Raw genomic sequence first — 57,671 nt, 5'->3', positions numbered from 1 at the left:
AGTCGTATAAAAATAATAAAGCATTGAAAAAAACTTTTAAAAACAAAACTTTTAAAAATCTGTCTGTCTAAGAAATGAGAAAATATGCAATTAAAATAATAAAAATACTCTTAAAATTGGTCATACCATTTTATGAATAATTGGGTAACTATTGATCTTTAAATCAGCAAAAATTACTATAAAGTAAAAATACGCGTTATTTTTTTGTTTTTTAACTTTATATTGGTCATACCAATTATTGAGAAATAAATGGGTGATTTTATCAAACTCGACGTTCTGGCAAGCATTTCAAGGAGATGACAATGCTTCAACATTGGCAACAGATTTATGATCCAATGGGTAATATCTGGGTATCCAGTGCCATTGCACTCATTCCAATTATATTTTTCTTTTTGGCCCTAGCTGTATTCCGTATGAAAGGAAGTGTTGCGGGGACAATTACAGTCATATTGGCATTATTGGTTTCTTTATTTGCTTATCAAATGCCTACCATGATGGCATTGGCATCTATGGTCTATGGCTTTTTCTATGGCTTGTGGCCAATTGCATGGATCATTATTGGTGCAGTATTTCTGTACAAAATTTCGGTTAAAACAGGGCAGTTCGATATTATTCGTTCTTCGATTCTATCGATTACAGAAGATCAGCGTTTACAAATGCTGTTTGTCGGTTTTGCTTTTGGCACTTTCTTAGAAGGGGCGGCTGGTTTTGGTGCCCCTGTGGCAATTACCGCAGCATTGTTGGTTGGGCTTGGGTTTAAACCACTGTATGCTGCTGGTCTGTGTTTGATTGTAAACACGGCGCCTGTTGCATTTGGTGCTATGGGAATTCCAATTATTGTTGCTGGTCAAGTCTCAGGTGTTGAAACACATGAAATCAGTCAGATGGTCGGACGACAGTTACCATTTATGGTGCCAATTGTACTGTTCTGGATTATGGCGATCATGGACGGATGGCGTGGTGTTAAAGAAACTTGGCCTGCGGTGATTGTTGGTGGTGGTGCATTTGCGATCGCTCAGTATTTAACGTCAAACTTTGTTGGTCCTGAATTGCCAGATATTACTGCATCTATTGCATCTTTGATTTCACTTACGATTTTATTGAAGTATTGGCAACCTAAACATATCTTCCGTTTTGCCAATGAAGATGCCAGCATGAACGAAAATCTGGCTGAGCAAAAACAGCAAAAATATACCCTTGCTCAAATTGCGAAAGCTTGGTCGCCATTTGCCATTCTGACAGTCATGGTGACGATCTGGAGTGTAAAACCATTCAAAGACTTGTTTACCAAAGATGGTGCATTGCATGATTTGGTGATTTCAATCAAAGTGCCTTTCTTGCATCAAATGGTGCAAAAGATGCCGCCAGTAGTATCTGAAATCAAAGATTATGATGCGATTTATAAGTTTGATTGGTTTTCAGCAACAGGGACAGCCATTATTTTTGCTGCAATCATCACCATCATTTTCTTAAAAATGAAGCCTAAAGAAGCTGTAGTCACTTTTGGTGAAACAATTAATGAATTAAAAATTCCAATTTATTCGATTGGTATGGTATTGGCTTTTGCTTTTATCGCTAATTATTCAGGGATGTCTGCAACCTTGGCTTTGGCATTGGCACATACAGGGCAAGCATTTACTTTCTTCTCGCCATTCTTAGGCTGGTTAGGCGTGTTCCTAACGGGTTCGGATACTTCAGCCAACGCATTATTTGGTGCATTACAGGCAACCACGGCACAACAAATTGGAGTGCCAGAAGTATTGCTTGTCGCAGCGAATACCAGTGGTGGTGTGACCGGAAAAATGATCTCTCCTCAATCGATTGCAATTGCCTGCGCAGCGGTCGGGCTTGTTGGTAAAGAATCAGATTTGTTCCGTTTTACCGTGAAACACAGTATAACGTTTACAGTAATGATCGGTATTATTATTACCCTACAAGCTTATGTGTTCCCATGGATGATTCCATGAGACTCAGCGACACTGAACCAATGCAATATTAAGGAAAGCAGATGAAAGTCTCCGACAAAGTGGTCCATAGCCTACGCATGTTAATCGCAGAAAAAAACATGCAAGTCGGAGAACGATTGCCTGCTGAACGAAAGTTGTGTGAACAACTCGGTGTATCCCGTTCTTCTTTAAGAGAAGCGATTTCGCAATTGACCAGTATGGGCATGCTGGTGAGTAAAGTCGGAGCGGGGACTTATTTGCAACAAATCCCTGTGAACTGGTCGCAAGACCAGATTGTTAGCCCGTTAAGTAATTTAATTGATCAAGACCCTGCCTATCGTTTTGATGTGCAAGAAGCACGAACAATTCTTGAGGGTGGCTCGGCTTGGTATGCAGCACAACGTGCAACAACAGAAGATCTGGCTTTGATCCGTAAGTATTATGACCAGATTTCTTACTTTCAGTCATTAGGGGATGATGAACAAGCTTCACTGGCGGATGCTAAATTTCACTTGGCGATTGCTGAGGCATCGCACAATTTAGTCTTGATTCAGATGATGCGGGGCGTGTTCGATTTGTTGCAATTTAACGTATTACTGGGTAGACGTAAGGTTTACTCAGAAACACATCGATTTGATCAATTGCATGATCAGCATTTTAGAGTGATGGATGCAATTGAACGTCATGATCCAGATGCTGCAAGAGATGCAGTATGTGGACATATAGAATTTGTAGTGCAGCAAGTACGAATGATTGATGAAGAAGAAGCTCGTCGTCAACGTGCAAGCCGATTAAACAGGATATGAACATGATTATTTCTTCTGCAAATGACTATCGTGAAGCAGCGAGACGTCGTTTACCTCCATTTTTATTTCATTACATTGATGGCGGTGCATATGCTGAATATACACTGAAGCGCAATGTAGAAGATTTATCAAAAATCGCTTTGAGACAGCGTGTTTTAAATGATATGTCTCAGTTAAGTCTAGAAACAAAGTTATTTGATGAAACTTTATCAATGCCCGTTGCATTATCTCCTGTCGGCTTAACGGGGATGTATGCACGCCGTGGTGAAGTGCAGGCTGCAGTTGCAGCAGATAAAAAAGGCATTCCATTTACTTTATCTACAGTTTCAGTCTGCCCAATTGAAGAAGTTGCCCCAGCAATTGGTCGTCCGATGTGGTTTCAGCTTTATGTTTTGCGTGACCGTGGCTTTATGAAAAATGCCTTGGAACGTGCTAAAGCAGCAGGTTGCTCAACTTTAGTGTTTACTGTAGATATGCCTGTACCGGGTGCACGTTATCGCGATGCACATTCAGGGATGAGTGGTCCGAATGCAGCAATGCGTCGTTATATGCAGTCTTGTTTCCATCCACATTGGGCTTGGAACGTGGGCTTACTGGGTCGTCCGCATGATTTGGGGAATATTTCCAAATATTTAGGCAAACCGACTGGACTCGAAGACTACATCGGTTGGCTGGGCAATAACTTTGATCCCTCTATTTCGTGGAAAGATTTAGAATGGATTCGTGAGTTTTGGGATGGTCCGATGGTGATTAAGGGCATCCTTGATCCCGAAGACGCTAAAGATGCAGTACGTTTCGGCGCAGATGGTATTGTGGTTTCTAATCATGGTGGTCGTCAACTCGATGGTGTGTTGTCATCAGCACGTGCACTTCCTCCAATTGCGGATGCTGTGAAAGGCGATATTAAGATTCTGGCAGATTCGGGTATTCGTAATGGTTTAGATGTCGTGCGAATGCTCGCACTTGGCGCTGATACGTGTATGTTAGGACGTGCATTTGTCTATGCCTTAGGTGCCGCAGGTGGTGCTGGTGTATCAAACCTACTTGATTTAATTGATAAAGAAATGCGTGTTGCGATGACATTGACGGGTGCCAAAACCATTGCTGACATTACTTCTGATTGTTTAGTCAAACTAGATCAAGCACTGACTGATTAATATATTTTTGAGGTTGAGCAAATATCCATCAAGCTATCGAATTTGCTTGCCTAAATATTAGCTGTGAGCGTTGAAGCCAAACGTTTTGAGCAGTTGATATTTCTAAAAGATGAAACTAAAAAATATTGACCAAGTTTTGCGGATGACTTTGGTTTGATCTATCTTTTTAAATTGAGATACATTAAATCGAAAGCTTTCCATAGTCGCAATTACATTGAAATAATGTCGCTGCAATGAATGCTGAACTTATTTGTTGAGTCAGCATTTATAGATAGGATAGGGAAAATGCAATCGAATTTTGATTCACAGCAAACCATTCAGCAATTGATTCAAATTGTTGGTCAACAGCATGTTTTGACCCAAGATCATGATACACGCCTCTACCGTCAAGGGCGTCGATACGGTTCAGGCAAAGTCCTTGCTGTTGTTGTTCCAGGAACTTTATTCGAACAATGGCAAGTGTTACAAGCTGCTGTCAACGCCGATTGCATCGTGATTATGCAAGCTGCCAATACTGGATTGACTGGTGGTTCAACGCCATTTGGTGATGATTATGATCGTCCCGTGGTTTTAATGAGTACGCGCCGTTTGGCTGGCATTCAGGTCATTAATCAAGGTCAACAAGTCATTTGTTTGCCAGGGGCAACATTAGATCGTTTGGAAAAAGAATTAGCTCCATTTAATCGTGAACCACACTCTGTGATTGGTTCATCATGTATCGGAGCATCAGTTTTAGGCGGGATCTGTAATAACTCTGGCGGTGCACTTGTTCGTCGTGGACCTGCCTATACCGAGTTAGCACTCTATGCGCGTGTCAATGATTCAGGTGAGTTGGAGTTGGTCAATCACTTGGGGGTTCATTTGGGTGAAACTCCAGAGGAAATTTTAACCAAGCTCGAAAGTCAAAATTATCAAATCAATGACATTGTAAATAATCCGAGTTGTTGTGCCTCAGATCATCGTTATGCGCATGATGTGAAACAGGTTGATGAAGCTACGCCTGCACGATTTAATGCGGACCCATCACGTTTATTCGAAGCTTCGGGTTCGGCAGGTAAAGTCTGTGTATTTGCAGTACGTCTAGACACCTTTGAGAAAATACCAAGTCAGGTCTTTTATGTCGGGACAAACTCACATGATGATCTCACCGAAATTCGTCGTTTTTTACTGAAAGATTTACCTAGACTGCCGATTGCCGGTGAGTATATTCATCGTGTTGCCTATGATATTGGCGCTGAATACGGCAAAGATACGTTTATGTTTATCGAAAAATTAGGTACAGCAAAAGTACCTGCGGCATTTGCGATGAAGGATAAAGTCGATGGTTATCTGGAGAAAATTGGTTTACGTAATTTGTCCGATAAAATTTTGCAAATAGTGACCAAACTCTTACCGAATCATTTGCCTAAGCGCATGAATGAGTTTCGTGATTTATATGAACATCATTTGATGATTCGTATCGAAAATCAAGACGTCGAGCAAGTTGAAGCTTTTTTACATGACTACTTTCAACAGCATTCTTTAGGTGGTTTCTTCCGTTGTACTGAGGAAGAAGGGCGCAAAGCATTTCTACACCGTTTTGCCGTTGCAGGTGCGGCAATTCGCTATCGAGATACACACCGTTCAGAAGTTGAAGATATAGTTGCTTTAGACATTGCATTGCGTCGTAATGATCGGGAGTGGGTGGAAACCTTACCCAAAGCGATGGATGATTTAATCATTCACAAGTTGTATTACGGACATTTTCTATGTCATGTATTTCATCAAGACTATATTGTAAAAAAAGGTGTTGATCCTTTGGCAATGGAACATCAAATGTGGCATTTGTTGGATGATCGTGGAGCTGAATATCCCGCAGAACATAATGTAGGGCATCTCTATGTGGCTAAACCAAGTTTAAAAAATCATTATCAAAAACTTGATCCAACCAATAGCTTTAACGTAGGTATTGGGCAAACCAGTAAATTGAAATATTGGAAATAAAATTGGGAAAATAATTTTGCAGTTCGCAATAGATTAAAATTTTTTCAAAAAAGTTGTTTAAAAACCATGAGTAATACTGATCGCATTGCTCATGGTTTTTTGTGGCTCATATGTCAACCTGTTCTACTTTGTTTCTCCAATTTTTGAAGAAATGAATCCCAATACAAAAGCACTGATGATAAAAATAAGTACGCTATACAAAATCGAAGAAGTAAAAAACCAAACACCGAGTGTTAATAAGGCAACAATTGCTGTGCAGATCCAAATCGCCAATCCTGATGCTGTTGTTGATGGTGGTTTAGTGTCTAACATTGGTGATGGGGACTGTTCTAGGGAATCTGATGCTATACTGCTACTGAGTACATCTGCACCGTAAAAGAAATAAGCCTGATCATCGAAACGTGCAAGATCACGACGTTGCACAGTGAAAAAATCAATATTTTCGGTATCACCCATTTGCGCATTTTCTATGTGTGTTAAGGGTTGAGTTAGAAAGTTTGCGTCATTTAAGTCTAAAGGTAATCCATTGGTTCGTAACAATATAAAGTGAGGATAATATTGTAAGATATAGGATTTAAACTCTTCAAAATGAGGAATATTTTCTTCACCAAAAATAGCTATAAATAAGGGCTTCCGTTGCTCTAAATTATTTAAAGCCTGTTGCTGCTCGATCACTAAATAGGCATAGCAGTTTTCTGCAAAATCGTGTTGATATTCTTCCAGATCACCCTGATTTCTTTGGTCGTTGTGATCTAATTCATCGATATATTTAGCCCAATGCAGATTGTCCTGTTTAAACAGCATTAACCATAAAATCGGAATAAATGCATTTGCTTCAAGTTCAAAAGAAGCTGTTTGAAAAAAATCTGCCCATTGATTTTCTTGACCGATCGGCATATGGCTAAACGTGGTACTGGTTAAAAATACAGGATGACTCATTGTTAAAATGCCTTTTCTTATTTGCTTTTATTCCAAAGTAATAGTGCAAAATAACCAAAATCGCTGCTTTACAGTATTATAGAACTGTATTTTATTGATTAATTAAAATAGATCAGGATGAAGTTTTTTAATAAAAAATAAATACAGTAAATTGACACTATCTACCAAGAAATTATCAAAATAAGCCATCCAAAAAATTTTAAAACTCGATAAAGTAGTATGCAACAAGTTGCAAAGCCAAATTAAAAAGGATTCACCATGACAACTAGCTATGCACATATTTTAAAACCGCTTCATTTGGGATTTACAACGATCAAAAATCGTGTGGTAATGGGCTCAATGCACACCGGATTGGAAGATCGTTTTTATCATTATCCAAAACTTGCCGCATATTTTGGCGAGCGAGCTAAAGGTGGCGTTGGGCTGATTATTACAGGGGGGATCTCTCCTAACCGTCAAGGTTGGTTGTTGCCAGCAGGCGGAACGATGAATACTTTGGGTGATATTGCACCACATCGTTTAGTTACCCATGCTGTACATAAGCATGGCGCAAAAATTCTTATGCAAATATTGCACTCTGGTCGTTATGGATACCAGCCTTTTGTGGTTTCAGCAAGCCCGATCAAATCTCCAATTTCAATGTTTAAACCACGTCAGATGAGTGACAGACTGATCCTTGAAACGATTCAAGATTATGCAGAAACTGCAAGCTTGGCAAAAAAGGCGGGTTATGATGGTGTGGAAATTATGGGTTCAGAAGGATATTTGCTGAATCAATTTTTAAGTCGCCATGTCAATCAACGTACAGATCGTTGGGGCGGTCCGATTGAAAACCGGATGCGTTTTGCTGTAGAAATTGTCAAAGCGATTCGTTCCAAAGTGGGTGAAAAGTTTATTATTTGCTTCCGTTTGTCGATGTTGGATTTAGTCCATGATGGCAATACGATGGATGAAGTCATCACTGTCGCACAAGCATTGGAAAAAGCAGGCATTACTTTATTGAATACAGGGATTGGCTGGCATGAAGCACGTATCCCAACTATTGTGACCTCCGTTCCTCGAGCAGCCTTTGTTGATTATACAGCTGAAGTAAAAAAACATGTTTCAGTTCCAGTTATTGCATCAAACCGAATCAATATGCCAGATACTGCTGAAGAAATTTTAGCAGCAGGTAAAGCGGACATGGTACAAATGGCACGTCCATTATTGGCGGATGCTTTTTGGGTCAGTAAAACTGCAACTAATCGTGTTGATGAAATTAATACTTGTATTGCCTGTAACCAAGCGTGTTTAGACCATAGTTTTCAAAATAAACGTGCAAGTTGTTTGGTTAACCCACGTGCTGCGCATGAGACAGAATTGGTTTATCTCAAAACCAAGAAACCAAAGAAAGTTGCTGTTGTTGGTGGTGGTGTTGCAGGTATGTCTGCTGCGACAATTGCTGCAAGTCGTGGGCATCAAGTGACTTTATTTGAAGCTTCTACAGAAGTTGGTGGTCAATTTAATCTTGCCAAAGTTGTACCGGGTAAAGAAGAGTTTCATGAAACCATTCGATATTTTAAAGTACAAATCGAAAAAACCGGTGTGGACTTACGTTTAAATACCAAAGTCAATCGTGAGCAATTAGAACGTGAAGGTTTTGATGATGTTGTGATTGCTACAGGTGTTATTCCTCGTGGGTTAAAGATTGATGGTAGTGATGCACCACAAGTTTTGTCCTATGCAGAGGTTTTGCGAGGCGCACCAGTGGGGTATCGGGTGGCGGTGATTGGAGCGGGTGGTATTGGTTTCGATGTCTCAGAATTTTTATTGAAACCTGAACATCAGCCACAACCACAGCCTTTGGCAGAGTGGCAACGTGAATGGGGCATCGACCCAAATCCCAACTATATGACTGAAGGGGGCTTTGTTCCTGCTGAAGTCGAACCACCGATTCGTCAAATTTATTTGATGCAACGGAAAACAACACCTTTAGGGATTGGTCTAGGTAAAACTTCGGGTTGGGTTCATCGTGCACAATTGAAAAAACATGCGGTAAAAATGTTGCGTGGCGTGCAATATAAAGCTGTGACCAATGAAGGATTGTGGATTGAAAGCAATGGTCATGATCAATTGTTGCGTGTAGATACCATCGTGGTATGTGCTGGACAAGAGTCTGTTAAGGATTTGATGCCAAAAGAGGGTGAATCTACTTTAGCCAATTATCATATTATTGGTGGTGCTAAATTGGCGGGTGAACTTGATGCTAAGCGCGCAATTCGTGAAGGTGCTGAAATAGCAGCTAAACTTTGATCAAAATCAGTGATTTTGATGAAACAATATGCATTTGAATGCTTTAAGCCTATTTTTTTCTTGTCATCGTTGGAAAAGCTTAGTATTCTTGCGCACATGGAAGCGTGGCAGAGCGGTTTAATGCACCGGTCTTGAAAACCGACGAGGGTGTGAGTCCTCCGTGAGTTCGAATCTCACCGCTTCCGCCAAATATCTTAAGGGGAATCAAATACATAGTTTGATTCCCTTTTTCTTTGGCTCAATTTTGGCACTATTCGAAATTTTAGCAATCTCTTCTTTGTTCTTATCTGAATTAATCCACTTCGCATAACGCTTCATGAGCATCACCAAACTATGACCCAGCTGTGAAGCCACATAGACTGGATTAAGTCCATTCATTAAGCAAACAGTCGCATAAGTATGACGAGTGTTATAGGCAGGGCGGTAGCGTATGCCGTTCGCTTTCAATGCAGCCACAAACCTTTCACTCAATGATTTTTGCGTAGTAAATTCCTCACCAGTCTCGTCACAAATAAATACATGCTCGTATTTGAGATAAGTTAGTAATCTGAGTTGTTGGAATGCTTCAAATGCAAAATCATTCAAATCTACAAATCGAGCCTTATTGGTTTTAGTGGTTTCCTGCTGAACACCGTTCACACGACCTTTATTGATGTGAATCTGCTTATTCAAAAAATCTACATCCTGCCAAGTGAGCGCGATAATTTCTGATGGACGGCAACCTGTCCAGAATGCTACCACGAAATACCAATACACTGTTGGATAGTCAGCAAGATATTTCTCTCCTAACCAGTTCAGTATTCTTTCCCTTTCAATTTGGTAATCCCCCCTCAAAATAATTTAACTCAAAAGTAGAAAATCGAATAATCCTGTAAAGGAGATTTTTTATGAAAACATCTAAATATTCAGATAGCTTAATCATGAGTATTTTAAAACAAGCTGAATCAGGAACACCCGTGCCTAACTTATGCCGTGAACATGGTATGAGTTCCGCTACATTTTATAAATGGAAAGCGAAATATGGAGGTATGGATATTTCAATGATGACACGACTTAAAGAATTAGAAGCTGAAAATGCTCGTCTGAAACGTATGTATGCTGACGAACGTCTTAAAGCAGATATTCTTCAGGATGCACTGTCAAAGAAGTTATAAAGCCTGTACAACGTAAATCTCTTGCTCAGCGAGCCGTTGAACAATTTAAGATTTCAGTGAGTAAAGCTTGCTTCATCTTTCAACTTAGTCAAACCTGTTATCGTTATAAAGCTCAATTAGATGAGCAAAATAAGATGATTGCAGACTGGCTACTGAAGCTTACCAATGAGAATAAGACTTGGGGCTTTCAGCTTTGCTTCTTGTACCTACGTAATGTCAAAGGCTACTCATGGAACCACAAACGTGTTTATCGAATTTATAAGGAGCTTGAGCTTCACCTACGAATTAAACCCAACAAACGCATTCAGCGAATAAAGCCTGAACCGCTTACAGTCCCATCAACACCAAATGAATCGTGGTCAATGGACTTTATGCATGACCAACTGAGTGATGGTCGCAGTTACCGAATTCACAATGTTATTGATGATTATAACCGTGAGTCACTGGATATATTGATTGATTTTTCTTTGCCAGCTCAACGAGTGCTGAGGGGATTAGACCAATTAATTGCATGGCGAGGTAAGCCAAAGCGTATCCGTAGTGATAATGGACCCGAGTATGTTAGTGATTTAATGGAAGCATGGTGTACTCAACATTGAATTGAGCATGTATTTACCCAACCAGGACATCCACAACAGAATGCTTATGTTGAACGCTTCAACAGGACGGTTAGATATGAATGTTTGAATCAATATTTATTTCGAGAGCTTGAAGAAGTTGAAGACTATACAACGATATGGCAACACTTTTATAATCATGAACGACCACATATGTCAGTTGATGGTAAACCACCTAAATTCAAACAATGATAAGGACTTTGCCTTTCTACTTATAAAATCAATTAAAAATGGGAGTATTACCCGACGAATATTATTTCTGAATTATTGTATGCAGCATATGATAAGAATAATGATTTATTAGGTGGGCGTTTACCTTTAACGAATGCAGAGAAGACAAATATAGAATTATACAAATATAGAATTATACAAATATGCTAAAGATCAAGGTTATTTACTTGACCTTAATAACCATAGTCGAGGTGGTTTGACAGCAAGTGTAGCAATACAAAATGCAAATCGTAATGGGGTCACAGAAATACCACTCAATCAAGTGCGCTTTTATGGAACAGCAACGAATGTTCAAGATTATAGTGATTGGTTAAGTACAAATAACAAATTTGTGATTCCGAACTCCACAAATTCAACAGGAGTATATTCAGCGGTACATCAAGCTGATTTTGTTGGTCGCCCACCTTTGATATTAGGAGGTAATCCATCAAGTGGAGGAACTTGTTGGCTATGTTATTCACATAGTAGTTATAGTGCTGAAATTCCATCACAATTTTTAGTAAATAATAATGGTGAATTTATTAATAATAAAGGAGAGGTTGTTTCAAAAAATGAGCCTTTCCAAAATAAATATTACACTGATTATTTAAAAATTTGGGGAAATTCTAACTCCCAAAACTTATCTTTACCTAAACTAGTTCCGTCAAACAAGACAAAGGAAGTGATTAAGTATGAAAAAGATCCATTTTAAATTGTCATTTATCATCGTATTGCTTTTAATTCAAGGTTGTGCAACGAATGATAGTAATAGTCTTTTAGTTAGATGGTGGAATGATGGATTTATATACAGTGAAAAAGAAGGCGAAGCTAATGGAGAATGTTCTAAATTAGCTAGTAAATATTACCCTGTTTTATCATCTAATGGAGATAATACCCAATGGCATAAATTGCATAATAAATGTATGCGTGAAAAAGGGTATAATAATTATTCTCAATAAAACTAATAATTTATGGAAAAGACCTATTTAAAATTAGCTTTGATATTTTTATTATCTACAATAGCTTGCTGTGTAACAAATGATGTTAATAGTCCATTGGTTAGATTTTGGAATGATGGATTTATCTATACTGAAAAAAGAGGAGAAGCGAATCAAAGTTGCTCTTGGGAAGCTAATAAAGCTTATCCTTCCTCGTCACTAAGTAAAGATGATTGGGATGGTATTTATAGGAAATGCATGAAAAAAAGCGGTTATTAAAAGCACATACATTTTTTGGTGCAGCAGTTGCAGCAGCGGAAAGAAATGATGCATTGACTGCTGGACTTTCAGCAGGAGGAGCTGAGGCAGCCGCACCAGTTTTATCTAATTTCTTGTATGGTAAGTATGCAAAAGATTTAACGGCAGATGAAAAAAGTACGATCAGTGCAATCATTGGATTAGTCTCCTCTGGCGTTGGAGCGACTACAGGTGATGTATCAAGTACAGTTCAGAGTGGACAAGTTGCTGTTGAGGATAATTTTTTATCACAAGAGGAATAATGTGAGTAAATTTGAAAAGATTAATATTTTTAACATTATTGGAGTTAATTTATGAAAAAAAATTTCATTATTTTTAGTTTTTCTTTTATTATGACTGCATGCAATAGTATTCAACCTTCACACCAGAATACAGAAACGGCAGACTTGTCTAAAATGGCGAACTGTGATCAGGTTAAGGATACTCTTAAAAGTACATTAGTTAATCTAGATGACTTAAAAAAACAGAAAAAAATAGCTAGTACCGGTAATGAAATGAATGCAGCGGCTGCATTATTGAGTCTGAATCCGCTGGCATTATTTGATCATAGCTGTACAGGTAATCTTGATGATTTGATTGAAAGTTATTCAAATCAAATCGTATTACTAAATAAATTACAGCAAGAAAAATGCAGTCAATGATTTTAAATATTTGACATTTTGATTATATGGAAAAATACAAGAAGGTCTTTATGAAAAAACACCTATTATTAATTTTTTTATTTATATTTGCAACTGGTTGCGCAAGTATAAATAAAATAAATGATTCAATCTTAAATCAGGGAGTTCGATATAAAGAACCTGTCACTGGTAAAACTGCAAATGTTCGGGTTTTTTATGGGTTAGGTGAAAGTATACGAATTTTTCCAAACTCTATCAAAAAAGAGGATATAAAAAATGATAAAGATAAAGGAGATGCTTTCACGAGTGTAAAGACATCAGGTATGTTAGGAGCAACAAAATTTGAATATACTCCTAAAAGTTTGGGTATGCCTAATGTCCCAACAAATAATTTAAATTATGGCGAGTTTAAAGTTCCAGCTAATAGACCTATTCTAATCTCCATGACATACAGCTATAATAATGGTGCTAGAACAGAGTTCTGTAAAACAAAGATTTTTAAAGTTCAGTTTGAAGAAAATAAAAATTATTTTCTAGCAATAAATGTTAATTCAGGTTGTTCTTATTTAATTGAAGAATATGTAGGTAATATAAAAGTACCATTAGGTAATGTGGAAGTACTATAGTTTTTACAGTGCAAATGTAATTTTTTGACTTTGAGTGCACAGAATAGAATAATCGTATTTTATTTGAAAAATTTAATATATTGAATCTATTCTGTCTTTTTATAAATTATTTTTACTCCAGATTTGGAAAATACAGGCGTACGAGATAGTCGAGAAACTGCTGTAGGTAAACTTGGTAAGGAAAAAGATGTTGTGGGATATATTCAAGCTTCTGCATTTGGTGGAACATGCGATAGTTATAACTTATTTCCCTCAAATTTCAATAATTCAACTTATAAGGTATATTTTGAAAGGGGCTTAGGAAGTAAAAAAGATTTATTGCGGAGTAATTTAAGGAAATCGAGGTATAAATTACTATACCGATGATTGAAGTATATTACCTTCCAACTTGATCCTACACGCTCACCCTAACAAATCAACAACAAGCGGTACTCTCCATCACTTTCGACAGGCGCTCGATGTACACAAGGCAAAACTTGCTGTGTTGGATGATCAACGGCTAAACGCCAAAGATGACCTAAGCCTAAGTTAATCGGTACGGCGTTGGGTTTAGGCTGATAATGCAAATCAAAAAAATAGTCTTTTAAAAAGTTTTCAAACTCTGCTGCTGACCCTTCATGGAGTGCTTTAAGTTTTTCTCGAATTTCAGGAATAAGTATTTTTTGCTCAGCCTCAGCGTTCAGTAGAATATCACTAGACGCGCCATGATAAGTGCATAAGAAAGTATCTGTTTCAATCGGAGAGCGGTCAATATGGAAGGAATAAACATCAGTTGAAATGAATTCTAATTCCTCATCACGTTCATAGTATCGAATTAAATTTAGGCAAGGAGATGCACCAAGCGCGGTTAGTTGCTTTATGTCTTTTAAGATGATTTCTCTTGCTAATTCACCTTGTTCAGTGAGTTTTAAAGCAAAAAGATCTTCCTCAGAAACTTCAGTAATATTTTCTTTTAACTCGAGCTTAGACACAATCTCTTTAAAATCGCCTGTTAAATTTCTGTGCCAATACATTGCATTGGTATCACCTTGAAATGCTGTTTTGATCAGTTCGTCAAAACTGGAAACAAGGAGAATTTGTGGATGGTCTGAAAAGGTGTTGGTCATAGATGGGTCATAATAGGGAAAATAGATTGAAGACTTTAACTTAGTTTTAGAGGTGGGGATTAAAAGCTATAACACTGTCTCTATAGTAGGATATTGTAGCAATAGTGGATATAATTTAAAGAATTTTACATGACAAAAATCATAAAAGGCTCAACTCTTTTCAATTATATTAAAATTTTATATCGTTAATTGATTAATATTCTTCAAATAAATATCAATCTGACAGTCACTATAATTGGATTAAACTGTCAGATTAAATTTGAAAAAGCATCATGCAGGCTATACTTACATTCTGATGTTACCTAAGCGCTATGCATCGCATCTATTCATATAAAAACGATGGCTTAAAGTTGAATCCAAGTAGTCTTTAATTGAGTAAACTTATCGATTGCATGTAGCGATAAATCACGACCATAGCCAGATTGCTTGTATCCACCGAAAGGTGTGCAGACATCTAAAGCATCTACGGTATTGATGGATACAGTCCCAACTAAAAGTTGCTTGGAAAGAATGATGGCTTTTTGGTTATCTTGCGTCCAGATCGAAGCGGCAAGTCCATAGATTGAGTGATTAGCAAGTTCGATTGCTTCTTCTTGAGTTTCAAAGGTCGTGATGCTCACCACTGGACCAAAAACCTCTTGGTGAAAGATATCGAATTCTGCTGTAACGCCAGTCAAAATTGTTGGCGCAATATAGCTTGCTTGATCTAAATCATCATCTAAATTTAAAGTAATGCTATGACATTCAGCACCTTGTGCCTTAGCTTGGTCAATTGCTAGTCGTACATTGTTGGCATGTTGGCGATCAATTAAGCAACCCATTTGGGTATTGGGATCAAGTGGATGCCCAATCTTGATATTTTTGGCTTTTTCGACAAATTTTTGAATAAATTGTGGTGCAATACTGCGTTCCAATAATATACGCGAATTTGCAGAACACACTTCACCTTGATTATAGAAAGCCCCAAAAATCGCTTTATCAAGGGCTTGATCAATATTTGCATCTGCAAAGATAATATTGGCACTTTTTCCGCCTGTTTCAGGCCAAACAGGCTTCATATTGGATTCAGCTGAATAAACTAAAAACTTTTTGGCTGTTTCCGTCGAGCCTGTGAAGACCAAACAATCAATTTCAGGGTGGCGTCCTAAGGCTTGTCCAGTGACTTGCCCTAAACCTGTAAGGACTTGCAAAACACCATCTGGGATTCCTGCCTGTTGGGCAAGTTCTGCCAGTTTAAGTGCCGTAAAAGGAGATTGTTCAGCAGGCTTTAACAGCACGCAATTCCCTGTTGCCAATGCAGGTGCAAGTTTCCAACTCGCTAAATCCAGTGGAAAGTTCCACGGCACAACAGCTGCAACAACCCCGATGGGTTCACGAAAAATCATCGCCAACTGATCGTGGTGGGTCGGGGCAATTTCATCATACATTTTATCGATGCTTTCCGCATACCACTCAAAACAGAATGCTGCACCGGGAATATCAACATTGAGTGAATCTTGAATCGGTTTGCCCACATTGAGACTTTCAAGTAAGGCAAGTTCTTCAGCATGCTCAAGAATCAGTTCTGCAAGTTTTTTGAGTTTCTGTTTACGTTCACGTGGAGCTAATCGTGACCACACCCCGCTTTGAAATGTATTTCTGGCATGTTGCACAGCTTGATTGACTTCTTGTGCATCACATGCTGACATGCTGACTAAAAACTCGCCAGTGGCAGGGTTTGTGATAGGGTATGTTTGTTTAGCCTCAACATATTGTCCTGCTATAAAATAAGACTTTGGGGGTTTAATTTGAGAAAGTTGATCCAACCAATCCTGTTTGAGTTTCATTGAGTTTCCTTAGAATTTTAATGTTATGGCACAATAAACCGTATAATTTTTAGATCAGGTTGTGAATTCGTTTTATATAAGCTTTTGCTTTAGAAAAAACAAATTAGTAGGCATCCCTATTTTCTTATAGGTATCAATACTTCATCTAGTAAAACAGTTGAACCTTTATATCCTTTTGAAATAAAATTTTGCAATCTGCATTATGTTTAAGCGGCAATACAACTGAGCAAACGCTCAAAAAAAGCATCACATTCATCCATCTGAGAAATTTCGATATATTCATCAGGCTTGTGTGCGACTTGAATCGAACCTGGACCACAAACTAACACAGCCGTATTCAATTGCTGTTGAAATAATCCGCCTTCTGTACCAAATGATATTTTCTGTAATTCAGTTTCGGTTTTGAGCAGTGATTGTAAGAATTTAACCGCTTGAATGGTAGTCGATGTATCCAGTCCGGGGTATTGATTGATTTCCTGAATATTGACAAATTTTGCAGAAGGACTCTGTTCAATATAATTAAAAATTTTTTCTTGTATGGCATCTGTTGTTTGTTCAGTAATATTACGAATCTCATAATCTAAGATACATTCATTGGGCACGATATTTAACGCTTTACCGCCGTGTATTTTTCCTATGTGTACCGTGCTAAAGGGTACATCATAGTCCGTGTCTAAAATAGAACCTTCCGCGATCTCTTTTTGCGTAGTGCGAATCGCCTCAATCAAACTTTGCGCATTATGAATTGCATTGACATACAATGGTGCTAAAGCAGAGTGACCTTCTTGACCATGACATATGGCTTTGAATACCGCTTTACCTTTATGACCTGTTGCGATATTCATACTGGTGGGCTCACCAATGATGCAAAGCTCTGGTTGAATAATAAATTCGGAGAGCAAACCAAGAATACCGCGTACACCAATACAACCGATTTCTTCATCATAAGAAAGACATAAATGTAGTGGTTTATTTAGTTGAGGCAAGTCTACTGCCTTGATCATGGCGTGAATTGCACAGGCGATGAACCCCTTCATATCCGCAGTACCCCGACCATAAATTTTATGATCTTTGATCAATGCTTGAAATGGATTACTACTCCATGCTTGTCCTTCAACGGGAACGACATCCGTATGCCCAGACAATAAGATGCCAGCTCGGTCTTTAGGTCCAATCGTTGCAAATAAGTTGGCTTTGGTTTGCTCAGCATTTGAATTTAAAAATATACTGATTTCCTTAGATTCAAGTAGATTTTTGACATAAGAGATCAGCGCTAAATTACTTTTATGCGATGTCGTATCGAATTCAATAAGTTTTTGAAGCAATTGAATACTAGATAAGTTAGACATCTGAGGCGTCCTTTTGTGTTTGGTTTTTTATATAGGGATCGTAGAAATGAGCAGAGCTCATACCAGAAATAAATTGATCAGAGATAAAGCTTTTACAACGACTAATAAATGCTTCAACGACAATATTCTTTGGTACATTTTTAGGGGTTGCTATACCGATATACATGGGGCGATGTTCTTCAGCAATGCGTATTCGTATCAATCGCTTACCATCAAGACTGTAATTATTTTTTGGGCGAACATTTAATATGGTATAACCAATATTATTGGCAACCATTGAACGAACCACATCAATATTCTTTGAAGAGCGGACAACATTGGGTTTGAGATTTTTAGTGCTAAATAACGATAAAAAATATTCATTGCTAAAGGGCATATCTAAAAGAATCATGGGATATGTTGAGAGTTCCTCTAGGGTGACAGCAGGCAATAAAGCTAAGGGATGCTGTTCACTGACCAGTGCGTGTGGTGGTAACTTGGTTAATGGTTCAAAATGAATAATATTTGCATCTATATTCAGGTCATAGGTTAAAGCCAAATCAATATCGTTACGGATCAGTGCATTGAGAAGAGCTTGTTGATCATCTTCATAGAGATCTAAAGAAACTTGCTTATATAAATTGGAAAAGCCATTGATGATGTCGGCATAAATCATCGGTGTAAAAGCAGGAAAGCACCCAAGTTTTAAAGGTCCACGAATTGAACCTGAAAATTCAGCCGTAAGAGAGTATAGGCTGGATGCTTGATTTAAGATTTTTTTGCATTCCAACATGACACTTTTGCCCACAGTGGTTGGGATTAAGCCTTTGGCATGTTGTCGGATAAAGAGTTGAGTTTGTAATTCGGCTTCAATATGTGCAATTGCAGCGGAAATAGATGGAGAGGATACATGTATCTTCTCCGAAGCAATGATGATGCTGCCACATTCTGCGGTTGCAACAAAGTATTCCATTTGTCTTAAAGAAATTCGATTTAACACTTTGGATACACCTCCATTGTATACCCTAAAAAGGTTTATTCATTTCCTGGAACACCAAAGCTACGCGCGCGCATTGGATCTAATGCTCTTAATATATAATCATCAATTTGCGGTTGATAAATCTGCCATAGTTCGATGAGATCGGAAATGGGTCGCTCTGACCAGTCTACGCGTAAATCAATGATTGGCCATTCCAACTTGTCAACAACTAAAAGACCAGCAGAATGTATTGCTCCAGCTTCCCCACCAGCCTGTTCTCCAGCTTTTAGTGCTTTGAGCAAACGTTCTGCTAAAACACCTTTACTTTGTTCGAACTGTTTCAGCATAACATGGGGCACTTGATCATTTGCGAGTAAATTACCTGCACATACTGCATGCTTCCCAATATGTTGTGCATAAATCCCTAAGGTGTGTTCTCCACTAAATGCAAAAGGCTCATTCACGGCATCTAATAAACTCAACTGTCGATATTCTATGAAATCTGTATTTCTAGTTAATTCCGTGATCGCGCGATGTGGTGATATATTGTATTTGGTCATTTCAAGTAAAATGTTGGCCAAACTTGGGTCGGTTATATTTTGACTTGCTGCAACCCCGACACCAGCTTTGGCACGAATACATCTTGCGGCAACAGCGGGAGAGGATGAACTGATCGCAGCACCAAATTGTCCTGTTTCACTACATCTTGCAATAATTGAAAATGTCATAGCGTTCTCGTGTCGTTGCTTATTTTAATCAGGAATCACAGCAGTCGCATCGACTTCTACAAGCCACTCAGGTCGAGCTAAAGCAGAAACAACGATTCCAGTTGAAACGGGATAGACACCTTTAAGCCATTTACCTACGACACGATAGACATCTTCACGATAACGTGGATCGACGATATATATGGTGATTTTACAAATGTCAGCCAACTCACCTCCTGCTTCTTTGAGCAGCATGTCGATGTTAAACATGGCTTGTTCAGTTTGACCTTTGACATCAGCAAGCGCGACACTTTCAGATGTATCTAGATTTTGCCCAATTTGCCCACGAAGGAATACAGTGCGACCACGTGCCACCACAGCCTGGCAAAGATCATTGTCCAAGTTTTGTTCTGGATAGGTTTTTTGAGTATTAAAAGTCCGAATACGGGTATGTTTCACAGCTGCGTCCTAAGTCAATGAAAGTATTCATCTAGTATGCTGACTTCGCTTAGAGTCACAATTTGTGTTTTCCTTTCTATTAATTTAGTTTTTCCGTAGCAATCTAAAGCGCAATAAAAATTTAAAAATATTTAAAATTTATTGAGTAATTTCATTGGTTTGGTTTTTGGGTTCAGTTTTCTTGATTCATTTGTTTTGGATATCCTATTTTCTCTTTACTCATCGACTGCCTATATTTTTCTTAAACAATGTTTTTGTTCTTTTCGATATTTCACTTCTGCAAAGCGAAATATAAAGCAAAGCATATATACAACCCGTTACAGCTGGGAAATACAACATTGGAGTGGATTCAACAATGAATTGTTGAAAATAAATGACTCAGTTCGACAAGGATTAAAAATGAGTTTAGATCAATTAGAAATAGATACTGTGGTTATTGGTGCAGGTCAAGCTGGTGTGGCAATGAGTGAACATCTGACTGAATTAAACATTCCTCATGTGGTCTTAGAAAAAAATCGAATAGCGGAAGCTTGGCGTACACGCCGTTGGGATTCTTTAGTGGCCAATGGACCTTGTTGGCATGACCGCTTTCCCAATATGGCGTTTGATGCAGATCCAGATAGTTTTGTACACCATGATCAAGTTGCGGAATACTTTGAAAAATATGCCAAGCGATTTAATGCGCCTATTTACACACATGTAGAAGTCAAAAAAGTACAAATCAATCCGCAAGGGGCAGGATTTATTGTTGCAACATCTCAAGGTACCTTAAAAGCACATCGGGTTGTGGTGGCAACAGGGCCATTTCAAAAAGCCATGATTCCTGAGATAGCACCGAAAAGACAAGATTTGTACCAGATACATTCTGATCAATACAAGAACCCAGAGCAAATGCCAGATGGTGCTGTCTTGGTTGTAGGGGCAGGTTCTTCAGGTGTGCAAATTGCTGATGAATTAAATCGTGCTGGCAAAAAAGTCTATTTATCTGTGGGTCGTCATGAGCGACCACCTCGTGTTTATCGGCAACGTGATAATGTGTGGTGGCTAGGTGTATTGGGCGGATGGGACAGCAGCAAAACTGATACAGGACCTTTAAAAGGTTTGGCGGTCAGTGGGGCACATGGGGGGCAATCGATTGATTTTAGACGATTGGCAATTGAAGGCATCACGCTTGTAGGAATGACAAAACAATTTGATCAAGATAACGTAAGTTTTCACGATGATCTGCAAAAGAATTTACAAGAAAGTGATCAGGCATATTTTGAATTTCTAGATGCCGCAGACGCGTATGTTCGACGAACGGGTATCGATTTACCCGAAGAACCAGAAGCTCGCCATATCTTGAAAGATGCTCAATGTATTCAACAACCGATCTTAACGCTGGATTTAACTCAAGCCAGCATTGGCTCAATTATTTGGGCATCAGGTTTTGGCTATGACTATGATTGGTTAGATGTAAATGCCTTTGATGTGAATGGTAAACCCAATCATAAGTTAGGTGTATCCACTGAACCAGGGGTTTATTTTGTTGGCTTGCCTTATCTATATGGGCGCGGTTCAAGTTTTATTTGGGGGGTATGGCATGATGCCAAACGTATTGCAGGGCACATCGATATTCAACGTCAATATTTAGAATATCAAGATAAAACCCAAAGACATTTATTCATCCAACAAGAAAAAACTGCATGAAATAATATTTAAATTCAAATCTTTAATCTTCACTCTAGGAGGGAGGAGCAGATGACAGGACAAAATAATAAGCATGGACGCAGTTTTATTCATCATGCGAAAACAGTGAGTAAGAAAAAACTAAGCTTGTTTAATTTAATCGCCATTGCCGTCGGCTTGGTACTTTCGCAAGGGGTGATGGTGATTATTTTGCAAGGCTTTGGTTTAAGTGGGATCAGTTTTTTTATCCCACTGATTATCGGTTTTTTTCTAGCGATCAGCTATGCAACTTCATTTGCAGAGTTAGCGCTTCTCGTTCCTAAGAGTGGTAGTATCAGTGATTATAGCCTAGTAGCAACTGGGCATTTGCCCGCGATGCTTTCGGTATTTTGCGGTTATATTTTGGTTGCGATGTTTGCTGTTTCAGCAGAATTGATTTTAATTGATGATGTCATTAGAAAGATATTTAAACTAGATGTACCTTATTTTGGCATTGGTTTCATTATTTTATTTATTTCAGTCGGTTTAAATCTGCTGAAAATTGATATTTTTTCAAAAGTTCAAAATATCGTGGCTTTTGTCATGGTTGTTTTACTACTTTTGCTGGGAATTTTTGCAATTACCGGTTGGTATTATCCACATACTCAAGTCGTGGATCACCACATAAAATTTGATAGCAATACTGTCGCACTTGTTGCTTTAGCATTTTGGGGATTTGTCGGGGTAGAGTTTGTGGTCCCGATGATCGAGGAATCAAAAAATGCCAGTAAAAATATTCCCCGAGCGATGTATATCGGGCTTAGCACGATATTTATCACGATTTCATTATATGGTTTGGGAGCGCTATTCTTTTTACCTCAAGATCATCTGGTCAATTCTTTGACTCCACATATTGAATATGCAACAGCGGTCTTTGGTCCGACAGGATTGTTGTTTATTGCTGTTGGTGCATTATTTGCAACCTTAAGTACTCTAAATGCGACCTTAGCTGCCTTACCACGGATGTTGCAGGGAATGGCGCTGAATAAACAAGTTTTGTCCATATTTGCTCAAGTCAATCAGAAAAATAATGTGCCATGGGTGGGTGTGCTTTTCGTTGCGGTCATCATCATGATTCCAATGTTGTTATCGCAGCGTGAAACCGAAGTCATTAAAGTTCTGTTAACAGCGGCATGTATCTCTTGGTTGATCGCTTACATCATTGCACATATCAATGTCATGGTTTTGCGTCAACGTTATCCCAAAATGTCTCGACCTTATAAAGCACCATTTTATCCATTCCTACAAATCATCGGCATTGTTGGGATGGTCTTAACGATTTTCTATGCCGTTCCTACGCCTGATTTGAGAGTCAAAATATTTACTTGGGTGGGGGTTGTCATTGGACTGACCACCATCATCAGCATTCTTTGGATCAAATTGGCAATGAAGCAACAACTCTTTCATCCTCAATCAATCGAAAGCTTGATGAAATGAAATTTTAATTTTAACAAGGAGTTATCACATGAAACAGTTATCAACAACACAAATTACTGAAATTTGGAAGAAAGACAAAGAACACCATATTCATCCTTGGACTGACTTTGCGACTTTTAAAGATGAAGGTGCAATGATTCTTGCACATAGCGAAGGATGTTATGTTTTTGATGCAGAGGGAAATAAATATCTAGATGGAATCGGTGGTCTATGGTGTGTCAATGTTGGCTATGGACGCAAAGAAATCGCTGATGCCATTTCAGAACAGGTGATGCAAATCCCTTATTATTCTGCATTTGGACATCATACTTCGATTCCTGCTGCACAATTGTCGGCAAAAATTGCTGAATTGGCACCAGGAAATTTAAATCATGTGCTGTTTGGTTGCGGGGGTTCAGTTGCTAATGATACAGCAGTACGTGTGATTCACTTTTATTTTAATCAGTTGGGAAAACCGACCAAGAAAAAGTTAATTTCTCGAAAAGATGGTTATCACGGTAGTACCTATATCAGTATGTCACTCACAGGTGTTGAGTTTGATCATATTGGTTTTGATATTGACCGTGAATTGGTACACCATATTTCATGTCCAAATCCATACCGCAGAGCAGAAGGTCAGAGTCTTGACGAATTTTGCAATGAAAAGGTACAGGAGCTCGAAAATAAAATTTTGGAACTTGGTCCAGAAAATGTCGCTGCATTTTTTGCCGAACCGATTATGGGGGCTGGCGGAGTGATTGTGCCACCTGAGGGTTACCATAAAAAAACTTTAGAAATTTGCCGTAAATATGGAGTTTTATATGTATCAGATGAAGTGGTGACTGCATTTGGGCGTATTGGGTATTTCTTTGCTTCGGAATCTGAATTCGGGATTGTTCCAGATATTATTACCTGTGCCAAAGGTTTATCTTCTGGTTACTTACCTTTGGGGGCAACAATTATTTCTGATGAGATTTATGAGGTCATCAATCAACCTCAAGCAGATGGGGCACTATTTACCCATGGTTTTACCTATTCGGGGCATCCCGTTTCCTGTGCAGCTGCTTTAAAGAATATCGAAATTATTGAACGTGAAAATTTGCTTGAACACGTTCAAGATGTTGGACAATACTTTGAAGATCAATTAAAAACGCTGGTTGATTTAGACATCGTTGGAGAGGTACGCGGTAAGAAATTTATGATGTGTATTGAAAATTTAGCCGATAAAAAAACCAAAACGCTTTTCCCGAGTTCTGTCAATGTCGGTGCTCGAATCGCTGAATACTGTCAGAAAGAGGGTTTAATTATTCGTCCTGTCGGACATATGAACATCATGTCTCCACCATTAATCCTCAATAAACAACATGTAGACTTCATGGTTAGAACTTTACGCAAAGCAATTTTAAGTACAACAGCTGATTTGAGATTTGAAGGTCATTTAGCTGCTTAATCTGAAAAAAATAAGTTAACTTTAAAGAAATCAAGATTTAAATCAAATACATTTAAATCTTGATTTTTTATAACAAATTATGTGATTCATCGAATTAAGTTAAACTCATGCTAATTCAACTGAATTTTATTCCAGCAAAAATTTTATATAGAATTCAAAATGTAAATTAATTTTGCTTTTCCTTTTGCCTATTTTATTTGAAATTGTTATCGCCTTTGGTGGTATGGATACTGCCGTTACTAAAGAGTGATAAGTATCTACCTTCGACCAACAAAGGGCTTTTGCTACTTTTCTCCGAAGAAAAGTAGAGCACCGTCTACACAAATTAAGCGAAATTTTGGACAAAATTGCAGGCATTGAAAACACTTTATTTATATGATGCGAGTTTTCAAGAATAGTGATGATGAGTTTAATTTGTGTGATGTTTGATATGGCTTGATTAAAATATTTTCCAGCATTGAAAATCACTTCTTTAGACTATTTTCGCAAAAATCTAATACCTAGCATGTCGCTCATTCTTTGATCATTGAAGTCGCTGAATCAATACAACTCTTGATCATCATTCGATGAAGTCTTATTTTTAAGCTAACTATAAAAAAAGAATATAGGGAGCTGTATTTTTTGTTATATTTAATTTATTGATATTAAATAATAATTTTTAATTTTTTTACTAAAATTCTGATTGAAATATGTTTTATTCATATGTTTTAAACTATTGTGTAATTTAGTACATATGATTTTTTAAATTTTTATATAAAAATCAATAGTTTGTTTTGCATTTTTTTTCTATTCTTTTGGGTGTTTATTGAGCGGTATTGAGTCGCATGTAATGATTTGTTCGCATTCACATTTAATGTGTCGCAGTTAACAAATAATACATATCATGGGATTTAGTATGAATATTCTTAAAAAATTAACACTTTCTTTACTGTTGGGCACAGGGTATATCGCAACTGCACAAGCGGCTGTTACTGGTCAGGTAGATGTTAAACTCAATGTTTCAACAGGTTGTACTGTAGAAGGCTCTACAGTTGCAGGCAGTATCAACCAGTTTGGTACATTGGATTTCGGAAAAACATCGGGCAATTGGGACAACATCCTAACTGCACAAGTTGCAGCTTCAGCAACGGGCAGTCATCTCAATGTAAAATGCGACAGTACGACACCTGTTAACTTTACCGTAGCGATTGATGGTGGGCAACGCGCTGATCGTAGTCTTAAACATACAACAGGTACAGACTTAGTCAGCTATAACGTATACCGTGATGCGGCACGCACAACGGCCTATGCAATCAATACACCGCAAAGCTTTAGCGCTGCTTCTGGCGTATCTGAACAGGTGCCAATTTTTGGTGCGATTGCTGCAAATAGCGGTACAGCAAAAGCACAAGGTGACTATCAAGATACTTTATTGGTGACTGTTAATTTCTAATCCGTATACGTAACAGTGAGCAGATTTGTTATGCGTAACAAATCTGCCTAGAGGAGGAGCGTATGCATCTATTTTTGAAACAATGTTTGGGGTTTCTAACTTGTGGTTTTATTGCAACGTTTGTACATGCAGGGCAGTTGGGTGCCAAGCTCAAATTGCAGATAGAACTTGAACCATCTTGTCAGGTGAATAACCAACCCATGAATAGTGGATCAAATGGGTTAAATCTAGGTCAATTAGATTTCGGCGAAACAATGGCTTCATTTAATCACGTTATTGAGACTCGCTTAACTAATGCTTCTGGTTCAGGTCTAACGATTCAATGTTTGACTAATTCGCCAATCAAAATCACTTTCGGAAATGGTCAAAATGATGGGCAAGTGCCATTGTCTTTCCGTACAAATTACTTCCGCGCAATGAGTAATGGCACCGATTATCTTGCTTACAACATTTTATATGGGAGTAATAGAGATGTGCTTAGACCAAATCAATTCATTACTTTGAATAACAATGGTCAACCACAGACACTTGATTTAATTGGGCAGACTGTCAATAACGGACAGCCAGTTTCTCTGGGTTATTATACCGATACGATTCCAATTACTATTGAATTTTAAAGAAAAATCATGAAAAAAATAGCTTTGAGTATTCTACTGATGTTGAATGCAGCGGGTGCTTACTCACAAACTACAGCCACTTTTCAGGTTCAAGCGACCATAGAAAAAGGGTGTGAGCTGAGCAAAGTTGAACAGTTAATTGATTTTGGTCGTCATCCTGTGATATCGCAGGATAAACTTTTGTGGGGTGGGTCAAATACTGCACAAAGTTGGAATATTCGTTGTACTGATCAATTGCCTGTAAAAATTATGTTGAGTAGTGGAGATTACTTTTCAAATTCCTCTCGACGGATGAAACATGCTCAAGAAAATGAGTTTATATCTTATCAACTATATCGAGATACTAATATGCTGAGTGAGTATGTAAGTGGAAATGCCTACACACTTACCCCAACAACTGTTTCAGATCCGCTATTGAATTTTTCTGTATACGCTTTTGCAGATTTAGATAACAACAATCAACCACGATCGGCTGGACTTTATAAAGATATGGTCGCAATAACGATTACTTGGTGATGACATGAACGTATATAAAATGAAATTATGGTCAGGCAGAACATTATCTGCTGTATTTGTGTCGATAATGGCTTCATCTGTATTTGCCCAAGCGACTTTTTTGATTTGGCCCATTTATCCAAAAATTGAAGCAAACGAAAAAGCATCTGCGGTTTGGTTAGAAAATACTGGGAAATCTGATGCAATGGTTCAAGTTCGAGTCTTTAAATGGGATCAAACGGATCAGCAAGATTCCTACCAAGAGCAAACTGAAATCATCCCAAGTCCGCCAGTCGCCAAAATAAAGGCGGGTGAAAAACATATGTTGCGATTAACGAGAGCGATCAACACGATTGCTGGAAAAGAAGATGCTTATCGAATCGTAGTTGATGAATTGCCCATTAAATTGGATTCAAATTCAGAGCAAAATACATCTACTGTAAGTTTTCAGATGCGTTATTCAATTCCACTCTTTGCATACGGAAATGGATTGGGGAGTGGTTTGACTGAAGCCTCACAAAAAACAAACGCTAAAAATACATTGGCAAAGCCGATATTGAGTTGGTGGGTTAAAAACAACCCACAAGGTGTACCAGAGCTGTATATCCAAAATAAAGGAGTGAAATTCTCTCGACTTTCGGGTATTCAGTTGAGTCCCAATTCAGAGCAAATCGTACTCGGGAAAGCAGCCTTTGGATATATCTTGGCAAACAGTACGATGAAATTTGAGTTGGATCAGTCAGTATTTACGCGTTTGAATCAGCAGAATACTTTGTATGGCGTGGATACCTCAGGTGCTAAACAAGATCTCATTGAAATAAAAAAAGAAGGAGGGCAGTAATGCGCTATATCTCCGACTCAAATCCACCTTCTTTTTTATGCAGAAGTCTCGCACTTATTTTGATGTCTAATCTTCCTGCATTTGCAACGCATGTATATGCAAATAGTTTACCACCACCACCGAAAGATGTTTCTGAAGTCAATGGGCTGTTTAAACTTTATTTAGACTTAGTCGTCAATCAGCATGCAACTCAACAGGTCGTTCCTGTGATTGTTAAGGGCGATTATTATTTTATTCAACAGTCTAAATTAGATGAATTGGAAATCAAAATCCCACTTCAAAATATAGACAGCCAGCCTGAAACAATACTGACTGATTTAGAGATTTTTACATTAGGGTTTTCAGGGAAGGCATCAGACTGGGTTGCCTTAAACCAAATCCCTGAACTGAAATATGATTACAATTCAGCAAAACAGTATTTTAGTGTGGATATACCTGCCAGTTGGATGCCTGTGCAAATGCGAGGACAGGATTCTTGGTTTAAGGCACAAACAGCAGAGTCTGGAACAGGTTTACTGAATAACTACGATTTTTATAGTTATCGTCCTGAGAAGGGGGGAAATAGTACATCACTATTTACTGAACAGCGTTTTTTCTCTCCTTATGGTGTACTGAAAAATACCGGTATTTATCAAAAAACAGATTTAAAATCTATTGTAAATGACTCGAAACTTAATCATGATGGCTATCGACGTTATGATACGACTTGGCAATATGATGATCCAACCACGGTATTGTCCTATTTAGCAGGCGATGTCACGACTGGCAATAAAAACGCTTGGGGGAGTTCTGTTCGCTTAGGTGGCTTACAAATTCAACGTAATTTTGGTACACGACCAGATTTGATTACTTATCCTTTGCCACAGTTTAAAGGAGAGGCGGCATTACCGAGTACAGTTGATTTACTGATTAATGGGCAAAAAACCAGCACTTCTGAAATACAATCTGGACCTTTTATTTTAAATAATATGCCTTTTATCAATGGTAAAGGCGAAGCTGTGATTGTGACGACTGATAGTGTAGGGCGTCAGGTATCTACTGCAGTTCCATTTTATGTTTCAAATACTTTGCTTAAACCTGGACTATTGGACTATTCATTATCCTTAGGGCAGATTAGAGAAGATTATGGAATAAAGAATTCTTCATACGGTAAATTTGCAAGTTCTGCCGATGCGCGTTATGGCGTAAATGACTGGTTAACCACTGAGGGGCGTGTAGAATTTTCAAATGCTCTTCGATTGGCTGGCGTTGGTTCAGTCATGAAACTTAAGCATTTTGGAGTGTTGAGCAGTTCTGTTTCTCAGAGTTGGGCTGACCGTGAATTAAACCGTTTTGAAAATAAAAATCTCAATGGAAATCAATATACATTGGGCTATAGCTATAATCAGAAACGTTTTGGTTTTGGTTTAAATCATTCTCAGCGTGACAAAGAATATGCTGATCTTTCTAAGCTTCAATACAGCAATTTGATTTCTGCAAATAGTACCAAAAATTGGGTAGCGAATACTTATTTTGCAACTGAAAACTCAGGTAATTTTGGTGTTGCTTATATCCGTTCCAAAACCAATGATATTGAAAATAAATTAATGAATTTATCTTGGGCACCGATCTTACCTTCTTACATGCGCGGTGCAACTGTATCGTTAAGTGCTAGTCGTGACTTTGTTGAAAAAGATTGGAGTGCTGCATTTCAATTATCGGTACCCTTATCAAAACGTAATACAAATACAAGTTTAGGTTACAGTAAACAGTCAAATGGAGACTATGGTTATATTAATTTTAACCAGAATATTCCAATGGGCGGTGGTTTTGGATTTGATGTGAGTCGACGTTACAATGAAAATAGCGATGATTTTAATCAGGCACGTGTAAGTTATCGTAACCGATATGTGAATACTGATGTTGGTATGTCAGGGGATAAAAATTATAACTACTGGTTAGGTCTAACAGGTTCAGTCATTTTAATGTCTGGAGACATATTTGCTTCAAATCGACTTGGACAATCCTTTGCTTTAATTGATACCAATAAAGTCGCTGATGTACCCGTACATTATGAAAATAATCTGATTGGACAGAGTAATTCTAAAGGTTACATTTTTGTACCCACTGTGACCCCTTATTACGCTGCTAAATACACTATTAATCCAATTAATTTAGCTTCTAACTACAATACAACTCAGGTTGAAAAACGGATTGCTGCAAAACTAGGCTCTGGTGTCGTTGTGAAATTCCCAATCAAACAGTCTTATGCTGCGAATGTTTATCTGGTTCAGGAAAATGGACAGCCGATTCCTGTCGGTGCCGTGGTTCATCGCGCTGATCATGAGTCGAGCTATGTGGGCATGGATGGGATTGCGTATCTTGAAAATTTAAAAGCTGAAAATAGCATCAGTATTCAACTATCAGATCAAAAACTCTGTAAAGCTAACTTTTTATTGGATCTCAAACAAGCACAACAGCAAATTGCTGTTGTTAAGCCTGTTGTTTGCCATGAGGTTGTACAACCATGATCTTTAATATAAAAACCTTTAATTTAAAAAAATTGATACCCACCAGTATCTTTATCACTGGGTTGATGCTTATGTCTAGTCAGAGCCAAGCGATTTGTTCAGTTAATTCCAGTGGAAATACCAGTATGGGAAATATTTCATCGATCAGTTTGCTGGAAAATGGGACACAATCCAATCAATTTAGTGCAGGCTTATCATGTGTAGGTTTTAGCTTAGCAGCAGCGAATAGAACCTATTTAAAATATATGGTGAGTGAAATGCCGACCAATTTTATTAATGACCAAACAGGTGAGGTTCTGATCGTCAATTATTTGGATATCAATAATAGTCCGATTGTTGTCGGTGAAGAACGAGATCTGAGTACTTTTTCATTGATTAATATTTTTTCCTCAGTTGATGGTTCATTACCATTTTATGCGAAAATAACACCTGGACAATCTATGCCTCCAGGAACATATAGAGCCAGTACACCTTTCAAAGTAAAGTGGTATTATTCTGTGCCTTTTCTTGCTGTAGGTGGAATAGGATTTTTTGAGGAAAGCCCTGGTTTCTATCGCGGTGTCTTTGGGGCTGGAATGAGTTGGGGTTCGGGACGTGATGCATCTCTGAACCTTAGAATTAATGTTTTACCAGATTGTCGTATTTCGACCAATGATATTAACTTTGGAACAGCTGCATTTGCCAATGAGTTTGAACCTGTACAGACTTCTATGGGTATTCGTTGCTCAGCAAAAACACCTTATATGGTGAGTTTGGATGATGGTTTATATCTACAAAATGGGTTTCAGCGTGCAATGAAGTCAAATAGTGGAAATAATTTTTTACTTTATGAAATTTATAAAAACTCAACGACTGAGCGATGGGGGAATTGGGGCAGTGAACGATGGTCAAGTGCCAATGCAACAACCAATGCTGGTAATTATGATGCAATAACGCAACAAGGATATGCATTTACAGCAAAAGTGCTTGATTTTAATCCAGATAACTTACCTGCAGGTAACTATAGCGATAAATTAACTGTTAAGGTCGAATTTTAAGATGAAAACCCCAAGATTAATTTATGAATAGATAAGTCATATTATCTGTATGATATGACTGATTATACTTAGAGCAGATTTAAATTTTTATTTAAAGCGCTGCTCTAATTGTGATTGGTAATTAAATTATATAATAATTAATAAATAAAATAAATTTTTAAACAATATATCTATCAGTTTTATAATGAACCCTTATTTTTGGTTAAGATTGTCTTGCTGATAAATAAATGTTCCATATGTGTTTTTAAATATTAGATGGTTCTAAATATTTCTTGAATTTTGGATGTAGGTATTGTTGTTTAAAGAGGAACTATTGTGCGTGCTTATGCATATTTTAGAACTGATGAGGTCTCAAAGGAGGATTTTAATTATGTTGATTATATTAAAAAGTATGGTTATGAAATTCCAAAAAATAGATTTATTTTTGAGCAGGTAAAGATCGGGATACCATTAAAATTTAGACAAAAGTTAATTATATTAATTAATTATACACTTGAAAGTGGAGATCTTTTAATCATTGATGGAATAGATTCATTAGGAAGTGATTTTAAAGAAATATATTCAAATGTCAGTACTATTTTTAAAAAGGGGATACGTTTAGTGTGTTTAGAGTTTTCAAAAAAAGAAATAAAAGGAGATGTTAAAAAAATATTCTTCCATTTTTTAAAAATGTGTTCTGATTTTGATCGAAAAGTTAAACTCGAAAAAATGGGCGGGCGTAAAAAGATAAATAAAATAGGTCGACCCGAGATATTAACTAAAAAGAAGAAAAAAGAAATTATAGAAAAATTTAAAAATGGGCAAAGTGTATATGCTTTAGCTCGACAATACGCTGTAGCTAGATCGGTAATTCAACGACTACTTTCTCAGGCAACTGAAAATATTATTTATGAGGATTAAAATGAAAAAGAAAACCAAAATAAATCGTTTAGTAAGAGCTAGGCATAAAGACAATATAGAAAAAACGATGGCTGTTCAATTAAGATATCATTTTAATAAAAATCCTTGGGTAAGTGATAAAATTCATCAAATTGAGATTTACTCTGTAGATGGTCTGATTAAGTATAAGGTTTTAAATGTTGCTTATGAGGGAAGGCGTATTACTTTTTTATATGGTTCTCTCACATATGCTGTTGATTTGAGAAATTAATTTTATATTTAACTTCTTTGATCAAAACATTTGTGTGTTGAGTGATATAAATATCGAAGGTAACTTCTCTCGATGAGAGAAGTTTAGGATAAAAGGAAAATTCATAATAAAAGCTACTATAAAAGTAAACGCATGAAGCCCTATAACCAAATGACGACATTCATTTGGTTATTTTAAAACTTAAAACCCATTATTCCAATGTTCTAAGTGGGTGCATACCATCGACCATGCCCATAAAGGGTGGATAGATGGAGTATCCTACCAGTGCCTGAAGGGTAGGTGAAAGCGACTTTACAGTCTCTTTTGATAGCTCAAGCAAATAATTTTCTTGTTGTCGTAAATAAGCCTCACAGTACTGATGTGTCACCGCTAAGCGAGGTGCTTTGGTCTGATTTTCTCCTCCACCATGCCATGTTGTACCCAGAAAAAACAATACAGAGCCTGCTGGCATTACAGCAGATATTGCTGCTGATCTTTGAGCAATTTGATCGTCACCCCAACAATGACTTTTCGGCACAACCACTGTCGCTCCATTGTGTTCAGTAAAGTCATCAATTGCCCAAATTGTTGCTGCACCGAGTGCTTTTCTAGGGCGAGGTAGGCGATAGAATGCATCATCATAATGTAAATGTTGTGCTGACTCTTCTGGAAGAATATTGATCATTTGGCTTTGTGAAAGTAGAAAGCCTGGTTCAAACAAACGGTCCATTAAACCTAGAATTCGTGGGTGTACTGCAAGTTGATCAGTGATGCGCGTTTTAGCGAGGACATTATATACACGTTGTGTTTGCAGTCCCTCGAATGAATTTCGTCCTTTTCGCTCAAGTAAGGCATATGCTTCTTGTTTAATTGCTTGGCAGCTTTCTTGAGAAATTAAACTTTTGATAATGACATAGCCATCGCGCATCAATTTTTCGAAATCTTGATCAATTTCGGCTGTATTTCGCTCCGAACCTGTCTGTAACTGACGATATGTTTGTGCTTGATCACGCTGTTGATATTCATGAATATTGAATTGCTTCATCCTTCAAAACTCCCTTTTTGATGTTCCTTAAAACAAAATATTGATGCTCAGTATTTAGTTCAGTTTTTTATTCATAACTACTTTGGATGTATGGGGTGTTGGGATAGGTTCAAGTTGTAAAGTATTGCTGATCAGTAACCAAAGCTGTTCCAACAATGTTGTATTCGATGGCTTATGCTCTGTAAGCAAAGCTTGATCTATGGCAAGGCGTAAGCCACCCATTAACATGGCTACTGTGATTTCAGGATCAAGTGTAAGAGGAATTAGTCCTAACTTTTGCCCTTGAGCAATATTGCGAACACCTTGTTCGATTAAAGCTTGGATATGTGCACGTTCGATATCGAGTACTTCAGGTTCACGAGCAAGACGACCTGCAATCAAGGGCGCTAGAGGATGACTATAAAAATAATCAATGATTGCTTTGGTACGTGCCTTTTCTCTTTCACGCCACTCGAGGTCTATTGAAATCCCGTTACCTAAAGCAATTTCTCTGAGTGGTTCATAAAATTGGTCAACAACTGCAGCGATTAAACCTGTTTTGGAACCAAAGTGGTGATAGGTGAGTCCTACAGAGCTATTTGCTCGTTTAGCAATCGCACTAATTTCCATATGACCATTGTTTGCGATTAACTCTTGTTCTGCCGCAGCAATGAGACGAAGGTAAGTGTCCATCTTTTTATCAGTCATTTTTTGTTCTTTAAAAATTGAATTGAATTCAATTTAGTTTGATTTTAGAAATAGATCAAGCCAATAGCCGTTATTTCTTAATTACATTTTTGCAATACACTAAAGCTGAATAGCTCTAAAAAAATGATCAGTCCTGTTGAATAGCGATAAGTAAATGATTAAATAGGTAGGTTTCTTCATAATTTCTAGAAAGACAGGAGGATAAGTACCCAAGCTATACATAGAGAGTGTCTAGGCTTGTATGACGAAGAAATGTTTGTTGTGTATTTATTTTGGTGAAATGATGATTAGTCTTAGAATCTGTATGACGCACTTTATATGAGTCGTAGTTGAGTTACTGTGATGCAATTTAATTCGACTTAGAGTCTATTGACACTTCGCTGTTGCAAGCATCTGTGAAGTGTCAACAGACTTTATCTATTTTCAAAATGCATAAGCCATATCTAAAGCGGTTTTAGCAATAAAATGGTGTTAGGGCTTGTGAATTTTTGTGCTAAATTGGCTCATCAAGAATGATCAGTTAAGTTGATTTTGTCTTGCTTCGTTTTGTTGAGAGAATCTTTACCCCAATTAAACTTTTGAGCACAGATGCCAAGAGCAACAATAAATACCGCAAGAAGCGTTGTATAGGAAACCTCTTTAAAATAAGTTCCTTCAATTACCATCGTAATTAAAGCAACAACAATAAAAATGATCACCACATAGGTTAGCCAAGGAAACAACCACATTTTGAATGGAATTTCTTTTCCTTCAGCTTCAAGTTTTTTACGCAGTTTTAACTGTGAAATCGCGATAACGAGGTAGACATATAACGAAACGGTACCTGTTGCTAGCATAAGAACGTCATAAATATTCATACTTTCTGTTGCAGTTAGATATGCAGCAATAATTGAAAATATACTTGAAAAGATGACCCCAATCCAAGGACTATTATTACGATTCGTCGATGCGAAACTTTTGGGCGCATCACCACGTTTTGAAAGGGAATACATCATCCGTGAACAGGTGTATAACGCAGAGTTAAAGCAACTACATACAGAAGTTAAAACGACAAAATTGACAATATGTCTAGCTTCTGGGATACCAAGCGCAGTTAAAGTTACACTGTATGTTCCCCAAGTCGGGTCTTTGAGTAAAGGGTTATTGTAAGGAATTAAACAAACAGTAATGAACATTGAACCAACGTAGAATAATATGATTCGCCATACAATTGAGTTTGATGCTTTTCGAATTTCTTTCGCAGGGTTATTTGTCTCGGCAGCTGCAACAGTGACAATTTCTGCACCCATGTAAGCAAACATAACACCAAGTAATGCCGTGATCACGGCTGAAAATCCATTTGGCATAAATTCATTAGAAGTCAAATGAGTAACACCACCTAGCATAGAGGCATCACCCCAAGGCCAAAGGTGTAAAACCGCTAAACTTCCGATCACCAAGAAGAGGACAATCGCAACTACTTTAATCATGGCAAACCAGAATTCAAACTCACCATAGTTTTTGACATTGCGTAAATTTACCCATACTAGGCTTATTGTCACCAGTAACATATAGCCCCAAATCGGAATAAATGGAAACCAACTATTAAGGATCTTTCCCGCAACAAATGCTTCCCAACCCATTAATAAAGTCCAAAATGACCAATATAACCACCCGATAGAAAATCCTGCCCAACGACCAATTCCTCGGTCTGCATAGGTTGAAAATGATCCACTGTCTGGGTTGAGTACAGCCATTTCACCTAACATTCGCATAATTAAAAGAACGAGAAGACCTCCTAATGAGTAGGCTATAAGCGCAGCGGGCCCTGTGGAATAAATCACACTTCCTGAACCTATAAATAAAGCGGCGCCTATTACTCCAGCAATTGAAATCATTGTAAGGTGACGTGGCTTAAGTCCACTTTTTAGACCTTGAGATGAATCATCTATTGAGTTAGGTTGATTTGTTATCATATTATTTCCCTTAATATTCTTTATATGGTTGCAAGGTGATGCTATCTCCATCCATGAACTATTTATCCATTGAAGCGATGACTGATGGCTTAAGTATCGACTTAAAATTTAGCCAGCTTAAAATGTGATGACACGACTGCTTGCTTGAGTGATCACACTGTTGCCATCGGGCTGTCCTAAGCTATAGTGTTGGTAATCTCTCTTTTTTGTTATGAGGTGACTAGAGCCATTTTTTATGTATTTAAAGGAGCCAATTTATTTAAATAATGAAAAGTGTATTAAAAAACGAATTAGGCAGCGCATGAATAGAAAATTTATAAGGAGATTTTTTAAAGCTGAATTATGATTAAAATACTGAGTTACGATTATTTCTTAATTTAAAGTTTGAATACCTGCATCACGTAAACATTCTAATAAGATACCGAAAGCAATCAGTATCTTTTGTTCATTGACACAAGCAAAACCAAGCAATAGTCCCTTATGCTGGGTAGAATATTGTTTGGTGTAATATTGAGAAAGGGCTCGAACTTTTACGCCTTTCTCTAAGGCATTTGCAGCAATCAATACATCATTACTGTCATTTGGTAATTTTAAAATAAGGTGCAAACCCGCTGCTGTATTGTATTCGTGAAGAAAATTTTGTCCCAGATGCCTATGGATTAAGTCAACCAAGAAGGCATGGCGTTTACTGTATAGAAGGCGCATCCTGCGAATATGTGCTTCATAATGTCCTTCTCGAATAAACTCAGCCAATATGGTCTGATCCAGTAAATGACCTCCTCGATACAATTCTGCGGCAGCCACTCGTAAAGGTGAAAATAGTTTTTTGGGGACAACCAGATAGCCTATACGCAATGCAGGGTAAATTGTTTTACTGAATGTTCCCATATAAATGACGGGAGAATCGTCTTCAAGACCTTGCAAGGAAGGGTAAGGTTGTCCTGAAAATCTGAATTCACTGTCATAATCATCTTCGATAATCCAACTTTTATGCTGACGAGCAAATGCGATGAGCTGCTTGCGTCGTTCAAGGCTCAAATGTGATCCCAAAGGATATTGATGCGAAGGCGTGACAAAGATTAACTTTGGCGATTCTTTAACATCAAGGTCAGGAATAATGCCATGTTGATCCACAGGCAGAGCACGTATGTGAACACCATTGATGCGTAAAATATTACGAATTCCCCAATAGGCAGGGTCTTCAATCCAGACATCATCTCCTAAATCACTTAAGGTACGTGAAACTAAATCAATGGCTTGATGTGTGCCTTCGGTAATGATGATTTGATCTGCATCACACTGCACAGACCGTGCAATCGTAAGATATTCGGCAAGTGCTTGACGTAATTCAATAGATCCACCTTCATTACTGTAAATCAATTGACTAACACTGGGTTCACGGCTTAAACGGGTCTGGATTCGACTGAATATATGATGCGGGAATTCGGTTACATCGGGTGCACCTGGAACAAAAGCCCCCCATTGATAAGGAGATGCTGCCGAATAACCGACCAGATAAGAACCTCTTTGAGATAGGTTATAGGACTCGTTTTGTTTATTTTCTTCAGTGAGGCAAATGTTATTTTCTGCTTTGATCAAGAAGGATTCAGGTATTTTTTCTGCAATCCAAGTCCCTTGGCCTGTGCGGGCTTCAACATATCCTTGTGCTCTTAATTGTTCATAAGCACTTAATACTGTATTACGTGAGACTTTTATTTCTTTTGCAAGATCTCGTGATGCGGGTAAGCGAGTCTTGGGAGCAAGGACACCCTGAATAATGGCATTGCGCAAACAGCGAAAAACACGCAATTGTAGTGTTCCTTCAACATCTTGCTGCAAGCGTTGTAGTAAATAATCTCCAAGTAAGCTTTGCAAATTGGCTCTCTCCCAAAAATAAAAAGTGGCTCTCGCGAGCATAATATCAGCGATGCAAAATAATGAGATTAGGTCAATGCTCTGCGTATTTTTCTTAACAATCACGGCAAATATGATTTTTTTATATGTCAGAGCATATACAGACTTTTTGAGAAAAGCAAAAAATCTGAGCTTAATTTTTAGTAATACAGATTGTGTTATTAAAAACATGAGGCAATCAATTTATAGGTCCATTACTCAAAATGAATCACTTTTGCTGAGGCAAGGAAATGCAACAGCAGATAAAAAATAGGAATAAATAATGAACACTTTACCGCAATGTTTTTTAAAGCAACGGCTAATCGCGAAGGCTTTGAAGCAACATCTCAAACAGCAAGTCTATTCAAGGCAAGATTTTATTGATCCCACTAAAATGCAGGATATTTTTCCTGTTGGATAAAATTCAATTTTGATTATTGAGAATGATTGAAACTCGAAATTCTAATTTTATAAATAATTTGATTTAAACATATTTTTATTAGGGAACTTTTATGACGTCACCACATTTTTTTATAAAGTTATTTGTATTGGTAAACAGTGCTGCATTAGTCACTATTCCAACTCTAGCAAAAGCGGAAATCGTGTCATGGGGAAATGCAGATACAAATTTAGGTAAACTTACGGTATCAGGATGGGTGAGGGCGAATTATCAGGATAAAGATTATTCTGATAATGACCACAAATTAAAATTCAATGCAGCCAAAATTGACTTGAAATATGATGCAAAACAATTTTATGGAAATGTGGAGTATCGTTGTTATCAAGAAGATACTTTGTGTGATTTTTCAACACTCGTGAACGCGAATTTAGGATATAAATTGACTGCTGATAGTCGAATCACGGTTGGTCTACAAGACATGCCTTTTGGTATTAGTCGATTTTGGACGAGCAGTTGGTATGGTAGTTCTCTGGATAATGTAGGGCTAGAAGACACTCATAATCTAGGGATAAATTGGCAGCAACAACTTGGACAAAATACTCGCTTAGATTTGGCTTATTTTGCTCGAGATGGGGGAAATTATGGAGGTCTTGGGGACGCTGCTCGCTATTCTGCAAACTATGTTAAGCCTGATAATCCAAGTCTCGATGATACGATTAAAGAAAAAAATATGTGGGTGGCTAGAGTTAATCAAAAAATTCCACTAGATAGTTCTCCAATAAAACTGAATGTAGGAGGATCTTATTGGTATTCCGATTTAGAAAACAACAATGGACGAACAGGTCATCGAAATGCATGGAATGTTTTTAGTCATTTAAATTATCAAAAGGCAAATTTGACAGTGACAGCTGGACAGAATCGCGCCAAGAATGAATCTTTGGTTGAACCAAACTATACAACAGTAGGTTCATTCGAATCAAAATATTATGTGGCAAACAAAGCTAATTATTATGTCGCAAATTTTGATTATCACATTGATGATTTTTATAAAGACTATGATTTATCACCCTATATCAGCTATGCAGTGTTTGATAAAGATCAATCAGGTTTTGCGACATCTTTCCGAACTATTTTGGGGGCTCAATTGGATATTCATCAGTTCTCGTTAGTTACTGAATATATCATGGGCAAAAATGATGTATTTATTGGGGGAGATGCGAATTCTTTGGCTAAAGGGGATTTTGCTGGGAATAGTAAGTTGTTGAATTTATTGTTTATCTATAAATTCTAATTTTTAAGTTATAAACTTATTTTTAATATAAGCCAACAAAAATAATCCTTCTGCCTAAATCCTTTAGGGAGAAGGCGCTTTCAATATCTAAATGCCTCACTGTTCATACTTATCTTAATTCATAATAGCTCAACAAAAAAACATCTATAAACAGATACTTTTTTGTTCAGAGCTTCCCAATTGATTAACTTTAAAACTTTATACATCTCTGAAAAATTATAAATTGGTTCTCTTTAACTCACCCAAAGTGGCTCTCGTCTCTTATTGCTAAAAGTGCAAAATTGGATCAATGACCTGCATCTCATCAACCATATGATCGAGATACTAAGATTTACCATTTATGAATGAAAAATAATGAGGTATGACATGAGTAGTAAGCACATTTCAATAAATACACGTAAACAACAAGCAACACCTCGAGGTGTTGGTGTGATGTGTCAATGGTATGCTGAAAAAGCTGAAAATGCGACAATCTGGGATATGGAGGGTAATCAATTTATTGATTTCGCTGGAGGAATCGGTGTATTAAATACAGGGCATCGCCATCCCAAAGTTATTAGTGCTGTTATTGAACAACTATCAAAATTCACCCATACCGCATATCAAGTTGTACCTTATGAAAGTTATGTCTCTCTTGCTGAGCATATCAATGAACGTGCACCAATTAATGGCAAGGCAAAATGTGCATTCTTTTCAACAGGGGCAGAAGCTGTAGAGAATGCAATAAAAATCGCCCGTTCATTCACTCAGCGTCATGGCATTATTACTTTTAGCAATGCTTTTCATGGTCGTTCATTTATGACCATGGCAATGACAGGTAAGACCGCGCCTTATAAAAGTGACTTTGGTTTAATGCCTGGAGGCGTCTTTCATGCACGTTATCCATCCGAGTTGAAAGGTATAACGGTAGATGATGCGATTCGAAGCATTGAAGATATTTTTGCAGAGGATATTGCTGCACATGATGTTGCAGCGATCGTACTTGAGCCTGTTCAAGGCGAAGGCGGGTTTAACGTAGTACCTGCTGAATTTTTAAAGCGTTTACGTTCCTTGTGTGACCTACACGGTATTTTACTGATCGCTGATGAAGTGCAGTCTGGTTTTGCGCGTACAGGTAAATTATTTGCGATGAACCACTATGAAACGAAAGCAGATTTAATCACCATGGCAAAAAGTCTGGGTGGTGGTTTTCCAATTTCTGGTGTTGTAGGGCGAGCAGATGTCATGGACGCTCCAAATCCTGGGGGGCTAGGTGGGACTTATGCTGGAAGCCCAATAGGTGTGGCTGCAGCACTTGCTGTTCTAGATGTGATTGAAAGTGAAGACTTGTGTAATCGTGCAAATGTATTAGGGGCAGAGTTAGTTGCACTTCTAAATACGATTAAAGCGACAACACACATGATTACAGATATTCGTGCACTTGGATCCATGATTGCAGTTGAATTAGAGACAGCTGAACAAGCCAAAATCATACAAAGTTATGCAATGGAAAATGGTTTATTGATTTTGACTTGTGGTCGTCATGGTAATGCGATTCGTTTCTTATATCCATTAACGATTCCTGCTACACAATTTAGCCAAGCATTGAGTATTTTAAAACAAGGATTTGCAAACTTAATTGCATCATAAGCAAAAGGACTTGAAATGCTTCAAAATCACTTAAGATATTTATTACAGCATTCAGACGTTTGTTTCGAAATGCCTAAAGATGGCTGTTATATCGAAGTCAAAGATGCTGCAACACATCAATCATTAGCATGGGTAAAAGCTTACAATCGTGAGGCTGTAGAGGGCGTTATTACGCGTTCACAAACAGCACAAACGACTTGGAAAGCTCAAACAGCATTACAGCGCGCGGATATACTTTGGAATTGGTATAAATTAATCATAGATAATCAAGAGCATTTAGCGCAGATATTAACTGCTGAACAAGGCAAACCTTTGGCAGAGGCACGAGGTGAAATTGCTTATGCAGCATCGTTTATTCGATGGTTTGCAGAGCAAGCGCGCCGTATTGACGGTAATGTGCTTACACCAACGCAATCACATCAACGTTTATTGGTTATTAAACAGGCTATTGGTGTGACTGCAGCAATAACTCCTTGGAATTTTCCAGCAGCAATGATTACACGAAAAGCAGCTCCTGCTTTAGCCGCAGGTTGTTCTATGATCGTGAAGCCTGCTGAGCAAACTCCTTTAACTGCCTATGCTTTGGAAGTTTTAGCAGTTCAGGCAGGTTTACCACAAGATGTATTACTTCATATCAGTGGTGATGCAATTGAAGTTGGTAAAATGCTGTGTGAAAGTGCCACTGTAAAAAAACTCAGTTTTACAGGTTCGACACAAGTGGGGCGTATTTTAATGCAACAATGCGCACCAACAATTAAAAAACTGTCCCTTGAATTAGGTGGCAACGCCCCAGTTCTGGTTTTTGATGATGCAAATCTTGAACAAGCTGTTCAAGGTATTATGCAGAGCAAATTCCGTAATAGTGGTCAAACTTGTGTGTGCGCAAATCGTATTTATGTACAAGAAGGGATATATGATCAATTGGCTGAAAAATTAACTGAAGCTGTGGCAAAGTTGAAAGTTGGTGATGGTCGCCTTGAGGGTTCAACCCAAGGTCCTTTGATTGATGAGAACGCTGTTGCTAAGGTGCAATCTCATATTCAGGATGCAGTCAGTAAAGGTGCCAAGATAAAAGTGGGTGGGCAACGTTCAAGTATAGGCGGAACTTTTTTTGAACCTACTGTTTTGACTGAAGTGACTCAGGATATGGATGTAGCAAAGGAGGAAACCTTTGGTCCTTTAGCGCCATTGTTCCGCTTTAGTCATGAAGAACAAGCTGTGGCGATGGCGAATGATACTGAGTTTGGACTAGCAAGTTACTTATTTACGCAGAATACTGCACGTCAATGGCGTGTGGGTGAAGCACTTGAGTACGGTATGGTCGGGATAAATACCGGTCTTATTTCAAATGAAGTTGCACCATTTGGTGGGATTAAGCAATCAGGTTTGGGACGTGAAGGTTCTCAGTTTGGGATTGATGAATACCTCGAAATGAAATATCTCTGTGTAGATTTATCGATATAAGCAATTTTTATAGTGAAACTCTTTCATAAATCAAAAAATGATTATGTTGAACCAACTACATGGGTTTCGATTTATTCCAAGTCATGACTTGGAATAATCCCAACTTAAAGCAAATACAAATTGAAATCATGGACTCTATAAATTTTTGTGTCCACATCATATATAAAATCATCACGATAAAGAACAAATCATACTAATTTTCATATGACCATTGTTTGCAATCAACTCTTGTTCAGCTGTAGCAATCAGACGAAAGTAAGTGTCCATCTTTTTATCAGTCATTTTTATTCTTTAAAAATTGAATTCAATTTGGTTTGATTTTAAAAAGAGATCAAGCCAATAGCACTTATTTCTTAATTACATTTTTGCAATACACTAAAGCTTAATAGGTCTAGAAAAATGATCAGTGATTATGAAAGAATAGCATCTTTCATGTGATATATATCTAATTGATCATGCTTATGCACTATTTAGTTAATATTATTTGATATGAAAATTAGAATTTTATTTCTAAAGGGTTGAGATTATAAATATTTTTATTAACTACCACTTACGGTATCTTAATTTAGAATCACAACAATAAAATTTAAAAACTCTCATCAAAATTCAAAAATTAAGGATTAATTCATGAGTAAAATTGAATCTAGCCCTAAATTAGGGACTTTAAGCGCAGATTGTGTAAGAAATTTTACTGTCCATTTTAGACGTCCATATGAAATTGGTCGACCTTCTGATCGATATCATGGAGAGTTTGGGTTTGATTGGGTGCGTGATGAATATATCTATCCTTTGCTTAATATTGAAGGGAAAAAAGATACGGTTCTAATCGTTCCCAACTACAGTTCACTTTATCAAGTTATGTATAGTAATATGGATAGTACTTATCATCTTAAAGATAATTTTTCATATTTCCCATCTTGGCTTTATTTTTTTGCTTCAAATTATAAAGGAATATATGGCAGTGAGGAAATAAATAAAGATGGTGTATGTTTAGATATAGAAATTCATCAGCAATTTACTGACAAAAATGACCCAGGACTGATTGATGAAAAAGAACCTCTGACAGATAATGGAACTATTCTAAAGTTTCAGGCTTCGAGTAAGTTCATCACACTATCAACATTTAATAATAATCAAAATGCTCAGACAGTATTTGAAAATGAAAATAGTATTGAATATAAACCCTTATGTGAACCTTTAAGTAGCTTTATCAACACAAAACGAGAATTTAAAAAACTAGATGCTCGTGAAGACATAACAACAGTTAATGGTGAAACTGTTAAAAAAATTGTAGAAACCAATAGATATAGTTATAAAAAAAATAATGCAATTACAATTCGTTGTTCGGGTGCAGTATTAAAAAAGAATGAATACATTAAAGTTATCGCATCACGAAATGGATGTCCGGATAAAGAGGTTGGGGTGATATATATTGGTCAAAATTCTGCGATCAGCGTCATTAGTATGGTTGAAGTTGATGTTAAAGTTAAAGGAGAAATTTTAGAAAAACCCAAAAACTATGAGTGGGAACTTAAAAACAGATATTTTAATCAATCTCTGATGGTATTTAAGGTTGTGAAAAGAGAGCTTTTTGATTTAGATTTATTGTCAAAAACAGATCCAGAAGTCCGAAGTTTTGTAAAAAAATGGTGGGAAGATGAGATAAAGAGTAAATATGGCATCAAATATTTGGAAAATATAACTGGTGAAAATGAAATTAAGGAAAATAATTTAAAAAGAAAGAAAAAGTTTAATCTAACTGAGGCTATTTATACAGAGTTTATTAGAGAGTTAAAAGAACTCTATTGGCGTAAAATGTGGGTAGAATTACGATCGCCATATAGTGATTTAGAAAGAAGAACATTTATTTTTTTCACACCGATTCGTATGAGAGCTGTACCACCTGAAAATCGAAACGATAACTGGGGTGGAATCTCAGGAAGTGCAAGTTTTAAAGCTTATCCAAGTCTAAACTATTTTAAAGGAGAACTTTCTAGTCAAGATGAATTTGATAATGCTATTGTTTTCTTTAAAGATGGTGTTGAACAAGGCTTTTTGGAAACGTATGCCCATGAGCTTGGTCATGCATTAGGATTAACGCATATTTTTGAATATGGGGAATTATTTGAATCGTATCAGGGGTATACAGATAATTTAATGGATTATGACTATACTACAAGTAATGCTATATCTAAGTTTAAAAATAGAGTAAATATATTATCTAAATATCAAATTGATAATATTCGTCTAAATCAACGTATTATAGGTATATTATGGATTTGGGTCGGAAAAGAGGCTAATTATTGAATTGTAAAGAAACACAAACAGGCTTATTTTTCCTCATAAGCCTGTTTTAAATTAGTTTGATTTATTCCAATCATATTTCTAGAGAATCTTTATTTTGAAGGATTCATATGGATATTGAAAGTTCCTTATTCCTTATGGAGAAGGCTAGGATGAGGAGATTTTTATGTTGATATATTTTTGAAAAAGAAATTTTTAAAGAAGTCTAATTATCGTTTAATCCTTTGATATATTGGGTTGAAGTTTTATATTTTTAATTAGGTTGATTAAGGTTTGCTTTTTATATTTTAGAGTGTATTGGTGCAAGGATTGTCTTTGGGTGAAAAATTAATAGCTTAATTATTATTTAACTGTTATTTTTGAGTTTTAAAAAAATTGAGTTGTTATATCTTATGTGGATTTTGATTTATTTTTTAAAATATATTATATTTTTAACAAGAAAACTTAAGCTTTTATTTTTCATATTAATGCCATCAATTCTTATAATTGGATGTGTGCATACGCCAAAAAATAAATCTAAGCCTATAAACTTTCATGAAAGTTTAACACTAATTTCGAAGAAAAATAATGTATGTAATCTCGCGATTGCTGTAATAAAGAATAAGAAAATTGTTGCATTGGATTCTGCCAACGGATGTGCCAAACCGTCTAAACAAGATACCGAAAGTATTTTTCAAGCAGCTTCACTCAGTAAACCTGTTTTTGCTTATGTCGTTATGAAATTGGTTGACGAAGGTAAATTGGAACTTGATGCGTCATTAACCCAATATTTAGCCCAAGGCTATCGGCATCAACATGATCCTTTGAAAAAACAACCTTATGATCTGGTCACTGATCCTCGCCTTCAAATGATCACTGCTCGGATGGTATTAAATCATACTTCTGGTTTACCGAATTGGGCATCAGGACCCTTAAAGTTTAATGCAACACCTGGCGAAAAATGGATGTACTCAGGCGAAGGTTTTATACTGTTACAGCGCGCTGTTGAAAATGTGACTGGTATGCCATTGGATCAAGTCATGAAAGATAGAGTATTTAACAGGCTTGGTATGGTACATAGCAGTTTTGTTTGGAATACTGACATTGAGAAAAAGCTTCTCATCGGAACTAAGTCTAATGCTCAGCCACGAAACATTATAAAACTTACTGAGCCTGTTTCTGCATTTTCTCTATATACCACAGCAGAAGATTATGGAAAATTTTTAGAAGCAGTATTAAATGATGCCAAATTACTTCAAGCAATCACTCAATCAACTGTAATGGTCGAGCCTAAACTTAATCTAAGTTGGAGCTTAGGATGGGGTGTCGAAAAAAACCAGAAAAACACTTATATATGGCATTGGGGAAATAATCCCGGCTATCGATCTTTTGTTTTTGCTTCTGTACAAACGGGTGATGGGTTTGTATTTTTGACCAATAGTGAAAATGGCTTATATTTAGCCCAACCAATTACAGATATGATTTTGCCAGATCAGCATAAGGTATTTGAATTCACGATGCTTAAAAGTGATATCGTTAATATTTTATGTAATTCAGTGCGTATATGCTTTTAGCATTGTAATCAGAGTTTGAGTCACATATTTAACGCTATAATTGAACAATAAAAATAGCTGAGTGTGATAAAAAATAAGTGATAAAAATCTTTCTTGGATAAACACTTACTTGTGCAATTTTTAAGGCTAAACCCATATTAATTATAAACAAGGCTTATTTTTCCTCATAAGCCTGTTTTAAATTAGTTTGATTTATCCCAAGTCGTTATTTTAAATAATCCAAACATAAAGCAAATCCAGATTGGAATTAAAATGACGGACTCTTTAAAGCCTTGTGTCCACATGATATATAAAATCATCACGATAAAAGTCAAGACGAGATAATTACTGAAAGGCGAAAATAACGCAGGGAATTTAGTCTGAGTACCTTCTATCTGAGCTATTTTTTTAAACTTTAAATGGGTAAAACTGATAATTGCCCAATTTAAAACCAACGCAGCAACAGCCATATACATAAGATGGCTCAATGCTTGTTCTGGTATAAAATAATTCAGCAAAACGCAACCAAAAATAAGGACAGAAGAGAATACCACCGCAGGCACGGGTACGCCTTGTTGCGTTACTTTGGCAAACATCGTAGGTGCATTGCCTTGAATAGCAAGTCCGTGGAGCATACGGCTATTGGCGTACATACCACTGTTATAAACAGAAAGTGCTGCGGTCAAAATAATAAAATTGAGCAGATGAGCTGCCCATTCAATACCAAGCTGACTAAAAATCATCACAAATGGACTTTTGTCCAAACCACCCAAATCAAGTTGATTCCATGGAATCAAAGACATGATGATGGCAAGAGAAGCGATATAGAAGATTAGGATTCTAAAAATCACTTGATTGATGGCTTTAGGAATACTTTTCTCAGGATTTTCTGCTTCAGCAGCAGTCATACCAATCAATTCAATACCACCAAAGGCAAACATTAAAAAGGCAAGCATATAAAATAACCCTGAAAATCCATGCGGGAAAAACCCGCCGTGCTGCCATAGGTTATTAAAACTTGCTGTTGAATCTGCGCCTGCTGTAAGTAATAAGTATAATCCAAACACAATCATTGAAATGACGGCAGTCACTTTGATAATGGCTAACCAAAATTCAGATTCACCATAAAACTTAACATTGCCTAAATTAAAGCCTGTAACCACGATAAAGAAAAATAAAGTGGATACCCATGCAGGTATATGTGGCCACCAATAATGGATGTATTTGGCGATTGCGGTGAGTTCAGTCATCGCGACTAAAATATAGACGACCCAATAATTCCAGCCAGATAAAAAGCCTGGAAATCTTCCCCAATATTTCTGTGAAAAATAACTAAAAGAACCAGCCACTGGCTCTTCTACAATCATTTCCCCCATTTGACGCATAATTAAAAATGCAATCAAACCCACGATGGCATAGCCCAAAATAATCGAAGGTCCAGCAGATTGGATGACTTGTGCAGAACCTAAAAATAGTCCAGTACCCACAGCGCCGCCCATAGCGATCAATTGGATATGGCGATTTTTAAGTCCACGTTTTAATTGGGGAGAAGATTGGTTCAAAATACAATGCGCTGACTAAAAACGGGTATTGTAATAGATAGATGATCAGCCGCCTAGTTCGAAAATGCGCTCAGTGCATGGATATTTTGGGTGAAAATTAAATTATATTTACATTGCAAAAAACTCATTTCAAATTGACTTGAGTTGGCAAATGCAGCACCACTTGTGCATCCTCAACAACATCTAAGCGTAAGATGGTGGATGCATCTAATTCATTTAATAACTGACTTAGTGGTCCACCATGACGAATCAATTTAACATATTTTGGCAAGAGTTTTTGAGTGAATGAAAGTGTGTTGGTCAAAACCTGAGTTTGCTGCCATTGATGATCAACTCGATGCAACATCGTTGTTTTACTGATTCGAGATTCTGGTTTTAGTTTCTTTAATTTCGGTGTTGTTGTCGTTAAACTAAGATCTGGTTGACCTATAGTATCTGTGAGATATGCATGGATTGTCGATGTATTGATATTGACATGAATTTCAGTCAGCCATTTAGGAAGTTGATAGCCATGTACTCCTCTGATACGTGCAATTTCAGTATCTACAGGGAGCGCGACAACATGAGCATAGAAATGACGTTGACGCATGGAACGGAATAATTCTAAGGCATGTGAACCTTTTGCTTGTGGTTGGCGTACAACAATTGCGACTGAAACTTCGTTATATGGGTCATTATCACAAACATCATAATGGAAAAATGTCAGTGCCACTAAGCCATAACCAGGGAGTGCTTGCAGTGGCTCTAATGGTTGTGGAAGTTTATTTCTGAGTTGTCGAATGGGTGCCAACATTAAAAGTTGAACATTAGAACTCTTATAATAGAAATTCGGCGCCCAAACCAGTCCGACTCTTGATGCTATTTGCTTCTTAGGAATTTTTCGAAAAAAATCGATATTTCCAACAGTAGCGTCTTGAGCGACTTGATCCAAATCGGGATTCATCCTAAAGCGATCATAATATCCACCTGATGGGACTTTGACCTTATATTGTCCAAATTTAACTTCAGTAAACTGCTTATCAGTATTCATTTTAGTTAACCTTTACATGGGAAGCAGGACTAAACCATATGGATTGAGTGGCTTAGAGCTTGATGTAATCACTATAAGTTTGAAGTGGACTTTAAGGTCAAGTCGAAAAATATAACAAATAAATATGCTTGGGAAGCATGTTGCAAGATTGTAAGATGGAGACCTTTTTTTAAACTGAAATTTAAAAATAAATTGATAGCGATCAAGGCTCAAACATAAAACTGTTATTTTCAACTGATTTTTTGATTTACATTTTTGCTATCAGGCGATAACTAAAAGTGTTGACCATCAAGTTTACTTTAATCTTAGTATTGAAATGTAATCCAACAATTCATTTCCAATGGGAATGGGATTTGTACGCATTGATTAAAACATAGATCAACAATTGAAATGTAAATCTCAAACGGGAGAAATAAGCATGACATATGTTACAACAAAAGATGGTGTGGAAATTTTCTATAAAGATTGGGGACCGAAAGATGCACAAGTTTTGTTTTTTCATCACGGATGGCCGCTTAGCTCGGATGATTGGGATGCACAATTATTGTTCTTTTTAAATGAAGGCTTCCGAGTCGTTGCCCATGACCGTCGAGGACATGGGCGATCAAGTCAGGTTTGGGATGGACATGATATGGATCATTATGCGGATGATGTCGCAGAAGTGGTTAAGCATTTGGGAATTAAAAATGCTGTGCATATCGGACATTCGACTGGCGGTGGAGAGGTTGCACACTATATTGCTCGACATGGAGAGGAGAATGTTGCTAAAGCCGTCTTGGTCAGTGCAGTACCACCATTAATGTTAAAAACAGAAAATAATCCAAACGGTTTAGCTAAAGAAGTTTTTGATGATTTACAAAGTCAGTTATTTAAAAACCGTGCGCAGTTTTATTACGATTTACCAGCCGGTCCTTTCTACGGATTTAATCGTCCAAATAGCAAAACGTTAGAGCCTGTGATTTTAAATTGGTGGCGTCAAGGTATGATGGGAGGTGCAAAAGCACACTATGATGGCATCGTGGCTTTTTCCCAAACAGACTTTACGGAAGATCTTAAAAAAATTTCAGTGCCAGTTTTGGTGATGCATGGTGATGATGATCAGATCGTACCCTATGAAAACTCAGGTGTTCTTTCTGCGAAACTGGTTCAAAATGGCACATTAAAAACCTATAAAGGTTACTCACATGGCATGTTGACCATTAATGCTGATGTGATCAATCCAGATCTTTTAGCATTTATTCGTGCTTAATCAAATCGACATGAATTTAAAATAGAGGCAGTGATGTCTCTATTTTTTTGCTCGATTGACGTAGTAAGGAGAAGAGTAATCTCATCTAAAATTTAATTTAAGTATTTGAAATTATTTTTAATTTAATTTTTATTCTGATTTTTAAGTGTATTATTTAATATATTAAATTTAATTGATAAAAGCACACAATATTTGATCTCAATTTTGCGGCTCGTAATACAATAAAAAGGAAGTATTAATGTATGCTTTGTTTGTTTTTTGTTCATTTTGGCCATTCAGTTATTTGCTAAGAAATAGCATGATTTTTATACATTAATAAGTAATCTATTCAATTCATTGAGCTTTTTAACTTGCTTATTAAAACTTCAATCTAAAGTCAAAATCACTTGAATTATGCTTGTTTACAACTCAGTTACAAAAAAATAATAATTTAATTAAAACTGAAAAATCAATTTAATGATTATTTAAGATATTAAAAAATATAAATAAATAATTGATCTCAAAAATTGATAGTTTTGCTGGGAATCATATCTCTTTCTTTAAAAAGTGTGACATTGTTTACATTTTTGTCTGAGTGTGCATAATACACATCGACCAACACTAATCATTTTTGTTTGTATAGGACACTTGGTATGAAAAAGATTTTTTTAGCGGCATCAGTTGCAGTTTTAGGGGTTTCTAGTGCTTTTGCAGCAGATGGTACAATTACAATTAACGGTTTAGTTACTGATAAAACTTGTGACATCGTTACACCACAAGGTAAAGACTTTACAGTAAGCCTTCCAACTGTATCTAAGCAAACACTTGCTAAAACAGGTGATGTTGCTGGTCGTACTCCTTTCACAATCAACTTAGCAAACTGTTCAGAAGGTAAAGTTGCAACTTACTTCGAACCAGGTTCAACTGTTGACTTCGGTACTGGTCGTTTAAACAACCAAAATGCTACTGCGAACGGTGCTAAAAACGTTCAAGTTCAACTTTTAGGTTCTAACAACCAATTCATTCCAGTACTTGCTGCTGGTGCTTCTGGTGCGCAAACGAACTCTCAATGGGTAGACGTTGCTGATAAAGGTTCAGCTGATCTTAACTACTATGCTGAATACTATGCAACTGATGCTTCTGCTGCTGGTAAAGTTACAACTTCAGTTCAATATACTATTATCTATCAATAATTTTTATTGAATTGTGCAGAGCTAAAGTGGGTCAGCCCACTTAGCTCTTTTACTTTATTTTAGGTAGAGATAATCGTTATGTTCTTGAATCATTCCTTTTTTAAAAAAGGTTTACTGGCACTTTTAATTCCGTTTGGTGCAGCAAATGCTGAAATCATTATTCATGGTACTCGTGTGATTTATCCATCTGATTCACGTGAAATTACCTTACAAGTGAGTAATAACGGAAATAATCCTGCATTGGTTCAAGCATGGATTGATGAGGGTGATGCTAAATCTACACCTGATCAATCCAAAGCACCTTTTATGATTGCACCACCGATTTCACGGGTGGAAGCAAAAAAAGGACAGTCTTTACGTATTAGCAGTATGCCTAAAGCAAATGAATTAAGTAAAACTCAAGAAACGTTGTTTTGGTTGAATATTTTGGATATTCCACCGAAACCTTCCGCTAAAGATCAAAATGTTGTGCCAGAGAACTTTTTACAACTCGCGATTCGTTCACGTATTAAGTTTTTCTATCGTCCAAGCGGAATTAAAGAAGATGCTGCTTTAGCACCTGAAAAGTTGCAATGGAGCAGTAATGGGACACAGTTGGCAATTAAAAACCCGACGCCATTTTATATTACCTTGACTTCGATTATGCAAGATCAGTCAGGTAAACGCGTTGATTTACTTGCTGAAGGTTTAATGTTGAAACCGTTTTCTGATGGAACTGTGAACTTAAAAGGTTCGAATGTCGCAAAAATGACTTTCACTACAATCAATGATTATGGTGGTCGTGTAGAGCGCAATATTAAATTGCCTTAAATTGGCAAGGCTTTAAATTTCACTGTGATGCGTCATTTAAAGCACCTTTGAATAATGATGAAACACCTTTAATCATTCCATTTAACTGAGAGTAAGCGAATTAAAAACCTATTCATTTGTCAATAGGCAGACTTCTTTATGCAAAAAAATGAACAAAGCTATAAGTGGATCAAGCGACATATTCGTTATTATGTGGCTTGTGGCGTGATTACACTTAGCATTCCAGCTCTAGTTAATGCAACTGAAACTGACTTAGACGGGACAGAACAGTCTCCGACTGCTGCAGAAGCAGAATTTGATTCGGCTTTTTTAATTGGCGACGCTAAAAAGATTGATGTGAATCGTTTTAAATATGGTAATCCTGTTTTACCTGGCGATTACAATGTCGATATTTATGTCAATGGAAATTGGTTTGGCAAACACCGTATGGTGTTTAAAGCCACTGAAAATAATCAAAATGCCTATACCTGCTTTAACTCAAGCCAACTTTTAGAATATGGCGTTAAAGCAGAAGTATTAAAAAAAGGCGAAAGCACTTATCCAACTGGATGTCAGAAAATTGAACAGTGGGTAGAAGATTCGTTTTATGAATTTGATACCTCACGTTTACGTGTTGACATCTCTATTCCACAAGTGGCTATGCAAAAAAATGCACAAGGCTATGTTGACCCAAGTGTTTGGGATCGTGGCATCAATGCTGCCTTTCTTTCTTATAATGCCAGTGCCTACAAAACTTTTAATAAATTGCAGGGTGGTGAAGAAACCACCAATGCCTTTACTTCAGTAACTGCTGGGGCAAATTTAGCGGGTTGGCAATTTCGTCACAATGGTCAATGGCAGTGGCAAGATCGAACAACGGTTGATCATACTTCTAAATCAAGTTATGACGCGATCAGCACTTATGTTCAACGTGCATTTCCTCAATACAGAGGTGTATTGACCTTAGGTGAAAGCTTCACTGATGGTGAAATCTTTGATTCATACGGCTATCGTGGTGTCGATTTCTCCAGTGATGACCGTATGCTTCCAAACAGCATGATTGGTTATGCACCACGTATTCGCGGCAATGCAAAAACCAATGCAAAAGTCGAAGTACGTCAACAAGGCCAACTTATTTATCAAACGACGGTAGCGCCGGGTAGTTTTGAGATTAATGACCTCTATCCTACAGGTTTTGGTGGTGAGCTAGAGGTTTCTATTTTAGAAGCCAATGGTGAAGTTCAGCGTTATTCAATTCCTTATGCATCTGTTGTACAAATGCTACGTCCAGGAATGAGCCGTTATTCTGTTTCAATGGGGCAATTCCGTGATAAAGATATCGACCTTGATCCATTTATCGTACAGGGTAAATATCAACGCGGGGTCAACAACTCAATTACAGCGTATGGTGGTGTACAGTTCTCTGAAGATTATTCAGCTGTGACATTAGGAAGTGCATTTGCTACACCAATTGGTGCAGTCGCACTCGATGTGACACACTCTCAAGCTGATTTTGAGCGCCGTAAAAGTGAAAGTGGGCAAAGTTTCCGAATCAGCTACAGTAAGTTGATTACCCCTACAGATACCAATTTAACTTTGGCGGCTTATCGATACTCTACTGAAAACTTCTATAAGTTACGTGATGCTATCTTAGTTCAAGATTTAGACAAGAAAGGCATTAGTTCTACGCATGTTGGCAAACAGCGTAGTGAATTTCAGATCACGTTAAATCAAGGACTTCCAGAAGGCTGGGGGAACATGTACGTGACAGGTTCATGGGTAGATTATTGGAATCGTCAAGAAACGACACGTCAATATCAGGTCGGTTATAGCAATTCTTACCGTGGTTTGACTTATGGCTTGTCAGCGATCAATCGTAATATCGAAAATAAAGCCACAAAAGTAACCAGTAATGATACTGAGTATATGCTGACATTATCATTGCCATTGTCGTTTAAGAAAAGCTCAGCCAACTTAAACTCAATCATGACGCAAGATAATGCGACAGTGGGTGTGAGTGGTGTGGTTGGTGATCGCTTTAACTATGGTACGTCTGTATCGACGCGTTATGGCGACAATCCAAGTGCTAACTTGAATGCACAGTATCGTACAAACTATGCAACTGTAGGTGGTTCTTATAGTGTTGCTGATGGTTATGAACAAGCAATGTTGACAGCACGTGGTAATATTGTTGCACATCCCCAAGGCGTATTGTTTGGACCTGATCAAGGTCAAACCATGGTCTTGGTTTATGCTCCTGAAGCAGCAGGTGCAAAAGTCAATAATGCGACCGGTTTAAGTATCAATAAATCAGGTTATGCCGTTATTCCATATGTGACACCTTATCGTTTAAATGACATTACACTTGATCCAGAAGGCATGTCTGCGGATGTTGAGTTGGATGGTACCAGCCAACGTATCGCCCCTTATGCAGGTTCAATTTCACAAGTCAGTTTTGTGACTAAACTGGGTAAGGCAATTTATATTCACAGTATGAAAGAGAATGGTGACACGCTACCTTTTGCAGCAGAAGTATATGATACAAAAGGGGAAAATGTCGGTATGGTTGCGCAGGGCAGTATGGTTTACTTGAGAACCAATACCACGGCAGATACAGTAACGGTTAAATGGGGCGAAAATGCCGATGAGCAATGTCGCATTCAGTATGATGTTTCGGCGCAAGCAGCAGACAAAAAGCAAACCATGATCATGGCGGAAGGTGTGTGTCAATGAACTATAAAGTTTTAAACAGTGTATTCCTGCTTTTAGCTGGAGCAGTCAGTTCAGGGGCTTATGCTGCTTGTATACCTGATCGAGGGTTCTCAACAGTAGATGTCAGTATGGCAGTAGGACGTGTGGTTGTTCGACCAAGCGATGCTGTTGGCAAAGTTTTGAAAAAAGCGTCTTTTCCAATCAAACCGAATGGGTCAACCTATAGTTGTGGCAGTTCTGGTACGCTTGAGGCAGTTCATACTCAAAATTATTCATTGAGCCCTATCGGTAATTCTGTTTTTAATACCAATATTGATGGTATTGGTATCCGTTTATATCGAGAAGCACCGTCAGCTCCAGGTTTTGCTGATTATTATCCTTACCGACGTACTGCAACGGGTAGACGTGTTTTGGCTGAAGGTTTTTTTATTGTTGAAATTGTAAAAACTGGAACTTCTACAGGCTCGGGTGCACTGGTTCCGGGTACATATAGTAGCTATCGTTCAGCAGATCGCCCAAACCCACCTTGGTTAACCAGTACAGTTTATGGCAATGCCATTACCATTGCTTCGTCTTCATGTGAAATATTAGGTAATATCAATAAAACGGTAAACCTTCCAACCGTGAATAAAGCTGATTTCAAAGGTGTCGGTTCTACCCAAGGCGAACAAGCATTTGACCTGAACATTTTATGTAATGGCGGTAAAAATCCAACAGGTTATGAAGAAACCAATAAAATTAGCCTAAGTTTTGATTATGATGCGGTGAGTAGTAGCCTGCAAAATGTACTTGCCAATACTAACGCTACTGGAACCAGTGCTTCAGGTGTGGGCGTACAGTTGCAATCTCAATATAAAAATGCCAATCGTGTGATTGCTAAAAATGACAAGCTGGAATTGGGTACTTTAAAGTCAAATGACAACATTCAATACAATGTTCCAATGACTGCACGTTACTATCAAACAGCAACCAAAGTGACCCCCGGAAAAGTCCGAGCTATGGCAACCGTCACAATTGAATATGATTAATTGAAGTAAATCATATTTTACTTCAATTATTTTTTTATTTATCCACTGGATAATCTTGTATTAATAATGAGGTTATGTAATTAATTAACTACACCATTTCTTTAAAGGGGATTGAGATGGAGTTAATTAAAAAATTAGCCTTTTTATTAATAACATTTAGTATATCGATTTTAAGTTTAAATGCATCTGCTGAGGAGATCATGTTTTACGGGGATATAGTAGAATTTACCTGTGAAAGAGATTCAAATAATTCAAATTGCAAAATGATTGATAGCACTGTTGAAGCGATTAAAAGCAAAGCAAACGTTGATAGCCTTAGCTTTAACAGCTTGATTGAAAAGCAAGGCAATAGCATGGTTCACCTCAATATAGAAGATTTAGAAAGTGATCTACATAAAATATTGGTTGTGGATTATTACTAAATAGAAATTATGTTAATTGCATCACGTTTATTTTAATATTTATATTATGTTTGGCTTTAAATATGGTTTAGTTTTTAATTAGATTATATTTAAAGCGCTTTTTAATATATTTGTTGAAGTAAACATTATTGAATCGGTGGAACTATTCTTTTTAAAATATCCATAAAAGTTTTTAAAATAATATTAACATTTTTGCCTTTATGTGTAATAAGACATATAGGTGTACTATAATGCATAACATTTTGCATAATAGGTTTCATAAAGCCATCTACGACCCATTTTCTCGCATAGTGATCGGGTAAAAAACCAATAAATTTACCAGTCAGTATAAGAAAAGCGATTCCTTCTCGATCACTTGCAGTAGCAGAACAGTTTAATAACTGATGTAACTTCATTGCTTCTGGGCTAATGGCATAGTTTGGAAGCACTGTATTCCATTGCTTGAGGTCTTTTGGGTTGATTTTACCTGTGTGGTTGAATAAAGGATGATTTTCCCCACAATATAAAAATGAGTTTTCTTGATATAAATGAAAGTAATCCAATCCTGACAGTGGACTGACCAAGGGGATGGCACCTGCATGTAAACGGTTATCTAAAACACGACATTCGATATCGGACAATGTACTCATGCTGATATTGATCACCACTTCTGAATTTTCTTCAGCGAGTTGCGCCAAAGATTTGGTGATATAAGCACTTTGCATGGTGACCAGATTATTAATGATTCCAATGTTGAATTCACCTTTCAATTGATTGTGCATTTGATTGATTTTGGCACGAAAGTCTTCAATCGAGGCGGTCAACATTTCAATATATTGTAAAACCTCACGCCCTTCATCGGTGAGCGCAAAGCCCGCTCGCC

General features: G+C 37.2%; 46 protein-coding genes, 1 tRNA gene and 3 pseudogenes (1 of these 50 cut by a window edge). 35 read left to right on the top strand and 15 right to left on the bottom strand.

What is annotated here, in order from left to right:
- The first annotated feature begins 296 nt into the window (after positions 1-296).
- The 4 genes from lldP (at position 297) to dld (ending at position 5,892) form a co-directional block, all read left to right on the top strand.
- Complete coding sequence (lldP, locus tag AAV97_RS20015) at positions 297-1,967, top strand: L-lactate permease (protein ID WP_171064853.1); 1,671 nt, start codon at positions 297-299, stop codon at positions 1,965-1,967.
- A gap of 41 nt (positions 1,968-2,008) precedes the next feature.
- The gene (gene lldR, locus AAV97_RS20010) at positions 2,009-2,752 is read left to right on the top strand and encodes a transcriptional regulator LldR (RefSeq protein ID WP_046761542.1); all 744 of its coding nucleotides are present in this window, start codon (positions 2,009-2,011) and stop codon (positions 2,750-2,752) included.
- 2 nt (positions 2,753-2,754) lie between these two features.
- A complete protein-coding gene (gene lldD / locus AAV97_RS20005) occupies positions 2,755-3,909 on the top strand; it encodes an FMN-dependent L-lactate dehydrogenase LldD (protein ID WP_004829155.1) in 1,155 nt (384 codons plus the stop codon).
- Between the two features lie 285 nt (positions 3,910-4,194).
- Positions 4,195-5,892 (top strand): D-lactate dehydrogenase, encoded by a 1,698-nt coding sequence (gene dld / locus AAV97_RS20000; RefSeq protein ID WP_046761541.1) that lies wholly within the window; start codon positions 4,195-4,197, stop codon positions 5,890-5,892.
- A gap of 123 nt (positions 5,893-6,015) precedes the next feature.
- On the opposite strand, the gene AAV97_RS19995 is transcribed toward dld, so the two are convergent.
- Complete coding sequence (locus AAV97_RS19995) at positions 6,016-6,831, bottom strand: hypothetical protein (RefSeq protein ID WP_046761540.1); 816 nt, start codon at positions 6,829-6,831, stop codon at positions 6,016-6,018.
- Positions 6,832-7,089: 258 nt separating this feature from the next.
- Here AAV97_RS19995 and AAV97_RS19990 point away from each other — a divergent pair, with 258 nt between their 5' ends.
- A complete protein-coding gene (locus AAV97_RS19990; protein WP_046761539.1) occupies positions 7,090-9,123 on the top strand; it encodes an NADPH-dependent 2,4-dienoyl-CoA reductase in 2,034 nt (677 codons plus the stop codon).
- A 98-nt stretch (positions 9,124-9,221) separates the two neighbouring features.
- Positions 9,222-9,311, top strand: a tRNA-Ser gene (locus AAV97_RS19985).
- Between the two features lie 16 nt (positions 9,312-9,327).
- On the opposite strand, the pseudogene AAV97_RS19980 reads toward AAV97_RS19985, so the two are convergent.
- Positions 9,328-9,942 (bottom strand): annotated as a pseudogene (locus AAV97_RS19980) (site-specific integrase); the annotation flags it as partial.
- Between the two features lie 68 nt (positions 9,943-10,010).
- On the opposite strand from AAV97_RS19980, the pseudogene AAV97_RS19970 reads away from it, so the two are divergent.
- From AAV97_RS19970 to AAV97_RS19940, 6 genes and pseudogenes are all read left to right on the top strand, one after another.
- Positions 10,011-11,086, top strand: a pseudogene (locus tag AAV97_RS19970) (IS3-like element ISAbe6 family transposase).
- Between the two features lie 235 nt (positions 11,087-11,321).
- The gene (locus AAV97_RS19965; RefSeq protein WP_052945885.1) at positions 11,322-11,816 is read left to right on the top strand and encodes a hypothetical protein; all 495 of its coding nucleotides are present in this window, start codon (positions 11,322-11,324) and stop codon (positions 11,814-11,816) included.
- Positions 11,797-12,063: a hypothetical protein gene (locus AAV97_RS19960; protein WP_046761537.1), complete on the top strand. Its 267-nt coding sequence runs from the start codon at positions 11,797-11,799 to the stop codon at positions 12,061-12,063. The genes AAV97_RS19965 and AAV97_RS19960 overlap by 20 nt, the downstream gene beginning before the upstream one ends.
- 260 nt (positions 12,064-12,323) lie before the next feature.
- Positions 12,324-12,599, top strand: a pseudogene (locus tag AAV97_RS19950) (VENN motif pre-toxin domain-containing protein); the annotation flags it as partial.
- Positions 12,600-12,653: 54 nt separating this feature from the next.
- The gene (locus AAV97_RS19945; protein ID WP_046761535.1) at positions 12,654-13,001 is read left to right on the top strand and encodes a hypothetical protein; all 348 of its coding nucleotides are present in this window, start codon (positions 12,654-12,656) and stop codon (positions 12,999-13,001) included.
- 50 nt (positions 13,002-13,051) lie between these two features.
- Positions 13,052-13,606 (top strand): hypothetical protein, encoded by a 555-nt coding sequence (locus tag AAV97_RS19940; protein ID WP_004829124.1) that lies wholly within the window; start codon positions 13,052-13,054, stop codon positions 13,604-13,606.
- Between the two features lie 407 nt (positions 13,607-14,013).
- Here AAV97_RS19940 and AAV97_RS19935 read toward each other — a convergent pair whose 3' ends face one another.
- From AAV97_RS19935 to AAV97_RS19910, 6 genes are all read right to left on the bottom strand, one after another.
- Positions 14,014-14,712, bottom strand: a complete 699-nt coding sequence (locus tag AAV97_RS19935) for a DUF1826 domain-containing protein (protein WP_046761534.1) — start codon at positions 14,710-14,712, stop codon at positions 14,014-14,016.
- Positions 14,713-15,056: 344 nt separating this feature from the next.
- Complete coding sequence (locus AAV97_RS19930) at positions 15,057-16,538, bottom strand: aldehyde dehydrogenase (RefSeq protein ID WP_046761533.1); 1,482 nt, start codon at positions 16,536-16,538, stop codon at positions 15,057-15,059.
- A 206-nt stretch (positions 16,539-16,744) separates the two neighbouring features.
- Entirely contained in the window at positions 16,745-17,887 is a 1,143-nt protein-coding gene (argE, locus tag AAV97_RS19925) for an acetylornithine deacetylase (RefSeq protein WP_046761532.1), read from the bottom strand.
- Positions 17,880-18,866, bottom strand: a complete 987-nt coding sequence (locus tag AAV97_RS19920; protein ID WP_004829080.1) for a LysR family transcriptional regulator — start codon at positions 18,864-18,866, stop codon at positions 17,880-17,882. The genes argE and AAV97_RS19920 overlap by 8 nt, the downstream gene beginning before the upstream one ends.
- A 35-nt stretch (positions 18,867-18,901) precedes the next feature.
- Positions 18,902-19,573 (bottom strand): DUF1028 domain-containing protein, encoded by a 672-nt coding sequence (locus AAV97_RS19915; RefSeq protein ID WP_004829078.1) that lies wholly within the window; start codon positions 19,571-19,573, stop codon positions 18,902-18,904.
- A 24-nt stretch (positions 19,574-19,597) separates the two neighbouring features.
- Positions 19,598-20,011, bottom strand: a complete 414-nt coding sequence (locus AAV97_RS19910; protein ID WP_004829077.1) for a RidA family protein — start codon at positions 20,009-20,011, stop codon at positions 19,598-19,600.
- Positions 20,012-20,410: 399 nt separating this feature from the next.
- Between AAV97_RS19910 and AAV97_RS19905 the strand changes: the two genes are divergently transcribed.
- The 11 genes from AAV97_RS19905 (at position 20,411) to AAV97_RS19855 (ending at position 32,666) form a co-directional block, all read left to right on the top strand.
- Positions 20,411-21,700 carry a flavin-containing monooxygenase gene (locus tag AAV97_RS19905; protein WP_046761531.1) on the top strand — a complete coding sequence of 430 codons (1,290 nt, stop codon included), beginning with the start codon at positions 20,411-20,413 and terminating at the stop codon, positions 21,698-21,700.
- A gap of 51 nt (positions 21,701-21,751) precedes the next feature.
- On the top strand, positions 21,752-23,155 hold the full coding sequence (locus AAV97_RS19900) for an APC family permease (protein WP_046761530.1): 1,404 nt from the start codon (positions 21,752-21,754) through the stop codon (positions 23,153-23,155).
- 28 nt (positions 23,156-23,183) lie between these two features.
- Entirely contained in the window at positions 23,184-24,584 is a 1,401-nt protein-coding gene (locus AAV97_RS19895; protein WP_046761529.1) for an aminotransferase, read from the top strand.
- Positions 24,585-25,479: 895 nt separating this feature from the next.
- Positions 25,480-26,016: a spore coat U domain-containing protein gene (locus AAV97_RS19890; protein ID WP_035300341.1), complete on the top strand. Its 537-nt coding sequence runs from the start codon at positions 25,480-25,482 to the stop codon at positions 26,014-26,016.
- A gap of 62 nt (positions 26,017-26,078) precedes the next feature.
- Positions 26,079-26,633, top strand: a complete 555-nt coding sequence (locus AAV97_RS19885) for a spore coat protein U domain-containing protein (protein ID WP_042086598.1) — start codon at positions 26,079-26,081, stop codon at positions 26,631-26,633.
- A 9-nt stretch (positions 26,634-26,642) separates the two neighbouring features.
- Positions 26,643-27,149 carry a spore coat U domain-containing protein gene (locus AAV97_RS19880; RefSeq protein ID WP_035300338.1) on the top strand — a complete coding sequence of 169 codons (507 nt, stop codon included), beginning with the start codon at positions 26,643-26,645 and terminating at the stop codon, positions 27,147-27,149.
- A 4-nt stretch (positions 27,150-27,153) separates the two neighbouring features.
- Positions 27,154-27,969 (top strand): molecular chaperone, encoded by an 816-nt coding sequence (locus AAV97_RS19875; RefSeq protein ID WP_046761528.1) that lies wholly within the window; start codon positions 27,154-27,156, stop codon positions 27,967-27,969.
- Positions 27,969-30,479: a fimbria/pilus outer membrane usher protein gene (locus AAV97_RS19870; protein ID WP_046761527.1), complete on the top strand. Its 2,511-nt coding sequence runs from the start codon at positions 27,969-27,971 to the stop codon at positions 30,477-30,479. The genes AAV97_RS19875 and AAV97_RS19870 overlap by 1 nt, the downstream gene beginning before the upstream one ends.
- Entirely contained in the window at positions 30,476-31,516 is a 1,041-nt protein-coding gene (locus tag AAV97_RS19865) for a spore coat U domain-containing protein (protein ID WP_009584571.1), read from the top strand. The genes AAV97_RS19870 and AAV97_RS19865 overlap by 4 nt, the downstream gene beginning before the upstream one ends.
- 315 nt (positions 31,517-31,831) lie before the next feature.
- On the top strand, positions 31,832-32,416 hold the full coding sequence (locus AAV97_RS19860; RefSeq protein WP_046761526.1) for a recombinase family protein: 585 nt from the start codon (positions 31,832-31,834) through the stop codon (positions 32,414-32,416).
- Between the two features lies 1 nt (position 32,417).
- On the top strand, positions 32,418-32,666 hold the full coding sequence (locus AAV97_RS19855) for a hypothetical protein (RefSeq protein WP_004829055.1): 249 nt from the start codon (positions 32,418-32,420) through the stop codon (positions 32,664-32,666).
- A 190-nt stretch (positions 32,667-32,856) separates the two neighbouring features.
- Here the strand turns inward: AAV97_RS19855 and AAV97_RS19850 are convergent, their stop codons facing one another.
- The 4 genes from AAV97_RS19850 to AAV97_RS19835 form a co-directional block, all read right to left on the bottom strand.
- On the bottom strand, positions 32,857-33,690 hold the full coding sequence (locus tag AAV97_RS19850; RefSeq protein ID WP_046761525.1) for a phytanoyl-CoA dioxygenase family protein: 834 nt from the start codon (positions 33,688-33,690) through the stop codon (positions 32,857-32,859).
- A gap of 54 nt (positions 33,691-33,744) precedes the next feature.
- Positions 33,745-34,377, bottom strand: a complete 633-nt coding sequence (locus AAV97_RS19845; RefSeq protein ID WP_046761524.1) for a TetR/AcrR family transcriptional regulator — start codon at positions 34,375-34,377, stop codon at positions 33,745-33,747.
- Positions 34,378-34,883: 506 nt separating this feature from the next.
- A complete protein-coding gene (locus AAV97_RS19840) occupies positions 34,884-36,332 on the bottom strand; it encodes an amino acid permease (RefSeq protein ID WP_005032577.1) in 1,449 nt (482 codons plus the stop codon).
- 372 nt (positions 36,333-36,704) lie between these two features.
- Positions 36,705-38,207, bottom strand: a complete 1,503-nt coding sequence (locus tag AAV97_RS19835) for a PLP-dependent aminotransferase family protein (RefSeq protein ID WP_046761597.1) — start codon at positions 38,205-38,207, stop codon at positions 36,705-36,707.
- A 301-nt stretch (positions 38,208-38,508) separates the two neighbouring features.
- On the opposite strand from AAV97_RS19835, the gene AAV97_RS21265 reads away from it, so the two are divergent.
- From AAV97_RS21265 to AAV97_RS19810, 6 genes are all read left to right on the top strand, one after another.
- Complete coding sequence (locus tag AAV97_RS21265; RefSeq protein WP_171248697.1) at positions 38,509-38,646, top strand: hypothetical protein; 138 nt, start codon at positions 38,509-38,511, stop codon at positions 38,644-38,646.
- Positions 38,647-38,737: 91 nt separating this feature from the next.
- On the top strand, positions 38,738-39,916 hold the full coding sequence (locus tag AAV97_RS19830; protein WP_046761523.1) for a hypothetical protein: 1,179 nt from the start codon (positions 38,738-38,740) through the stop codon (positions 39,914-39,916).
- 366 nt (positions 39,917-40,282) lie between these two features.
- Positions 40,283-41,545 carry a 4-aminobutyrate--2-oxoglutarate transaminase gene (gene gabT / locus AAV97_RS19825; protein WP_046761522.1) on the top strand — a complete coding sequence of 421 codons (1,263 nt, stop codon included), beginning with the start codon at positions 40,283-40,285 and terminating at the stop codon, positions 41,543-41,545.
- A gap of 15 nt (positions 41,546-41,560) precedes the next feature.
- Positions 41,561-43,009: an NAD-dependent succinate-semialdehyde dehydrogenase gene (locus AAV97_RS19820; RefSeq protein ID WP_046761521.1), complete on the top strand. Its 1,449-nt coding sequence runs from the start codon at positions 41,561-41,563 to the stop codon at positions 43,007-43,009.
- 627 nt (positions 43,010-43,636) lie between these two features.
- Positions 43,637-45,316 (top strand): M43 family zinc metalloprotease, encoded by a 1,680-nt coding sequence (locus tag AAV97_RS19815; protein ID WP_046761520.1) that lies wholly within the window; start codon positions 43,637-43,639, stop codon positions 45,314-45,316.
- Positions 45,317-45,705: 389 nt separating this feature from the next.
- Positions 45,706-46,866: a serine hydrolase domain-containing protein gene (locus tag AAV97_RS19810; protein ID WP_046761519.1), complete on the top strand. Its 1,161-nt coding sequence runs from the start codon at positions 45,706-45,708 to the stop codon at positions 46,864-46,866.
- A gap of 182 nt (positions 46,867-47,048) precedes the next feature.
- On the opposite strand, the gene AAV97_RS19805 is transcribed toward AAV97_RS19810, so the two are convergent.
- Together AAV97_RS19805 and AAV97_RS19800 are read right to left on the bottom strand one after the other, a co-directional pair.
- Positions 47,049-48,407 (bottom strand): amino acid permease, encoded by a 1,359-nt coding sequence (locus tag AAV97_RS19805; protein WP_081409775.1) that lies wholly within the window; start codon positions 48,405-48,407, stop codon positions 47,049-47,051.
- Positions 48,408-48,531: 124 nt separating this feature from the next.
- Entirely contained in the window at positions 48,532-49,437 is a 906-nt protein-coding gene (locus AAV97_RS19800; protein ID WP_046761517.1) for an acetoacetate decarboxylase family protein, read from the bottom strand.
- Positions 49,438-49,855: 418 nt separating this feature from the next.
- On the opposite strand from AAV97_RS19800, the gene AAV97_RS19795 reads away from it, so the two are divergent.
- The 6 genes from AAV97_RS19795 to AAV97_RS19770 all read left to right on the top strand — a co-directional run bounded on the left by AAV97_RS19795 (position 49,856) and on the right by AAV97_RS19770 (position 56,809).
- On the top strand, positions 49,856-50,686 hold the full coding sequence (locus tag AAV97_RS19795) for an alpha/beta fold hydrolase (RefSeq protein WP_046761516.1): 831 nt from the start codon (positions 49,856-49,858) through the stop codon (positions 50,684-50,686).
- 632 nt (positions 50,687-51,318) lie between these two features.
- Positions 51,319-51,858, top strand: coding sequence for a fimbrial protein (locus tag AAV97_RS19790; RefSeq protein ID WP_009584595.1), 540 nt, complete (start codon positions 51,319-51,321; stop codon positions 51,856-51,858).
- Between the two features lie 78 nt (positions 51,859-51,936).
- A complete protein-coding gene (locus tag AAV97_RS19785; protein WP_004829024.1) occupies positions 51,937-52,668 on the top strand; it encodes a molecular chaperone in 732 nt (243 codons plus the stop codon).
- Positions 52,669-52,806: 138 nt separating this feature from the next.
- Positions 52,807-55,380 carry a fimbria/pilus outer membrane usher protein gene (locus tag AAV97_RS19780; RefSeq protein ID WP_046761515.1) on the top strand — a complete coding sequence of 858 codons (2,574 nt, stop codon included), beginning with the start codon at positions 52,807-52,809 and terminating at the stop codon, positions 55,378-55,380.
- Positions 55,377-56,387: a fimbrial protein gene (locus AAV97_RS19775; protein ID WP_009584552.1), complete on the top strand. Its 1,011-nt coding sequence runs from the start codon at positions 55,377-55,379 to the stop codon at positions 56,385-56,387. The genes AAV97_RS19780 and AAV97_RS19775 overlap by 4 nt, the downstream gene beginning before the upstream one ends.
- Before the next feature lie 116 nt (positions 56,388-56,503).
- A complete protein-coding gene (locus AAV97_RS19770) occupies positions 56,504-56,809 on the top strand; it encodes a hypothetical protein (RefSeq protein WP_004829019.1) in 306 nt (101 codons plus the stop codon).
- A 125-nt stretch (positions 56,810-56,934) separates the two neighbouring features.
- On the opposite strand, the gene AAV97_RS19765 is transcribed toward AAV97_RS19770, so the two are convergent.
- A protein-coding gene (locus AAV97_RS19765) for a LysR family transcriptional regulator (protein ID WP_005032554.1) crosses the window boundary here: on the bottom strand, positions 56,935-57,671 show its 3' portion. It continues 184 nt past the right edge of the window; 737 of the gene's 921 nt are visible here — the last part of the coding sequence; its start codon lies off the right edge, out of view; its stop codon occupies positions 56,935-56,937.

Source organism: Acinetobacter sp. Ag2, from assembly GCF_001005515.1.
In the GTDB taxonomy this organism is placed as follows: Bacteria; Pseudomonadota; Gammaproteobacteria; order Pseudomonadales; family Moraxellaceae; genus Acinetobacter; species Acinetobacter bereziniae.
Note: the sequence above shows the minus strand (reverse complement) of the source record. Positions and strands in the feature narration are given on the sequence as shown.

Coding starts and splice junctions, on each gene's coding strand:
- AAV97_RS19900 (WP_046761530.1), top strand. CDS start 21,752: ATGACAGGACAAAATAATAAGCATGGACGCAGTTTTATTCATCATGCG.
- dld (WP_046761541.1), top strand. CDS start 4,195: ATGCAATCGAATTTTGATTCACAGCAAACCATTCAGCAATTGATTCAA.
- AAV97_RS19810 (WP_046761519.1), top strand. CDS start 45,706: ATGTGGATTTTGATTTATTTTTTAAAATATATTATATTTTTAACAAGA.
- AAV97_RS19850 (WP_046761525.1), bottom strand. CDS start 33,690: ATGAAGCAATTCAATATTCATGAATATCAACAGCGTGATCAAGCACAA.
- AAV97_RS19845 (WP_046761524.1), bottom strand. CDS start 34,377: ATGACTGATAAAAAGATGGACACTTACCTTCGTCTCATTGCTGCGGCA.
- AAV97_RS19995 (WP_046761540.1), bottom strand. CDS start 6,831: ATGAGTCATCCTGTATTTTTAACCAGTACCACGTTTAGCCATATGCCG.
- AAV97_RS19830 (WP_046761523.1), top strand. CDS start 38,738: ATGACGTCACCACATTTTTTTATAAAGTTATTTGTATTGGTAAACAGT.
- lldP (WP_171064853.1), top strand. CDS start 297: ATGACAATGCTTCAACATTGGCAACAGATTTATGATCCAATGGGTAAT.
- AAV97_RS19800 (WP_046761517.1), bottom strand. CDS start 49,437: ATGAATACTGATAAGCAGTTTACTGAAGTTAAATTTGGACAATATAAG.
- AAV97_RS21265 (WP_171248697.1), top strand. CDS start 38,509: ATGAACACTTTACCGCAATGTTTTTTAAAGCAACGGCTAATCGCGAAG.
- argE (WP_046761532.1), bottom strand. CDS start 17,887: ATGTCTAACTTATCTAGTATTCAATTGCTTCAAAAACTTATTGAATTC.
- AAV97_RS19865 (WP_009584571.1), top strand. CDS start 30,476: ATGATCTTTAATATAAAAACCTTTAATTTAAAAAAATTGATACCCACC.
- AAV97_RS19960 (WP_046761537.1), top strand. CDS start 11,797: ATGAAAAAGATCCATTTTAAATTGTCATTTATCATCGTATTGCTTTTA.
- AAV97_RS19770 (WP_004829019.1), top strand. CDS start 56,504: ATGGAGTTAATTAAAAAATTAGCCTTTTTATTAATAACATTTAGTATA.
- AAV97_RS19775 (WP_009584552.1), top strand. CDS start 55,377: ATGAACTATAAAGTTTTAAACAGTGTATTCCTGCTTTTAGCTGGAGCA.
- AAV97_RS19875 (WP_046761528.1), top strand. CDS start 27,154: ATGAACGTATATAAAATGAAATTATGGTCAGGCAGAACATTATCTGCT.
- AAV97_RS19790 (WP_009584595.1), top strand. CDS start 51,319: ATGAAAAAGATTTTTTTAGCGGCATCAGTTGCAGTTTTAGGGGTTTCT.
- AAV97_RS19930 (WP_046761533.1), bottom strand. CDS start 16,538: ATGAAACTCAAACAGGATTGGTTGGATCAACTTTCTCAAATTAAACCC.
- AAV97_RS19815 (WP_046761520.1), top strand. CDS start 43,637: ATGAGTAAAATTGAATCTAGCCCTAAATTAGGGACTTTAAGCGCAGAT.
- gabT (WP_046761522.1), top strand. CDS start 40,283: ATGAGTAGTAAGCACATTTCAATAAATACACGTAAACAACAAGCAACA.
- AAV97_RS19895 (WP_046761529.1), top strand. CDS start 23,184: ATGAAACAGTTATCAACAACACAAATTACTGAAATTTGGAAGAAAGAC.
- AAV97_RS19990 (WP_046761539.1), top strand. CDS start 7,090: ATGACAACTAGCTATGCACATATTTTAAAACCGCTTCATTTGGGATTT.
- AAV97_RS19890 (WP_035300341.1), top strand. CDS start 25,480: ATGAATATTCTTAAAAAATTAACACTTTCTTTACTGTTGGGCACAGGG.
- AAV97_RS19915 (WP_004829078.1), bottom strand. CDS start 19,573: ATGACATTTTCAATTATTGCAAGATGTAGTGAAACAGGACAATTTGGT.
- AAV97_RS19855 (WP_004829055.1), top strand. CDS start 32,418: ATGAAAAAGAAAACCAAAATAAATCGTTTAGTAAGAGCTAGGCATAAA.
- lldD (WP_004829155.1), top strand. CDS start 2,755: ATGATTATTTCTTCTGCAAATGACTATCGTGAAGCAGCGAGACGTCGT.
- AAV97_RS19780 (WP_046761515.1), top strand. CDS start 52,807: ATGCAAAAAAATGAACAAAGCTATAAGTGGATCAAGCGACATATTCGT.
- AAV97_RS19795 (WP_046761516.1), top strand. CDS start 49,856: ATGACATATGTTACAACAAAAGATGGTGTGGAAATTTTCTATAAAGAT.
- AAV97_RS19905 (WP_046761531.1), top strand. CDS start 20,411: ATGAGTTTAGATCAATTAGAAATAGATACTGTGGTTATTGGTGCAGGT.
- AAV97_RS19935 (WP_046761534.1), bottom strand. CDS start 14,712: ATGACCAACACCTTTTCAGACCATCCACAAATTCTCCTTGTTTCCAGT.
- AAV97_RS19885 (WP_042086598.1), top strand. CDS start 26,079: ATGCATCTATTTTTGAAACAATGTTTGGGGTTTCTAACTTGTGGTTTT.
- AAV97_RS19940 (WP_004829124.1), top strand. CDS start 13,052: ATGAAAAAACACCTATTATTAATTTTTTTATTTATATTTGCAACTGGT.
- AAV97_RS19945 (WP_046761535.1), top strand. CDS start 12,654: ATGAAAAAAAATTTCATTATTTTTAGTTTTTCTTTTATTATGACTGCA.
- AAV97_RS19840 (WP_005032577.1), bottom strand. CDS start 36,332: ATGATAACAAATCAACCTAACTCAATAGATGATTCATCTCAAGGTCTA.
- AAV97_RS19820 (WP_046761521.1), top strand. CDS start 41,561: ATGCTTCAAAATCACTTAAGATATTTATTACAGCATTCAGACGTTTGT.
- AAV97_RS19870 (WP_046761527.1), top strand. CDS start 27,969: ATGCGCTATATCTCCGACTCAAATCCACCTTCTTTTTTATGCAGAAGT.
- AAV97_RS19880 (WP_035300338.1), top strand. CDS start 26,643: ATGAAAAAAATAGCTTTGAGTATTCTACTGATGTTGAATGCAGCGGGT.
- AAV97_RS19785 (WP_004829024.1), top strand. CDS start 51,937: ATGTTCTTGAATCATTCCTTTTTTAAAAAAGGTTTACTGGCACTTTTA.
- lldR (WP_046761542.1), top strand. CDS start 2,009: ATGAAAGTCTCCGACAAAGTGGTCCATAGCCTACGCATGTTAATCGCA.